Annotated in this window: 65 protein-coding genes (1 of these 65 running past the window's edge); 12 read left to right on the forward strand and 53 right to left on the reverse strand. The window is 42.7% G+C overall.

Translation table 11 applies throughout. The features are described from left to right. Positions 1-154: 154 nt before the first annotated feature. The 19 genes from AAEO50_RS06300 to AAEO50_RS06390 all read right to left on the reverse strand — a co-directional run bounded on the left by AAEO50_RS06300 (position 155) and on the right by AAEO50_RS06390 (position 16423). Positions 155-880 carry a sulfite exporter TauE/SafE family protein gene (locus tag AAEO50_RS06300; protein ID WP_341981635.1) on the reverse strand — a complete coding sequence of 242 codons (726 nt, stop codon included), beginning with the start codon at positions 878-880 and terminating at the stop codon, positions 155-157. Positions 881-1043: 163 nt separating this feature from the next. Continuing rightward, entirely contained in the window at positions 1044-3119 is a 2076-nt protein-coding gene (locus tag AAEO50_RS06305; protein ID WP_341981637.1) for a DUF4179 domain-containing protein, read from the reverse strand. 317 nt (positions 3120-3436) lie between these two features. Beyond that, positions 3437-4585 (reverse strand): metallophosphoesterase, encoded by a 1149-nt coding sequence (locus AAEO50_RS06310; protein WP_341981640.1) that lies wholly within the window; start codon positions 4583-4585, stop codon positions 3437-3439. 143 nt (positions 4586-4728) lie between these two features. Continuing rightward, a complete protein-coding gene (locus tag AAEO50_RS06315) occupies positions 4729-5247 on the reverse strand; it encodes a hypothetical protein (RefSeq protein WP_341981642.1) in 519 nt (172 codons plus the stop codon). A gap of 31 nt (positions 5248-5278) precedes the next feature. Continuing rightward, on the reverse strand, positions 5279-5755 hold the full coding sequence (locus AAEO50_RS06320) for a GNAT family N-acetyltransferase (protein WP_341981643.1): 477 nt from the start codon (positions 5753-5755) through the stop codon (positions 5279-5281). Positions 5756-5896: 141 nt separating this feature from the next. Further along, positions 5897-6427, reverse strand: coding sequence for a kinase (locus AAEO50_RS06325; RefSeq protein ID WP_341981645.1), 531 nt, complete (start codon positions 6425-6427; stop codon positions 5897-5899). Positions 6428-6521: 94 nt separating this feature from the next. Then, positions 6522-7160 carry a kinase gene (locus AAEO50_RS06330; protein ID WP_341981647.1) on the reverse strand — a complete coding sequence of 213 codons (639 nt, stop codon included), beginning with the start codon at positions 7158-7160 and terminating at the stop codon, positions 6522-6524. Between the two features lie 36 nt (positions 7161-7196). Beyond that, on the reverse strand, positions 7197-7670 hold the full coding sequence (locus tag AAEO50_RS06335; protein WP_341981649.1) for a hypothetical protein: 474 nt from the start codon (positions 7668-7670) through the stop codon (positions 7197-7199). Between the two features lie 300 nt (positions 7671-7970). Beyond that, positions 7971-8594 (reverse strand): class I SAM-dependent methyltransferase, encoded by a 624-nt coding sequence (locus AAEO50_RS06340; protein ID WP_341981824.1) that lies wholly within the window; start codon positions 8592-8594, stop codon positions 7971-7973. 14 nt (positions 8595-8608) lie between these two features. Continuing rightward, positions 8609-9079, reverse strand: a complete 471-nt coding sequence (locus AAEO50_RS06345; RefSeq protein WP_341981651.1) for a GNAT family N-acetyltransferase — start codon at positions 9077-9079, stop codon at positions 8609-8611. A gap of 368 nt (positions 9080-9447) precedes the next feature. Then, on the reverse strand, positions 9448-10377 hold the full coding sequence (locus AAEO50_RS06350) for an alcohol dehydrogenase (RefSeq protein WP_341981653.1): 930 nt from the start codon (positions 10375-10377) through the stop codon (positions 9448-9450). A gap of 30 nt (positions 10378-10407) precedes the next feature. Continuing rightward, the gene (locus AAEO50_RS06355) at positions 10408-11172 is read right to left on the reverse strand and encodes a serine hydrolase (protein WP_341981654.1); all 765 of its coding nucleotides are present in this window, start codon (positions 11170-11172) and stop codon (positions 10408-10410) included. A gap of 99 nt (positions 11173-11271) precedes the next feature. Next, on the reverse strand, positions 11272-12120 hold the full coding sequence (locus AAEO50_RS06360; RefSeq protein WP_341981655.1) for an MBL fold metallo-hydrolase: 849 nt from the start codon (positions 12118-12120) through the stop codon (positions 11272-11274). Between the two features lie 196 nt (positions 12121-12316). Then, the gene (locus AAEO50_RS06365; RefSeq protein WP_341981656.1) at positions 12317-12706 is read right to left on the reverse strand and encodes a GNAT family N-acetyltransferase; all 390 of its coding nucleotides are present in this window, start codon (positions 12704-12706) and stop codon (positions 12317-12319) included. Positions 12707-12798: 92 nt separating this feature from the next. Next, entirely contained in the window at positions 12799-13734 is a 936-nt protein-coding gene (locus tag AAEO50_RS06370) for a sigma-70 family RNA polymerase sigma factor (RefSeq protein WP_341981657.1), read from the reverse strand. A 110-nt stretch (positions 13735-13844) separates the two neighbouring features. Continuing rightward, positions 13845-14582 (reverse strand): GNAT family N-acetyltransferase, encoded by a 738-nt coding sequence (locus AAEO50_RS06375; protein ID WP_341981658.1) that lies wholly within the window; start codon positions 14580-14582, stop codon positions 13845-13847. Positions 14583-14596: 14 nt separating this feature from the next. Further along, positions 14597-15184: a histidine phosphatase family protein gene (locus AAEO50_RS06380; protein WP_341981659.1), complete on the reverse strand. Its 588-nt coding sequence runs from the start codon at positions 15182-15184 to the stop codon at positions 14597-14599. A gap of 95 nt (positions 15185-15279) precedes the next feature. Further along, positions 15280-16071, reverse strand: coding sequence for an AAC(3) family N-acetyltransferase (locus AAEO50_RS06385; RefSeq protein WP_341981660.1), 792 nt, complete (start codon positions 16069-16071; stop codon positions 15280-15282). Between the two features lie 190 nt (positions 16072-16261). After that, positions 16262-16423 (reverse strand): hypothetical protein, encoded by a 162-nt coding sequence (locus tag AAEO50_RS06390; protein WP_341981661.1) that lies wholly within the window; start codon positions 16421-16423, stop codon positions 16262-16264. Between the two features lie 458 nt (positions 16424-16881). Here AAEO50_RS06390 and AAEO50_RS06395 point away from each other — a divergent pair, with 458 nt between their 5' ends. Genes AAEO50_RS06395 through AAEO50_RS06405 form a run of 3 tightly spaced genes read left to right on the forward strand, consistent with a single transcriptional unit; the run spans position 16882 to position 20675 of the window. Beyond that, positions 16882-18993: a BglG family transcription antiterminator gene (locus AAEO50_RS06395; protein ID WP_341981662.1), complete on the forward strand. Its 2112-nt coding sequence runs from the start codon at positions 16882-16884 to the stop codon at positions 18991-18993. A gap of 19 nt (positions 18994-19012) precedes the next feature. Then, the gene (locus AAEO50_RS06400; protein ID WP_341981663.1) at positions 19013-19279 is read left to right on the forward strand and encodes a PTS sugar transporter subunit IIB; all 267 of its coding nucleotides are present in this window, start codon (positions 19013-19015) and stop codon (positions 19277-19279) included. A 28-nt stretch (positions 19280-19307) separates the two neighbouring features. Next, positions 19308-20675, forward strand: coding sequence for a PTS ascorbate transporter subunit IIC (locus AAEO50_RS06405; RefSeq protein WP_341981664.1), 1368 nt, complete (start codon positions 19308-19310; stop codon positions 20673-20675). A gap of 233 nt (positions 20676-20908) precedes the next feature. Here AAEO50_RS06405 and AAEO50_RS06410 read toward each other — a convergent pair whose 3' ends face one another. Genes AAEO50_RS06410 through AAEO50_RS06425 form a run of 4 tightly spaced genes read right to left on the reverse strand, consistent with a single transcriptional unit; the run spans position 20909 to position 25484 of the window. Next, entirely contained in the window at positions 20909-22375 is a 1467-nt protein-coding gene (locus AAEO50_RS06410; protein WP_341981665.1) for a sodium:solute symporter family protein, read from the reverse strand. Further along, positions 22375-22596, reverse strand: a complete 222-nt coding sequence (locus AAEO50_RS06415) for a DUF3311 domain-containing protein (protein WP_341981666.1) — start codon at positions 22594-22596, stop codon at positions 22375-22377. Before AAEO50_RS06415 ends, AAEO50_RS06410 begins: the two co-directional genes overlap by 1 nt. Continuing rightward, positions 22593-24203, reverse strand: coding sequence for an amidohydrolase (locus AAEO50_RS06420; protein ID WP_341981667.1), 1611 nt, complete (start codon positions 24201-24203; stop codon positions 22593-22595). Before AAEO50_RS06420 ends, AAEO50_RS06415 begins: the two co-directional genes overlap by 4 nt. A 45-nt stretch (positions 24204-24248) precedes the next feature. Next, the gene (locus AAEO50_RS06425; protein ID WP_341981668.1) at positions 24249-25484 is read right to left on the reverse strand and encodes a M20 family metallo-hydrolase; all 1236 of its coding nucleotides are present in this window, start codon (positions 25482-25484) and stop codon (positions 24249-24251) included. Positions 25485-26090: 606 nt separating this feature from the next. Between AAEO50_RS06425 and AAEO50_RS06430 the strand changes: the two genes are divergently transcribed. After that, complete coding sequence (locus AAEO50_RS06430) at positions 26091-27059, forward strand: hypothetical protein (protein WP_341981669.1); 969 nt, start codon at positions 26091-26093, stop codon at positions 27057-27059. Between the two features lie 163 nt (positions 27060-27222). Further along, positions 27223-27945 carry a 3-ketoacyl-ACP reductase gene (locus AAEO50_RS06435; RefSeq protein WP_341981671.1) on the forward strand — a complete coding sequence of 241 codons (723 nt, stop codon included), beginning with the start codon at positions 27223-27225 and terminating at the stop codon, positions 27943-27945. Positions 27946-28046: 101 nt separating this feature from the next. Here AAEO50_RS06435 and AAEO50_RS06440 read toward each other — a convergent pair whose 3' ends face one another. The 3 genes from AAEO50_RS06440 to AAEO50_RS06450 all read right to left on the reverse strand — a co-directional run bounded on the left by AAEO50_RS06440 (position 28047) and on the right by AAEO50_RS06450 (position 31604). After that, entirely contained in the window at positions 28047-28811 is a 765-nt protein-coding gene (locus AAEO50_RS06440; protein ID WP_341981673.1) for a hypothetical protein, read from the reverse strand. Between the two features lie 126 nt (positions 28812-28937). Continuing rightward, positions 28938-29336 (reverse strand): group-specific protein, encoded by a 399-nt coding sequence (locus tag AAEO50_RS06445; protein WP_341981675.1) that lies wholly within the window; start codon positions 29334-29336, stop codon positions 28938-28940. Between the two features lie 339 nt (positions 29337-29675). Continuing rightward, positions 29676-31604 carry an endonuclease MutS2 gene (locus AAEO50_RS06450; RefSeq protein WP_341981677.1) on the reverse strand — a complete coding sequence of 643 codons (1929 nt, stop codon included), beginning with the start codon at positions 31602-31604 and terminating at the stop codon, positions 29676-29678. A gap of 193 nt (positions 31605-31797) precedes the next feature. Here AAEO50_RS06450 and AAEO50_RS06455 point away from each other — a divergent pair, with 193 nt between their 5' ends. Continuing rightward, positions 31798-31926, forward strand: coding sequence for a hypothetical protein (locus AAEO50_RS06455; protein ID WP_341981679.1), 129 nt, complete (start codon positions 31798-31800; stop codon positions 31924-31926). 129 nt (positions 31927-32055) lie between these two features. On the opposite strand, the gene AAEO50_RS06460 is transcribed toward AAEO50_RS06455, so the two are convergent. From AAEO50_RS06460 to AAEO50_RS06470, 3 genes are all read right to left on the reverse strand, one after another. Next, a complete protein-coding gene (locus AAEO50_RS06460) occupies positions 32056-33360 on the reverse strand; it encodes a D-serine ammonia-lyase (protein ID WP_341981683.1) in 1305 nt (434 codons plus the stop codon). Between the two features lie 129 nt (positions 33361-33489). Beyond that, complete coding sequence (locus AAEO50_RS06465; RefSeq protein ID WP_341981825.1) at positions 33490-33939, reverse strand: GNAT family N-acetyltransferase; 450 nt, start codon at positions 33937-33939, stop codon at positions 33490-33492. Between the two features lie 138 nt (positions 33940-34077). Then, a complete protein-coding gene (locus tag AAEO50_RS06470; RefSeq protein ID WP_341981685.1) occupies positions 34078-34698 on the reverse strand; it encodes a flavodoxin family protein in 621 nt (206 codons plus the stop codon). Positions 34699-34859: 161 nt separating this feature from the next. Here AAEO50_RS06470 and AAEO50_RS06475 point away from each other — a divergent pair, with 161 nt between their 5' ends. The 3 genes from AAEO50_RS06475 to AAEO50_RS06485 all read left to right on the forward strand — a co-directional run bounded on the left by AAEO50_RS06475 (position 34860) and on the right by AAEO50_RS06485 (position 36789). Further along, positions 34860-35273 carry a DUF3784 domain-containing protein gene (locus AAEO50_RS06475; RefSeq protein ID WP_341981687.1) on the forward strand — a complete coding sequence of 138 codons (414 nt, stop codon included), beginning with the start codon at positions 34860-34862 and terminating at the stop codon, positions 35271-35273. Then, the gene (locus tag AAEO50_RS06480; RefSeq protein ID WP_341981689.1) at positions 35270-35569 is read left to right on the forward strand and encodes a PH domain-containing protein; all 300 of its coding nucleotides are present in this window, start codon (positions 35270-35272) and stop codon (positions 35567-35569) included. The genes AAEO50_RS06475 and AAEO50_RS06480 overlap by 4 nt, the downstream gene beginning before the upstream one ends. Positions 35570-35847: 278 nt before the next feature. Beyond that, positions 35848-36789 carry an MBL fold metallo-hydrolase gene (locus AAEO50_RS06485; protein WP_341981691.1) on the forward strand — a complete coding sequence of 314 codons (942 nt, stop codon included), beginning with the start codon at positions 35848-35850 and terminating at the stop codon, positions 36787-36789. Positions 36790-36898: 109 nt separating this feature from the next. Here AAEO50_RS06485 and AAEO50_RS06490 read toward each other — a convergent pair whose 3' ends face one another. The 12 genes from AAEO50_RS06490 to AAEO50_RS06545 form a co-directional block, all read right to left on the reverse strand. Then, a complete protein-coding gene (locus AAEO50_RS06490) occupies positions 36899-38122 on the reverse strand; it encodes a Bcr/CflA family efflux MFS transporter (RefSeq protein WP_341981693.1) in 1224 nt (407 codons plus the stop codon). A 178-nt stretch (positions 38123-38300) separates the two neighbouring features. Continuing rightward, positions 38301-40634: an RNA polymerase recycling motor HelD gene (gene helD, locus AAEO50_RS06495; protein ID WP_341981695.1), complete on the reverse strand. Its 2334-nt coding sequence runs from the start codon at positions 40632-40634 to the stop codon at positions 38301-38303. A gap of 352 nt (positions 40635-40986) precedes the next feature. Beyond that, positions 40987-41775 (reverse strand): ABC transporter permease subunit, encoded by a 789-nt coding sequence (locus tag AAEO50_RS06500; RefSeq protein ID WP_341981827.1) that lies wholly within the window; start codon positions 41773-41775, stop codon positions 40987-40989. Between the two features lie 21 nt (positions 41776-41796). Beyond that, positions 41797-42588 (reverse strand): ABC transporter permease subunit, encoded by a 792-nt coding sequence (locus AAEO50_RS06505; RefSeq protein WP_341981697.1) that lies wholly within the window; start codon positions 42586-42588, stop codon positions 41797-41799. A 6-nt stretch (positions 42589-42594) separates the two neighbouring features. After that, a complete protein-coding gene (locus AAEO50_RS06510; protein ID WP_341981699.1) occupies positions 42595-43479 on the reverse strand; it encodes an ABC transporter ATP-binding protein in 885 nt (294 codons plus the stop codon). 20 nt (positions 43480-43499) lie between these two features. After that, the gene (locus AAEO50_RS06515) at positions 43500-44120 is read right to left on the reverse strand and encodes a TetR/AcrR family transcriptional regulator (RefSeq protein WP_341981701.1); all 621 of its coding nucleotides are present in this window, start codon (positions 44118-44120) and stop codon (positions 43500-43502) included. 168 nt (positions 44121-44288) lie between these two features. Further along, positions 44289-45029, reverse strand: coding sequence for an aminoglycoside phosphotransferase family protein (locus AAEO50_RS06520; protein WP_341981704.1), 741 nt, complete (start codon positions 45027-45029; stop codon positions 44289-44291). Positions 45030-45173: 144 nt separating this feature from the next. Beyond that, the gene (locus AAEO50_RS06525; protein WP_341981706.1) at positions 45174-45665 is read right to left on the reverse strand and encodes a GNAT family N-acetyltransferase; all 492 of its coding nucleotides are present in this window, start codon (positions 45663-45665) and stop codon (positions 45174-45176) included. After that, positions 45658-46149, reverse strand: a complete 492-nt coding sequence (locus tag AAEO50_RS06530; protein WP_341981708.1) for a GyrI-like domain-containing protein — start codon at positions 46147-46149, stop codon at positions 45658-45660. Before AAEO50_RS06530 ends, AAEO50_RS06525 begins: the two co-directional genes overlap by 8 nt. 36 nt (positions 46150-46185) lie before the next feature. Continuing rightward, a complete protein-coding gene (locus AAEO50_RS06535; protein ID WP_341981710.1) occupies positions 46186-47037 on the reverse strand; it encodes a DUF2785 domain-containing protein in 852 nt (283 codons plus the stop codon). A gap of 35 nt (positions 47038-47072) precedes the next feature. Beyond that, positions 47073-47318, reverse strand: a complete 246-nt coding sequence (locus tag AAEO50_RS06540; RefSeq protein WP_341981712.1) for a hypothetical protein — start codon at positions 47316-47318, stop codon at positions 47073-47075. A 337-nt stretch (positions 47319-47655) separates the two neighbouring features. Beyond that, on the reverse strand, positions 47656-48027 hold the full coding sequence (locus tag AAEO50_RS06545; RefSeq protein ID WP_341981714.1) for a VOC family protein: 372 nt from the start codon (positions 48025-48027) through the stop codon (positions 47656-47658). A 204-nt stretch (positions 48028-48231) separates the two neighbouring features. Between AAEO50_RS06545 and AAEO50_RS06550 the strand changes: the two genes are divergently transcribed. Further along, complete coding sequence (locus tag AAEO50_RS06550) at positions 48232-48516, forward strand: ABC transporter (RefSeq protein ID WP_341981716.1); 285 nt, start codon at positions 48232-48234, stop codon at positions 48514-48516. Between the two features lie 229 nt (positions 48517-48745). Here AAEO50_RS06550 and AAEO50_RS06555 read toward each other — a convergent pair whose 3' ends face one another. The 3 genes from AAEO50_RS06555 to AAEO50_RS06565 form a co-directional block, all read right to left on the reverse strand. Then, the gene (locus tag AAEO50_RS06555; protein ID WP_341981829.1) at positions 48746-49453 is read right to left on the reverse strand and encodes a SprT family zinc-dependent metalloprotease; all 708 of its coding nucleotides are present in this window, start codon (positions 49451-49453) and stop codon (positions 48746-48748) included. 12 nt (positions 49454-49465) lie between these two features. Next, entirely contained in the window at positions 49466-49978 is a 513-nt protein-coding gene (locus AAEO50_RS06560) for a DUF1456 family protein (RefSeq protein WP_341981718.1), read from the reverse strand. 273 nt (positions 49979-50251) lie between these two features. Continuing rightward, entirely contained in the window at positions 50252-50749 is a 498-nt protein-coding gene (locus tag AAEO50_RS06565; RefSeq protein ID WP_341981720.1) for a fasciclin domain-containing protein, read from the reverse strand. A 172-nt stretch (positions 50750-50921) separates the two neighbouring features. Between AAEO50_RS06565 and AAEO50_RS06570 the strand changes: the two genes are divergently transcribed. Both AAEO50_RS06570 and mce read left to right on the forward strand, forming a co-directional pair. Further along, positions 50922-51068 carry a hypothetical protein gene (locus tag AAEO50_RS06570; RefSeq protein WP_341981722.1) on the forward strand — a complete coding sequence of 49 codons (147 nt, stop codon included), beginning with the start codon at positions 50922-50924 and terminating at the stop codon, positions 51066-51068. 128 nt (positions 51069-51196) lie between these two features. After that, on the forward strand, positions 51197-51616 hold the full coding sequence (gene mce, locus AAEO50_RS06575) for a methylmalonyl-CoA epimerase (protein ID WP_341981724.1): 420 nt from the start codon (positions 51197-51199) through the stop codon (positions 51614-51616). Between the two features lie 96 nt (positions 51617-51712). Here the strand turns inward: mce and AAEO50_RS06580 are convergent, their stop codons facing one another. The 9 genes from AAEO50_RS06580 to eutL all read right to left on the reverse strand — a co-directional run. After that, the gene (locus AAEO50_RS06580; RefSeq protein WP_341981727.1) at positions 51713-52501 is read right to left on the reverse strand and encodes a nucleotidyltransferase domain-containing protein; all 789 of its coding nucleotides are present in this window, start codon (positions 52499-52501) and stop codon (positions 51713-51715) included. A gap of 228 nt (positions 52502-52729) precedes the next feature. Continuing rightward, positions 52730-53671 (reverse strand): malate dehydrogenase, encoded by a 942-nt coding sequence (gene mdh / locus AAEO50_RS06585; protein ID WP_341981728.1) that lies wholly within the window; start codon positions 53669-53671, stop codon positions 52730-52732. Between the two features lie 38 nt (positions 53672-53709). Continuing rightward, positions 53710-54129, reverse strand: a complete 420-nt coding sequence (locus tag AAEO50_RS06590) for a BMC domain-containing protein (protein WP_341981730.1) — start codon at positions 54127-54129, stop codon at positions 53710-53712. Next, on the reverse strand, positions 54129-54413 hold the full coding sequence (locus AAEO50_RS06595; RefSeq protein ID WP_341981733.1) for a EutN/CcmL family microcompartment protein: 285 nt from the start codon (positions 54411-54413) through the stop codon (positions 54129-54131). The genes AAEO50_RS06590 and AAEO50_RS06595 overlap by 1 nt, the downstream gene beginning before the upstream one ends. A 17-nt stretch (positions 54414-54430) precedes the next feature. Beyond that, the gene (locus AAEO50_RS06600; RefSeq protein ID WP_341981735.1) at positions 54431-55084 is read right to left on the reverse strand and encodes a hypothetical protein; all 654 of its coding nucleotides are present in this window, start codon (positions 55082-55084) and stop codon (positions 54431-54433) included. Next, complete coding sequence (pduL, locus tag AAEO50_RS06605) at positions 55081-55734, reverse strand: phosphate propanoyltransferase (protein WP_341981737.1); 654 nt, start codon at positions 55732-55734, stop codon at positions 55081-55083. The genes AAEO50_RS06600 and pduL overlap by 4 nt, the downstream gene beginning before the upstream one ends. Positions 55735-55763: 29 nt before the next feature. Continuing rightward, a complete protein-coding gene (locus AAEO50_RS06610; protein ID WP_071617466.1) occupies positions 55764-56057 on the reverse strand; it encodes a BMC domain-containing protein in 294 nt (97 codons plus the stop codon). Positions 56058-56072: 15 nt separating this feature from the next. Then, entirely contained in the window at positions 56073-57602 is a 1530-nt protein-coding gene (locus AAEO50_RS06615; RefSeq protein WP_341981741.1) for an acetaldehyde dehydrogenase (acetylating), read from the reverse strand. A 33-nt stretch (positions 57603-57635) separates the two neighbouring features. Beyond that, positions 57636-57671, reverse strand: the 3' end of a protein-coding gene (gene eutL / locus AAEO50_RS06620) for an ethanolamine utilization microcompartment protein EutL (RefSeq protein ID WP_341981743.1). It continues 618 nt past the right edge of the window; only the last 36 of its 654 coding nucleotides appear in the window; its start codon lies beyond the right edge, outside the window; it ends in the stop codon at positions 57636-57638.

Genomic DNA, 57671 nt, shown 5'->3' on the forward strand with positions numbered 1-57671 from the left:
GTAGCTTATGTGAGACCCCGCAGGCAAAGCCGAGGAGGCTCACGGGCTACCCGCGGAAAGCGAAGTCTTGCACGGAAATCATTAGCGGTATTAAGGGACTAGACTGAGTTGTTCATAATTATATGGTGGTTTATTAGTTTTGTCCCAGCTTCATTTAGAAAAAAACACTTTCAAATAAGAGGTATAGCCCTGTAAAACTTAACAGCACATAGGTGAAAATCGTAAAAATCCGCTGATTGATCCAATTGAAGAGAACTTGGCCGATCAACAGTCCCAGAAGGACAATCGGGATCGCATAGAGGCTCGTTTCCCAGATGACCCGGTTTGTACCTGTAAACATCAGCTGGGTTGCCAAACTGATGAAATAAATAAAAAGATAGAATGCGAGTGTCGTCGCACGCAAGACGTCTTTTTTTGTACTTGTCCCTGCAAAATACAACAGTAACGGCGGGCCGGGCATTCCGATGCTCGTCGTCAGCATCCCCGATACCCCTCCTATCAGGTAGTCGCGGAATGGTGTCCGTTTGATTCGGAATCTCAACACGAGCAACACCGTAAGGACTAATAGCAAGATGCTGACTGCTATCTTGAAAGTGGTGAGATCATTGATGGTCATAAAGATGAATATACCGTTCGGGACACCTGCCACACTTCCAGCGATGAATTTCTTCATTAAATCAAAATCGATGGCTTTCCTGATTTTCCAGATGAGAGTCAGTGAAATCAGCAAGGAGAGGATGAGATTGATCTGGATGGCTTCGTTCGGCTGAAACAACAGGAGTAAAAACGGTGTCGCCATGATCGAGAAGCCGAATCCTGTACTTGTCTGCAGGATCGATGCGATTAAAATGATGCACATAAAGATGAATAAAGACGTCAAAATGGAAACCTCCTGTAATGTCCATCTCTATTTTACCATTAAACCGTACACACCCTCACGCCTTGACCTCGAGGAGAACAGGAAGTTGTGAGAACTTCTTCATGGCTCATCAAAAAAGGGGTCTATCCCGCTATCGGATAGACCCCTTACTATTTTTTTCCGGCTACAATTCGAGCTTCACCGTATCATCCACGTATTTTGTCGTATTATATCCTTGGATTTCAAGCGTTTCGGGGATGACTTTTTCACCTGTTTCGTTATTGCGTAACTCAAAGCTCTGAACAGTTTGTAAAAAGCGCGGCTGCTCGATTTCTTCAAATGGAAAATATAATTCTTGAGGATTATATTCATTCCCATGCTTATCAATCACGACCCCTTCTGAGCCCATCCCCATTGACATTTGGTCATACTCATTCTCCCCGGTCACATGGAATTGAAGGGAGTCATACTTGCGATTCTTCAGGTCACGGTTGCTGATCCTGATTTCCGTTGGGAATCCAATTTCCACCTTATCAATCGAGATCGTACTTCCCAGATACTCGAAAGTTTGCGGATAAGCTTTAGATGCATCGAGTTTAATTGATTTCGGTTCTTGTACAGACATTTGAATGGCACCGAACCGGACGGACAATCCTTTCAGATTTTCACCGTATCCAGAGTCAAAATGTGCTTGGAATGTATTCCATTCCATGTTTTCCGGATTTTCCACAAACGAGCTCCCGTACAGGTCTGACTCCAATCTTTTATCACCTGCCTGGATACTGTCAAAGTTGAGGATTTCAATCCGCTTTTTTTCCGGCTGATCATTCTTAAATCTATATTGGAGGAGTGTGGCTGTAGGTGCAATCGTGAGTTTGTCGAAACGCACTATGATTCCTTCAATTTCAGTATCTTGATAGAGTTTATGTACAACGGAAGGGTGTTTCTTTACCGGTAGTTTGAATGTCCACTCTCCGTGGGCAAATTCGGGCTCTTCGTAGGACCAAGGACGAAACTCACCTGGATGGTCGGGGTCATCAACAAATTTCTGTAATCTCGTAATTCTTAATTCGATGGTCCCGCTATCTTCTTTGAGAGGCAGGAGACTCATATGCCCCTCATAGACATTCTCCTTATCGTGAATATCAGTTGGATTGACAGGAGGTGAGTACCTTTGGTAAGCTTCCCGCTTCATGATCTCGCTTTCGTTCTGTACGAATACACCGTCCTGGGAATTCAGCACGTATTGATTGTCTTTTTTCATATCGGTGATTTCATAGAAGACAAGTGTCTGCACATCATCCGCAATCACACTTTTGATCTTGATATGCACGCCTTCGCTTTCCGCTTCAAGATTCAGCCGTTCCCCAAGGTCATGCTGAAGATAGGTACGAAGCTCCTCATTGTCTTCTGTCCAGGAATAATAGAGATTGCTGAAGCTTCCGGTGACAAAGCCGGTACACAACAGCAAGGCAAAGACACCTGCAAATGCAAGCCCGATGTTTTTACGTTTCTTTTTTTTCAGCTGCCTGCGTTTTTCCTTTTTCTCCAGCCTGACTTTCACGTTATCCATTACACTGGATGGGACTTCGAAATCTTCGGTGATGCCGGTTAGGGTCAGCATGGCATCTTGGAACGAGGCGAGGTCATCCTGACAGTCCTTACAATTGTAGATATGTATTTCTAATTCAACCTTTTGCGGACGATCGAGGGTCCTCCCCAAGTAGTCGAGGTAGTGCTGGTGGTATTCCATACAGCCGTTGAAGTTCGACCCGTATCCCATTTCTGTTCTAAACGACTGGATTCCAGAAAATATTCGTTCCTTCACGGTCTCGACATCAACAGGCAGAAAATGTGCCGAATCCTCAAGGGATAATCCCTTTAAGTATGTAAACGCAATTGCTTCCTTGTCTTCTGATTTCAGCTTATCCAGGGCATTGAATACGTCCTGCCTCGGTTCCGTCCTCTTTGAATCCTGAACTTGATTCTCTTTTGAAAACTCTCGGCATGTCTGGATGAAAATCGACGACGCCCAGATTTCAAATGATGTCTTTCTCTTAAAACGCGGCAGTTCCTCATGAATCTTAGTGATGGCGTTGTAAAAAAGTTCCTCCATTTGCAGCTGATTCCTGAGATATGACCAGCCTAGTGTATAGAATGATTGCTGGTTTTGTTCAACCCAATCAATGATGGACTCTATGTCCTTTTCTCTGATCCTGCTGATCACAAAGGGATCTGTCTTTCCGCTTGCCGGGATCATTTATTTGTCCCCCTTCAATGCTTATGTTTTATCACGAAATGACGAAATAGTATGAAAATGGATTCTATGAGTCTATATTACCATATTCAACCACTTGATAATATTGGTTGTTATAAAAAAAGCTGAAGTTCAGATGAAATAACTTTCAGCGTTCGCTCATGCGACGGCCAGCAGAGCGACACCGGAAGACACCCGGTTGAATCCTATGCCTATTCTCTCTCGGTTAATGAAGAGGAAGTTTTGAGCAATTTCAAAAAGAGAAGCTAATGAAAATAACAATCGCAGCAAAACTATCTATCAGGATTGACCAATTAATTTCAGACATAGGACGTCACCTTCGTATGAACTTTACCTGTTACTTGTTGATCTACCTTTTGGAGAATCCCTTTAACAATCCAGCCTTCTACTCCGTCTTTTTTAATCAAATCAAATCCGCTGCAGCTATCATCTACCAGAGATACGATGTCTTCTTTTTGCACATTGATCTGTGCACAGGAAAGATCGTTTTTCGCATGGGTTTGCCCATTTTCGTTCTGCTTGATATATTCATTTTTTACATATAGTCTATGTATGGTTTCGACCTGTTCACAGAGGGTGAAGTGTTCATCTTTGCGAATGGGGACGAGCTCATAGGACGGATATGAAATCGAACCTGTCAGAACTGGATCTGCATGAAAATCTTCTAGCACTTCACATTCGGGAAAATGGTCGGTATATTTATAGGAAAATGTGTCTTTATCGGTCGTTCGATCAATGATTAAGGCATTCAGCTGTCCGGTCTTCTTAATGACATTACCTCCATCGATGGCAATGATTTTTCGTGTTTCATCAATAATCGGATTATGAGACGGAATTTCGGATGAGTAGTTGACTACCGGCCAATGCCCGACGATTACGTACTTGTCAGCAGTGTGTGCGTGGTCGAGGAATGACCTGTACGTGATGGCTTTTATTCGATCAGTTTCCTTCCAATCTTCCACATCCTCAAGACCGGCATGGACGAAAATATAGTCGTTTGTTTCGATTGCAGTCGGCAGCCCCATAAGCCAATTGATTTCTTCTGAATATGGGCCCATCAGACATTGCTTTACCTCTTCGATCTTTGTATCTTCGTTTAATTCGAAACCAATTTGGTCAAGCCACTCATGGATAATCGAACGGGTCCTCGTTCTTAAGTAGTTTAGGAGTTTGGGGTTTTCTTCCACTAGATCTTCAACCAGTGTGTCACAATTGCCTTCCGTGACATGTACGTTAGGATTAGTCGCTGACAGTTCCATAATATAGTGTACAACTCCGTGACTATTGCTTCCTTTCTCACAAAGATCACCGTTTATGATTAAATAATCCTCAGGGCTTAAAGCTGCTTTTTTCAATAAATCTTTAAAAAGCTCTAATTCCCCGTGTATATCTGAAATGACAATAACTCTGGTATTGCGGGGTATCCATAACTCTTTGATCTTGTTCAACGCGGCTCCTCCTTTTTCCAGTCCTGTCTCCCGGTTTAATTTTAACATAATTTACCTTCGTATTTGTCAGAAAAAATAGACCCCAGGGAGAGGTCCATTGGAAAAAGAGCCACGGAACTTGTCACCATGGCTTGCGTGGTCCGTTATTTTTCTTTGACAGGCAGCACAACAGAAGAATATACTGAACCGTCTATTTCAATGTCCATCCTCCATTTACCGCTTAAAGGAAACCAAAGCGTCACTGGTTGTTCTTTCTCATTCGTTTGCGACACCGCCCTAGGCTCTATTTCCCCATGCCCATCGTGAGTGAATAAAAGACGCACTTTATCTGCCCCTATAGCTTCATCGGGCAGGATTAGGTTTGTCTCAAAGTTTTTCCCCTCTACAATTAATGAATTATATTCGATGCTCCCTTTCTCATCACCCAAATACAAATTACCTTCTGAAACATAATCTGGGCTGGTATGCCATTTAGCCCTCTCTTCTCCTGAGTAATGAAGAAAGACGAAGAGCACCACAAAAGCCAAACAAGCTGCTTGAGCTTTCCAGAATCCATTCACCGTTTTAAATGAATTCATCATTTCAGAGTAAGGCGCCACGATCTTCAGGATAAGAAACGCGACATTTAGAAATAGCAGCGCCAATGCGATGAATAAAAACATGTCATTCCCCCTAGAATTCTAAAATAACTTCTTAATTGAGTCTTATTTCCATTTTCCTCGCCTGCGTTTTCATCCCCATAGTTTCATAGAATTTAATAGCAGTCTCATTAAATTCCCAGACACCAAGTTCGAGGCTTACTGCCCCGACTTCTTTTGTAAACTCAATTGCTTTCTCAAACAATAGACGGCCCAATCCGTTGCCTCTGAAAGTTTCTTTCACTCCTAAATCCTCCATAAATACATAGGATTGTTTAACCACAGTTTCACGCTCAGTTGATTTGTTTTTCCTTAATATTGCAAAAACAATAATTTCTCCGTTGTACTCAATCATATAAATTATTCCCTCTTCATTGCTGACCAAGCTTTTGAAATACTCCCAGTCCAAGGTATTATCCGCGGGATTGTATTTATCTGGCCTGCCTTCCACATGAAGATCATGAACTTCTTTATGTATCGGCTTCAAACCTTCATAATCGGATAATACAGCCGGTCTTAGCCTATATTCCAAATTATGCTCCCCCTATATATCTATTAATAATCTTCACCTTTCACTTAATCCCAATTATTTCAAATCTAAGTTTATTAAACAACATTTCAAACCAAAGACAAAAGGTATCCTTGACTCTTACGTTGAAAAAACCCTTTAAAGTTACGTATTTGGACCTCCCATTAATTCAGCATAATTACCTTGCAGTTGAATTAAAATCAGTTTCAATACATCTTCCGGGGACATATCTTTAGTCAATTTCACTTCTCCTGCAACATCAAGATAATCTTTGGGATTCCACCATGTTCGTAAAGAATCTTCATTGAATTCCATCTTTTTCGAACTTGAGTTATGTCGAATTGCTGTTTCTTCAAAAGGTAAATCGAAATAATATGTATATGCATTTTGGTTAAAGAACTTGATTAAGTTATGAAGCATTTCACCATAACGAGGTTTATAAAAGATTCCTTCCACAATAACGAATTCACATTTATCTTTTCCGTATTCAGCGATTTGGCGTATTAAATCAATTGAAAGATTACCTTCTCTATCGTGCACCTTTAACATTTCACGGCGAACATTATCCTGTGAAACCAAGAGTGTTCCGAGCCCCAAATGATTCTGAAGATTTTTCGCGGTCGTTGTTTTTCCACTTCCAGAGTTTCCTCGTATGATTATTAGCTTAGTTTCCATAGTTCCCCCTACAAATCCATGCAATGTATTATGTAAATTTCCTCATATTGAATTTCTTGATAACTTCCTGTCTTAATCACGAAAGCCAGATAACTTATCCAGTGCCCTTGTCATATTTGAAAACATAATCTGCATTCCCAACTGGATTTACATGCTGGATGTAAAACTCTTCAGCTAACCAATATCGTCTTATATATTTATCAAGTCTCGCTTGGTAATCCCCGAGATAGACATCACGACCTAACACTCTTTCTGCTCGCATTTCATGCGGGCATTCGATAAATATCATGAAATCAAAGAATCCCTGCCATTCTTTTCTTTGCAGGAAGACGCCTTCCATCAGAATAATTGTGATGTGAATAAGGTGGATGGGCTTCGCTCTGATTGTGTCAGAGTGATGATCATAGAAAGGAAAAATGAGAGAATCGCAGTTTTGTTGCAGCTTTTGGAATAGTTCTTTTTGCAAGAATCCAATATTCCATTGAAGAAAATAATATTCATACCACTCTTCATTGCCAGTTCCATATCGTTTATGTCTTTCTACTATGCAATCGTCCATATGAAGAATTGTAGCCTGACAACCTGCTAGGTTTAATTCATCTCTTAGATTCTGAGCAAACGTCGTCTTTCCGGCTCCGCCTAATCCATCAATCCCCACAATCAAACGGCATTTTAATGGAAACGTACTGCGATAGTGCGATAACAATGTTTCTCTTACTTGATCAATAGACATTTTCATTTTCCTCGTTATGCTCGAACATTGTCGGATTCAATATTCACTCACCTTCCCAACATACTCCCCGTGCTTTTCAAACAGCTCATCCTCAAACTCCCCGCACCACTGCTTCACCTTTTCAATATCATTCGTTTCCAGCACTTTTTGATCCCATGGCATTCTGGTATGCCTTTTCGGATCCGCACGGTACTCATCAAAGAAGATGTAATAGGGTTCTTTGTCTTTTGTATAGCTGGAATATTTCCTGACTTCGTCCCATTCATCCTGAAAAATCGAGTGGTCGCGGTCTTCCTTGCACAGAATTTGTCCAGGATAAAGGAAGGGATATGTTTCCGTAAGTTCCCACAACTTTTGATCCGCCTCATTAAATTTCTCTTCATCTTCCTTTTCCATCACCACATAAGTGTAAATTTCATACCTGTTATCCACCTTCTGTACCTTTCTCGATGTTTTCACCTTCATCAAGACGATTAAAGCGATGATGATGCCAATGATGATATATATCACTGTTTTCAGCCTCCAATTCGAATATTTATTTTCGATATTATGGTTATCTTAATTCACGTTATGATTGGGGTATACTACCTATTCCGTCATGATATCTTTTTGATTTATGATCAAATTTTTTTAGGATTCTACAATAATCTTCCTCTCACTCGACTGAGAATATCGGCATCCTTCTCTACCAATTATTTCAAATTAATCTCAATAACTCAATCATTAACTAACAAAAGATAACGGGATATCTCCCACCTTTCCTATTTTTTATTTTATTTCTTTTTGAGGCATTCTCCTTATGAACGATATTTAAACATTTATTTTGCCCAGGACGATCTTCCTATACATTCCACTAAACATTAGTAACGTATCTTCTTTGACATATACAGTATCCTTGTTCTTCTCACACAGTTCTTCAAATTTGATTCCTATGTCAGTTCCCAAGAGCTTGATGATTGGTCTAATTGCTTTTTTAAATGGAGAAAGTCCTTTGTCTTTGGGGGCAAACTTGTCGAAGATGATCACTTCTCCGTTCAGCTTTAATACTCTCATCATTTCTTTGAGGCATCTGTCGGCTTCAGGGACAACCGATAATACGAGACTCGCAACAACTACATCAAACTGATTATCTCGTAAACTCATATCTCGAGCGTCCATTTTAATGAAATGAATGGCAGATCCTTTGAATTTATCTCTCGCTTTATCAAGCATATCCTCGGAGTAGTCTATTGCTGTAATCGTTAAATTGTGGTGATCAATCAGTTCCAAATCCGCTCCAGTTCCCACTCCAACAAACAGAATATGTTGGTTTTCCACAAAATTATATCCGCTAAATATCTTCTTTCGTGCCTTGAGGAAATGCCCGCTGTTAAAAAAACGATCGTAAAAAGGAGACCAAACTTTATAGATGAATTCATTCCAACGATTATCTATTTCATCACCTCATTTTATACGCTGTAACTGCTCTCCAAATCTAGAGACAAGCGAATCATATCCCTGCACTGTATCCCATTCTCGTAGATTTCTTCCTTGTAGTGTCTTATGAAGAAGTCCTGATCGACCCCTACGATTCTAAAGCCACATTTCTGATAAAGAGCCAGTTGCCCTATACCTGAATTTCCAGTACCTACTTCAATTGTTTTGTAGCCCTTGGTCCTGGCTGCCTTGATCGCATCCATCACCAGCTGTTTTCCGATTCCACTTCCATGCTGCTCCTCTGCAACAGCAACGTTCACCAACTCGATCGTCTCAGGTCCTGTTGGAAGCAAAACATACACCCCGACAATATTCTGCTCTTGTTCCGCAACGAAACATTCTCCCCTACTCACATATTCCACAACAATCTCTTCCGAAGGATCTGCCAATAATAACAATTCCAATGGGAGATCTTCAGCTTTGGTCAGTTTTCTGATGTTCATTTTTTTAACCTCATTTATATATTTATCTCCTCTGTCCTCTCTACTTTACAAATCTCAATCTCTTCTATTTGATTTTGTGCTAAGTTAATTGAGCGTTATGAATTCAGAATTCGATTATTGCCCTTCTTTTTAAGTGAGAGCACCATAGCTAAAATAAATACAATTACAGAAACTAATAAGGTTAATACTGTAGAGATAGGTGTAATAAATCCTATTGTTAAAAGAATAAAACCAAGAATAATTAGACCGATAACCATATATTTTCCCCTTTGAAAAATGTAATTTAGACTGAGTAGACAATGTCACTGGTTTTATTTTCAATTTGACCAGGATACTTCCGTGACGTTTCTTCGCGGTTTCTTACTTACTTAAAAATATCTTACTAACACCTTTAATGGCCTGGTTGTTTGTCCACTGAGCTCCTCGAAACAATCGATTAACTGGTCTGAGGTGATTTCTTGTTCAAAAACCATTGTTAAATAGGGGGCTTCTATACTCTCCTTAAAGAACCATTTTGAGTGTTCATGATAGTCCCAACCGTCACTTGAACCAACAATTCTCAGTTCCTTAGTGTAAAAATCTTCATTAAGGCAGAAAAGATCCTTATTGCCGTCAGATAAAATGCAAGCTTCCCCGTGATGCTTCAATGATTTTAGCAGGGTATGAAAAGCTTCCCCACTCGCCGAACACTCCAGCCCGCAGTTATAGAAGTCTGAAGGAACCTGCATTCTATCAGAATAGGTGTTTGCTGCACCAAAATCATTCGCCAGTGCTCTTCGTGAGGTATCCGGTTCCAAAACATCGATATGTTTTACATTCATATAATTTTTCAAAAAATGAACGGTCAATAATCCGATTGTCCCTGCACCAGTGACAAGAACTTTATCTTCGGGTCCAGGTTGGAGTTTCAATACTCCTTTTCCTGTATCACAAGATAGCGTATTTAGCAGAGCATGCAAATATCCCACTGTCTCCGGAACCTTGATTACTTTATTGGCTTTTACTATTCCAGCATTTTTATGCCCATAGAATGCCAGTACATGATCCCCCACTTCAATGTCTGCCACATTTTCTCCTTTGTCGATGACTCTGCCATAACTTTCGTAGCCTGTTTCCCGTGGGTAATGGGGATTGGAATCAGTAACATCCGATTCATTATATTGCGGCAATTCAGCGCCAATACTGATTGCTCCAGCTATAGTTTGGATTAAGATCTCATGCTTTTCTAATTGCCTTACATCATTTCTTCTCCATTCTAATTTTTGCTTCCCGATCAGTACAAGTGATTGTTGAATCATCAATTTCAGTCCTTAGTGATATGTTTTGTTTTAGCTTCGCATCCCTTTATACTCGTTATACAGTAGTTTCATAGCTTCCATTATTTTCTCATCTGCAGCCTTATTTGTGTTTCGATTCGGCAGTCCAGAAGCTCCCAAAGCGAATAGTAGGGGCTTGTCCTTAAAGTCTCCCAGAATACCTATATCGACGACAGCATTCTCTAATCCGCCTGTCATATGGTTGAGGTGAAAGTGTGGGATTCCCTCCACCTCCCCGTTTTGTCTTACAAGTCCGTTCATAATCGGTGTCCAAGTAAGGGGATTCTGTTTATATTGTTGAAAGATATGTATGAATAAATGGAGTATTTGATCGAGTTCCCCTTTGTTTTCACTATCCCTGGGATTTTCAGTAACATGCATTGTCGGGAACTTATCTTGAATTGATTTATTTATTTTATCCCACCCCCCGCAATATTGGACAATACGATTTGCGATGAAGCTGTCATGACAGGCAATCATCACTTCAATGGCTTCTCCCAGGGATAAGGATTTCCTTAGCTGAAAATGAGGGTACAATTCTGAACTGTCCTCCGCGGGGTTGAAAGAAATATCTTCAACAATGTTATCCCAGCTGACTTGCCGTTCCTCAACCCATTCAGCGATACAAAAGCCTATAGCAACTTTTGCAGCTGATGCAAGAGGTACTGTCATGTTTTCATTCATGGAATCCAGGAAAATAGATTTATCTGTTGAATAGACTGAGATACCGACTGTTTCTTCTTGTATTTCCTTTAACTTGTTAAGTACATTTTTCAAGTACTCATCCTCCTAAGGGCTATTTACGATGCAGCAGTATATTCTTCTATAATTACGTGCTCATTGGTACCCTTTAGTGATATGTGATCTTTCAATGTTTTATTTTCCATATTTACTTTCTTTATAAAATAGCAAAGAATGGCCTTTACCTACTTCCTCATTCTTCGCTTTCTTTATATTCTCTAAATGAATACTTTCTGTCGCTTCGAAAAAAGCATATTTTTCTCGGCAATGTTTTTCTACCATTCTCTCATCAACTAAGAGTTGATATAAATAATACTTTGAATCATTGATTCTATTTTCTATTTCTTTCTGATTTTCTGTTACGGAGCCGTGTCCAGGGATATGATAATTAATACTATGCCTACTTAAAATGTACTCAGCTGTACCTAAAGTTTTCACGTAATCTGTGTAGCTGCTGAATATAAAGGGAAATTCAACGTCCGATAAATAGTCTCCGGATAAAAATATTCCCAAGGGTTCTATTACAGTAAAAAGACTGTCATTGGTGTGCCCTGGTGCTTTATAAAACGTTAATGTAAGTTGCCCTAAATCTAATACTTCCCCATCCGACGAGACTGGGTAGTCCACAGAAGGATACACGGGCTCATAATTTCTTTTCAGATAATAACCTTGATCGAACTTATGTATCTTTTTAATCGTTTCATCTTTTTGTAAGTTATTTTGAAATTCTTCAGCAGCAATAACCTTTGCCTCTGGAAATGCCCCCGAACCGATAATATGATCAAAATCACTATGTGTATAGACAATATAAAGCTGTTTATTACCATTGTGCCTATCGATATATTCTCTTATTTCTTGAACTTCATTTGGTAACCAATTAGGATCGGTCATAATCATTACATCATCTGTTTGAATAATGGCTGTTGTTGTCATATACAAGGAACTTTGAAAAACTGTAATATGGTCTCTTTCGAAATGAATCATTGGTAGCCTCCCTATGCCATTTTCTTTTGTTCTTTCCATCTTATCTTCCTGACACTTATCCATTTAAATAATCAAACCGGCAGACTATCTCAATTCCAATTATTTCAAATAAAGACAGTTAACTCAATCGTTTATTTCAAAAAAAGAAGGCTACTCTGTTACGGATAAGCCACTTTAAGGTGAGTTTGGTTTGATATTATTTTCTATGCATCACTATTTGTGATTTACTTATCTTAAAGTTATTCTTCTCGTAAAATGGGATCAAGTCCTCTTCACAAAACAAGCTAATAATATCTATGTGTGAAAGTTCGTCTAATAATTGGGCCAGAAGCTTCGTTCCTATACCTGAATATTGAAAGTCTTTATGTATGACAACATCTTCTATGTATGCTCTAAATTTACCGTCGGATACAGCTCTTGCAAACCCTATAAGTTCACCCTTGTTCCAAGCGCCAACGGAATTCACCTGTTTTAGCATCTCTTCAATATCTTGTTCTTTTCTTCCTTCCCACCAACCTGCTCCTTTATAAAGTTTAATAAGTTCAATAGCATTAATTGGTTTTTCTTGAAAACTCAAAACGTCCACTTTCAGATGCTCCCCCTATACTTATTTTATGAAATAAAGACAAGCTGAAGAACACCTGCCGATCTTCAGCTTATTCTATACGCATTTTACATTTATGAGCCAAAATAGACATACCCATTTTTATGAACTGGTACTTGTAATTCTTCGGCGGCTGCCTTCAGTAAGTCTTGACAGAAGTAATAAGTACGTTTTTTAACAATTACATCCGTATCAAGCTCCAATTCTATTAAACTGTACACCGCTTCATTTCCATCTTTTTTTGTCATAACAACAATAACTGGTTTGCCCCAGAGCATTTGGTAAACAGCTTTCATAGGCATTGGATCCTTTGCCCATCCTTCTAAAGAATGATTTCTAATTGTTTCCCTCCCGTATTCAAATGAAGTATGGACAATATCGTTCACAGCATTATCATCAAGCAAACTAGCAATTGCATCAGGGTCTCTCCGGTTAAAAGCGTCTAAGTAGACTTCAATAACCGTATCTTTCAAAGAAAAACTTTCATGTTTAGGTTCAGAATGATGCTCCTCTTGATTTAGTTTTTTCAAATTTGTACGGGCTCTATGCAGGAGCGCCTTCACACTCCCTTCCGATAATCCCATCATTTCTGCCACCTCACTTCCTTGAAATTGAAAAACATCAAAAAGTAAGACAGCAGCACGCTGTTTTGGAGACAAATAGGTTACCAGCCTCTCAATCGCTTCCCTAACCTCAAACGGATCCAAGTCCTCATATGACTCTTCGGCATGTTCTTCTAAAATGATCCTATGTTGCTTTCTTTGTTGATTTAACCAAGTATTCGTCGCGATTCGAAATAAGTATCTTTTCGGAATCAACGGTTGAAATATTCTTGGTAAAGCGCTGTATGCCTTTAAAAGTGTTTCCTGCACTAAATCCTCCGCATCCCAAGGCGAACTGGTGATCATCCTGCAATATTTCCATAGTGCCGGCCTGTGTGGGATAATTAGTTGATCAAACTTCTTTTTAAGCTCTCGCATATCACTTGATACAGATTCAAGTCTATTCATTGACACTTCCTCCTTCTATCCATTCACTTTATAAACACAGTTAGGAGAATAAAAGATACGGGGAGAATGTTATTTTTATAAATTTAATAGCAATACCTTATATGCCATAACTAATTAAATGCTTCATAATTCTTCTTGTAAACTCTGTTCCTTGTCAAAACAGAACAACCGTTATGCTCAAATGTCTTTACCATTGGAACATTATTTCGACTTGTGGACCCTATATAATATTCAGCTTTAAAGACATTCTTTAATACATTCAATGCGTGCTGGTGAAGAGGTAGACTCTTTCCCTTGCCTCTCTCTTCAGGTATAAGTCCAAAGTAGAATAACCTGCCTTCTTTCAATGTCCCAGGTTCAATATGGGGAATCACCACACCTATTGGCTGATTGTTCTCGCAGGCAACCATACAGGATCTCTTATACCTCGGACCTAACTCCACTTCCACGCTTCGCATTTGTTCTTCCATCGTTAATGAGGATGGCGAATTCAGTGAACCTTTCATGGATTCTTCCCATACCCTTTTAAATTCATTTATAGATATGTTTTCTAAATCCTTTAATGAAAAGTCGGATATTTGCTCAGATGATTCATTTAAATCTTTATAGACAGAAAGGTTTTCATCGTGAAGACGGAATCCATATTCCTCTAACATTATGTCCACCTCGTTATTAAATTTAGAGTCAACAAGGATGTTTACATTCTTCGCTGTTTTAACATACGGCAGATTCATAAAGAATGGTATAAAGTCATTGAATTCTTTATTCGTTAAATGATTTGTATCTTCTATCGTTACAAAACCTTCTCCTTTTATAATTTTTATTTTTTCCAATAAACCTGCCTTCATTTAAACTCAACTCCTCATTGTACAGGAGTAGATACCTCCCATAAACGTTGTACATTCACTAATTCCTGCCCATCGAATTCCATTCTATAAATATCTGGTTTGGAAGTACGATGCAGAAATTTCAAATCAAAGCGGGGATCAAAGTGTGCCATCATCAACGTCATAATAGCGCCGTGAGTACCGACAACCACCTTCTTTCCCCTATAAGTATCCAATAGACCTTTCAATACGTTTACTGCTCTCTTTTGACAATCAGCATTTGACTCTCCACCCTGTAATGAAAATTGAGGGTCTAAAAACGATTTCTCCAACAGTGGAACTAATTCCTTGTCAGATACTCGCTCGGCTGCAGATGAAAATATTCTTTCTTTCAAATCTTCAATTACTACTACTTCTTTTCCTATTTGTTGTCCAGCTTTTTCAACCGTTAGTATTGAGCGCAGGTACGGACTCGAAACAACAACATCAACTTTTTCCTCTTTCAATCTGTCAGTTATTCTTTGAGCATCTAGTAGACCTTTTCCAGTTAATCCCCTTGTTCTTTCTTTACCGTCCTTAGGTGAATCTCCGTGTCTTACCATATAAATCATTGTTGTCGACATACAATTCCTCCAAAGTCTGTTTCTCCTGCGATTCAGTTCAACAACTGGTTAACTGAGGCTAAGCCAAATTTAAATCGCTTTTCTTAGCCCTGAATTTACCCTCTGTTAGCATTCATCCACTTAACCGCATACTCAACCATTTGCCTCATCGGCATTAAGTAGCTTCTTGCCTCACCAACTTTTCCTTCAATTACATAGTTTGTTTCTCTATGAAAGTCAGCAAATATGTTGTCAAAATCATCTGAGTCATTGTTGATGTCTTGATACGTTGTCCATATTTCTTTACCATGTAATTCAACTTTTACATCCCATATTTTTTCTTTGATGAAACTATTTTCTTGCCTGTATTCCGCTAGGTGCAAGGAAGTATTTGAATCAGCCGGCGCACCAAGCAGCAGTATAAATCCATTTAATTCGTACATTTTACCTAAGGGGGAATATTCATTTAACGCAAAGTTCATATCATGATTTTCTGTTATGTATTCAGCATTTTTTCCCCATGCAGAAAAGGATGTGTGAGGGTGGGAACTCCGGTGCACCCCATTTTGCTTCCTGAACGTTTCAGGTATAAAGCCCATATAGCAGGCAGGCGTCAAATCCGGGTGGTAAATCGGCATGTGATCTCTTATTATACGAATCTCTTCATCTGTATAACCGCTTCCATAAACTGTCGGATCACAAAGCTGCTCGGTCTGTGTGGGCATGACAATGTTTCCACCTGCTCCGACAACTTCCTCTAAAGCTAAGATGACAGAAACAGGACCTCCAATCACTCTTCCTATTGATTTTAAGGAAGAATGCACAATTACAGTCATTCCTTTTGTCACACCTAGTTTCACCAGATCATCCGTTATATGATTTTTCGTTATTAAGTTCCTTTGTTTCATGACCTCTCTCCTTATGATTAGAAATCCGTACCCTTTAACGATACCCATTATCCATTAATTTCTAATTCCCCACAACACTTATTCCCATTAAATGGACCTTTAAAGGAAAACAAACACTCAAGAAATCCCCAATAACGATAAAAAAGAAAAGCTGGAGATCAGTATTGTCCTGAACTCCAGCTTTTCTCATTCATCCCTTCAAATAAAGATACAAAATAAGAAAAACAATCAACCCCATCAGTAAGATCGGGCCAAGCCCCATACTGTAGACGATGTAAACTTTTGCGTAGAAGATGAAACGAATGACATGAATGATCAATAAGAAAACCAAAATGAAGATGGAAATATTCACAAGTGAACTCCGCTTATTCCGATACAAAGAATCAGCCCCAATCCAGAGCTTTAATAACGAGGCAAGTGCAATAATTGAACTTGTACTATGAGTCTTTTTATATACATATTCACTTTAGCTCTTATCATTCATGAAAATCCCCCGCTTGATTTTGAAGGGATACGAAAAAGCTGAAAGTATTCTCCGTTTTTAGAGTATATTGGTCATCATCTTTTACAACTCATCGAAATTGAAGAATTCGTTTACCCTTTGGAATGACTATTATTTGGACACTCCCTTTTTGCACGATCGTTCATCTGTTCACTTTTGCAAAAATACCTCATACAAATTCTGCACACTGAAACCCCTTTCATAACTTTTAAATAGCCTATATACTAGATTTATAAGATGATCATCTAATTAATATCAATATAAATTTGCAAATATCACCCAGATGAAATAAAGCAAGGGGGATCCTCATGGTACTGGATAAAAGACGTGCACACTTATTATCCATCATTCAACATTCGACTGAACCAATCCCGACAAAAGATTTGGTTGCCAAGACGAATTTGTCTCAACGGACCATTTATTACGACCTCGATCAAATTAATGATTGGTTAAGGACCCAGCAGTTAGAACCAATTGAAAGCAAGCATGGAAAGGGTTTGTTTTTGCCTTCTTCATCGAAATCGAAGTTGATGGTTTATAAGGATCACAGTTTTGAAGATTGGCATTATCAATTATCGAAGAAGGAACGCGAAGTCCTGATTAAAGCCAAGATATTATTAGAAGAACAAGATGCATCGATGCAAAGCTTTATGGATTTAACGAGCATGAGCCGAGGCACGATCGCCAAGGTGATCAAAGTGATCAGGCGGGAGTTCAACGAAGCTGGTTTGGAATTGTATTACAAGAAAGGAACAGGCTACCGGCTGCGTGGTCCGGAGGATGCAAAAAGAACGTTGCTTTCGAATATTCTCGCAACCATCTTCTCTCAACCGGATTGGCAGAACGTCCGGAATGAAGTCTATAAGATGATCCATCCGGAAGCTGCCACTTGGTCACATGAAACCGATCAAAGACGCGTGGTAAGGGAAATTCTTATTGAAGCGGAAAAAGAATTAGGTTTGACGCTGACAGATGAAATGGTAGAGATCCTGTCCCTGCAGATCTTGATGATCATGAAACGAATAGAGCTGCAAGAGTATATTCTGGTTCCAGAAGCGGAAAAGCAGGTCCTGGAGCAAACAGAAGCATACAAGGCAGCTTTGCATATCACGAATAAACTTGAAAAGGTAAAGGAAGTCTCTTTCCCTGATGATGAAGTTTGCTTCATTACCATGAACCTGTTGGGGTCAAAGGTCCAGCACGATAACTTTAACCGTTACACGGAACAGGAATTATCAGGGCTGAAGGAAGTCGTTCAACAAATGATTGATGATTTTCAAATTTACTCATGTGTGGTGTTTGATGACAAAAATGGACTGGAAGAAAATCTGATTTCCCACATTAAACCGACGTACTATCGGCTTAAGTACGGGCTGCATATCGCGAATGATCTGGCTGACAGCATTCAAAAGACCTATCCGGACATCTTTCATTTGACTAAACGGGTGATGAGGCACTTGGAACTGTATGTCGGGAAGACCGTACCGGATGAAGAAGCAGCCTACATTACCCTGCACTTCGGAGGATGGCTGACAAAAGAAAAAAAGAAGGTAGAGACGAAGTTCAAAGCCTTGATTGTTTGTGAAAATGGAATCGGTACTTCCAATATGCTCCTCACTCAATTAGAAAACTTGATTGCCGGGCTGAATGTCATCACCACGATTTCCATGAGGGAATATCGAAATACTGATTACCCGGCAGACGTCATTTTTTCCACCAATTATATCAAGGAAAAGGACATTCCCGTTGTCCATGTTCCTGCCATCTTGACCAATCTCGAAAAGGAACGGGTCATAAAACGGATGAATGAGCTATTTGACTCGAAGCCACCGGAACAGAATATGACCGATCACCTCATGGATGTGATAAAACGCCATGCGACGATCCATCAAGAGGACGATCTAAAAAATGAGTTGGTCCGCTTATTAGAACAAAATACTCCCCAAACAAAGGAGCTCAGAAAGCCTATGCTCAATGAATTATTGACAGAACAAACGATACAGCTCAAAGACCAGGTAGAGAGTTGGGAGGAAGCAATAAAGGTAGCTGGTCAGCCGTTGATCGACCAGCAATCGATTCGGCCGGAATACGTCGAGGCCATGATTTCGAACGTGAAGGAGTTGGGCCCTTACATTGTCATCGCTCCAAGGATCGCAATCCCCCATGCACGTCCGGAGACTGGTGTCGAACAACTGGGGATGAGTTTCTTGCGGCTCAAAGAACCCGTCTTTTTCTCGGATAAAGAAAAACATCGTGCTCAGCTGATCATCGTGCTGGCGGCGATTGATAATCAAACCCACTTGAAAGCATTGGCACAGCTCACAGAACTGTTATCCAATGAAGACAATGTGGAGCAGTTAATCTCAGCAAGCGATCAGAAAACCGTCATTGAATTAATCAACCAAACAATAGAAGTTTAAATTTGAGGAGGAAAAATAGATGAAAAAAGTATTAGTTGTATGCGGAAATGGATTAGGCAGCAGCATGATTGTAGAAATGAATGTCAAAGCAGCCCTTAAGGAAATGGGTAAAGAAGCGGACGTGTCCCACACAGACCTGGCTACAGCCAAGACGGAACAGGCGGATCTCTTCATAGGTTCAGAGGATATTGTAGAAAGCCTGGAAGATGGCCGTAAACATGTGGTGAAATTGAAGAACTTAATGGATAAGAACGAACTCCGTGAAGCGTTAGAACAAAATATGTAGTCCACTATAAAACGAAGGAGCGATACAAATGGTAGATATTATAATGAAGGATATCTTAGGAACTCCTGCAATCCTTGTCGGTCTTTTCGCCTTAATCGGACTCCTTGTCCAGCGCAAAAATTCAGGGGATGTCGTTTCCGGAACCCTTAAAACAGTGATGGGCTTCGTTATACTTGGAGCTGGGGCGAATGTACTCGTCCAGTCGCTGGGACAATTCAGCAGCATGTTCAATAAAGCCTTCGAAGTTGACGGAGTGATCCCGAACAATGAAGCGGTTGTGGCCCTGGCGCAGGAGAGCTTTGGTACAGAGACAGCGATGATCATGCTGTTCGGTATGATTGTCAACATTCTCATTGCACGATTCAGTCCTTTTAAATATATCTTTTTAACCGGACATCATACCATGTTCATGGCCTGTTTAATTGCTGTCATCTTAACCACTGGAGGATTTTCCGGTCTATCATTGATCATTCTTGGTTCGATTATTCTCGGGGCATTGATGGTCCTTTCACCGGCGATGCTCCAGCCTTTCACACGCAAGGTCACTGGATCGGACGACTTTGCCGTCGGCCACTTCGGATCAATTGGTTATTTGGTTTCCGCCGTAGTTGGTAAGGCTGTAGGTAAAGGCTCCAAATCGACAGAGGAAATCAAAGTTCCTAAATCACTCGGCTTTCTCAGAGACACATCCGTTTCGGTATCGCTGACGATGGTCATCCTGTTCTTTATCGTTGCAGGTGCAGCAGGTCCCGCCTTTGTTGAAGGAGAATTAAGCGGCGGGCAGAACTTCCTTGTCTTTGCCTTTATGCAGGGAATCACATTCGCGGTCGGTGTTTATATCATTTTGGCTGGGGTACGCATGCTCCTTGGTGAAATTGTTCCTGCCTTCAAAGGAATTGCGGATAAAATCGTTCCGAATGCTAAGCCGGCACTTGATTGCCCAGCCATTTTCCCATTCGCAGGAAACGCCGTCATTATCGGTTTCTTGTTCAGTTTCATCGCCGGTCTTGTCAGCATGCTATTTTTACCTCTATTAGGATTGAAAGTAATCGTTCCGGGACTTGTTCCTCACTTCTTCACAGGTGCAGCTGCAGGAGTCTTCGGTAACGCAACAGGCGGCCGAAGAGGGGCCGTCATTGGCTCGATGGCAAATGGTGTGATGATCAGCTTCCTCCCAGCCCTCTTGCTACCGGTTTTAGGCTCACTAGGATTCCAGGGAACAACATTTGGAGATGCAGACTTCGGGTTGGTCGGAATTGTGCTCGGTAACCTCATAAAAATTGTTGAATCTAATATTATTGTTTTCTCAACGATCATTATCATCTTAGCTATCTTGTTTTTCATCAGCTTCAAATCAAAAGCAAATGATCACAAAAACGAAACAGAAGCAGCATAGCCCATATCAAACACTCGCTTCCCCCTCTTAGGAAGTGAGTGTTTAAACTTCCTGTTTACAAAGATATCTCCAATAGGTCTTTGAATTTCCTTTTGCTCATCTTATATCCAATAAATGGTCTAGTAAAAATCACAAAGAAAATAGCAGGTCTGATTCAGTTAGGAATCAGCCTGCTATTTTTGTCTGTAGGGAGAAGTTCCCCGCCTTAATTTTGTTCGAGCCAATGCCCCGTCTTACCCGATATTCCTATACTCCTCTGCCATTTTCCCGCTCTTTTGCTGGCTAAAGGCGCTGATTGCGACGACGATGATGAGGTTGCAGATCAGGCCGAGAATGCCGGCGTGGATGTCGAATGGCGTGATTTCTGCGACGAGCTGGTAGTAGTAGTTGACGAATGTACCGACAATGAGGCCGGTGATGACGGCCGGGCCGGTTATTTTTTTCGAATAAAGGGCCCCGTAGACGCCAGGGGCGAATTGGACGATCGATCCGTATGCCCCCAGCAGGAGGGCGATGAGTCCCTGGCCGCCGAAGACGGTGATGACATATGCAAGTCCTCCGACCAGGAAGACGCCTGCTCTCATGAGGAACAACGTCGTTTTATCCGGAAGGTCCGGTTTCATGTTCTTGATGACGCCGTCTGTGAATTCGAGTGATGCACTGTGCGTGATGGCATCGGCTGTCGACATTGCTGCCGCCAACGCCCCGGCACCGACGAGTCCGTACACCCAGCCTGGCAAACTGAGGACTGTGGTGATCAAGTACGGAAGGATTTCATCCGGTGCACCGATATCGGACGGGTTGACCACATTGACAGCAGAAAAACCGACGAACAAAAGCGGAATCAAAAACAGGGCAAATACTGGATAAACCAGTACTGTCTTCTTAATCGTGCGAGCATTGGACGCGTACGATTTTGAAAACAGATGCGGCCACATCAAGAATCCGATCAGCGACACAAGGATCGTTGTCGTATAGGCCGTACCTGACATCGTCGAGCCTTCATTCCCGATCTCAAGGAATTGAGGGTTGTCCCGGACGAGATTGGTGAACATTCCCCCGACGCTTCCATGCATCTGGTTGACGATGGCGAGACCGACTACCCATGAGATGATGATCATAAGGAGTCCCTGGAAGACGTCCGACCATGCTGCTGCCCGGAGTCCGCCTGTTGCAACATACACGACGACGATCCCATACGCGAGCAGTGCACCAAGCCAGAGCGGGATCCGTCCCTCCGTCATGATATTAAATATGTACGCCATCCCTTTCATCTGAGTGGCAAGGTATTGAATCGAGGCAAGCAGCGCGATGACTCCGACCAGGATTGGCAGCGTTTTGCCGCCATATCGCTTCTTCATGAAGCCTGCCACGGTGTAAATATTAAACTTTCGGCCGATTTTCCCAATCTTAGGTCCGATGATATACCAAGGGAGAATCGCAAATGCGGTATAAGTCAAAATATAAAGTGCAGGAGCGCCTTTTGAATACGCCCAACCGGGAGCACCGAGGAATGAAAAGGCACTGAACACGGCCCCGCCCATCAGGAACCACATCACAACCAGGCCGAGCCCTCCGCCGGCAACCGTAAACTCATCCAGTGAATTTTTGTCATGCCCCCTGCCCGCCATCACACCCACGATGAGAGCAATCACCAGGTAGCCGATCATCATAATCATTGCAATCTGCCAATCTGCCATTAGTTTACCTCCCTTTCATCTTTGTCGGGATCAATTCGATAGAGCCCAAGGACAATCAGAAAGGTAATGATAATCCATAAAATCACCCAGAACACCGAGAATGGCATGCCCAACACGACTGGCGTTGCTCTGTTCCCTAATGAAAACAAGGGGAAAATCAATAGCAAGAATGGAATACCCAGGGAAATGCAATACAATTTCGTAAATCGGCTTTTACTCATTTGACGCCCTCCTTTTTTGCTGCATATTCGATCTTTCCATCTAAAATGGTGAGCTCTACTTTTAACTCTCGCAAACTATCAAGTTCACACGTCAGAATCGAATCATTCAAGACGACCAGGTCTGCCAATTTCCCAGGTTCGATGCTGCCTTTTAAGTGTTCTTCGAAACTAGCATATGCCCCGGTCCATGTGTAGGCCTTAATTGCTTCCTGGACGGTGATCCTCTGTCCGGCACCGATGATGTTACCTGAATTGCTTTTCCTGGTGACTGCCGAATAGATGCCTTGTATCGGGTCGGCTGACGTGATGGGGCTGTCAGACCCCATAGCAAAAGGGACACCGTTTTCCGAAAAGCTCCTCAATGGAAACATGACGTCCACCCGATCGCCATAGTCTCTCACATATCCATCACCGAATTCATAGATGAAGGCTGGATTCGGAATAGAGATGATATTCAGGTCTTTCATTTTCTGCATAAGATCTGGAGGGGTCATGCCCGAATGTTCAATCCGGTGGCGATGATTTTCCCTCGGATCGCGTTGAAGTGCAGCCCGGATGGCTTCAATCATCATTCCAACCGCTTCGTCTCCAATTGCGTGCGCCGTTATCTGCCAGCCTGCTCCATGCGCGCTTCCAAGGGATTCATTCAATTCTTCTTGATTCAGATAAAGAATACCGGAATCTTCCGGATCGCTTTTATACGGCTCCCTTGTCTTCGCAGTGGGACCGCTGCTGCTTCCATCGATGAAGACCTTAGCAGGGCCGATTTTCATCCATTCATCTCCGAGGCCTGTCGCGATGCCGCTTGCAAGACCTTTTTTGACCATTCCGGGAGAGTCATGCAGCGATCCGTACAAGGCAAAGATCCTTTGTTTAATCCGTTTTGCCGAGACGGCTTTTTGAAGGAAACGAATATGATCCGGACCGTAGCCTCCAGCATCATGGACACTCGTAATCCCTTTTGCCAAATAATCTTCTGAAGCAAGTGAGAGCCCATGCTGCACCTCATCCTCTGAATAATTCGCAAACAGAAACATTTGCATATGGGCAGATTCCAAAAGAAGTCCGGTCAGCTCACCGTCCTCCCGCACATATTTTCCTCCTGAAGGGTCTTCCGCTTGCGGGTCGATCCCTGCTAGCTCAAGCGCTTTACTATTCACGCAGGAAATATGACCACACGTCCTGACGACGATGATCGGATGCTCGGTGGACACTGAATCGAGATCCCATCGGCTCAGATGCCTGCCTTCTTCATAATGATTCTGGTTATAGCCCCACCCTCTAATCCACCTCCCTGGAGGCGTCGATTTCGCTTTCTCCTTCAATTTCGCGAGAAGTTCCTTAATACTCCCCGCTTCCTTTCCGTTCACCCCGAGCTTGTTCGTCCCGTAGAGCTCGAGATGGGCATGCGCATCGTTGAACCCGGGCAGGATGCTCCTCCCATCCAAATTGATGATGGCTGACTCTTCACTCTTCAATGCAAGAATTTCTTCATTCGTTCCGACTGCGATAATCTTATTATCCTTGATGGCCACCGCTTCACTTACGGAAAATTCGGAATCAACAGTGACAACTTCCCCATTTATTAAGAGCATTGTCGCGCTCACATCAACACCTCCTGGTTTATTTCGATTTCGAGCCAAGGGGTAAGGTCACGATTGGCTGATTCGCACGGCCGTTCTATAAAGAAGCTGAACCCCTTTTTCGATGTCCTCCATCTCAGCGAACTCGAGCGGATTATGGCTGATCCCTTTTTCGCAGCGGACGAATATCATCCCGTAATCACTTATATAAGACATGATCAGTGCGTCATGAAATGGACCGCTCATCAAGGTGGGAGAATCGAATCCGAGCTTCCCGTCTTCCTCTTTCATGATATCCTTGATCCAATCCGCGCAGTATCGCGGCTCGCTGCGCGTGTCCTCTTTGATTTCTACCTTCAGCTTGTATTCCGCGGTCGACTCTTCAATGATTTTATACAATTTTTCTTCAAGCCGTGTGCGTGCTTCGAGGTCGATATCGCGCAGATCAACCGTGAACTCCACTTTTTCTGCAATGATGTTCCTGGAGTTCGGGAATACCTGCATGCTGCCGACCGTCCCAACTGTCGTTTCGGTCCCTTCCCTTTTCACGAGATCATCGAATCTACGGATGATATCGGATGCACCGAGAAGGGCGTCCTGTCTCATCTGCATCGGCACCGATCCTGCGTGACCGGCGAACCCTTCAAGCGTGACTGTCAGCCAGATCGGACCCGAGATGCCGGAGACGATTCCGACAGGCTTCTTCTTCTGCTCGAGGACCGGTCCCTGTTCGATATGCAGTTCCAGAAACGCGGCTATATCTCCTTTTTGATAAACAGGGCTCGGAGACATGTCAGAGTCGACACCGAATTCTTTCAGAGCTTCCCTTCTCGTCACTCCTTGTTTATCCTGGCGTTCAAGTTCGCCTTCCTCCAGCATCCCGGCGAGTCCCCTGACCCCGAAGATCCCCTTATTGAACCGGCAGCCTTCTTCATCGGAGAAGCAGATCACTTCGATCGTGCGCGTTGGATTGACACCATTCTCCTTCATGCTGTGGACGACTTCGATCGCTCCGAGTGCTCCGGCCGTCCCATCGAAACGTCCGCCATAAGGCTGGGAGTCGATATGAGAGCCGAGAATGAGGATGGGCTGGTCTGGCTGTGAGCCTTCGATTCTTCCAATCAAGTTCCCGAATCCATCGATTTTTGTGGTCAAGCCGGCTTCTTCCATCCAGCGTTTTACGACTTCGACTGCCTTCCGGTCTTCCTTCGAATGAGCCAGTCGGCAGACGCCGGTCTCTCCGATTTTCCCTATCTCGGCAAGTTCCTCGAGATGCTGCTTTAATCGTTCTCCCTTGATTGACATCGTGTGAATCCCCCTTTTGTTTTATTGAACAGGTTGATGTTTTTTGTGTAAGAAGTCTTGATGGCTGATAAAGTGGTTGCGAGGATGCTTTTAATGGTATGTGGGTACTTGAGGTTGGTGTAGTGGTTACGAAAGATACCGGCTGCACCCTTTGAATTGATTTATCCTTAAGTTTATTTTGAAAAAGCGTATTATTCATTAGACATTCTGTCTCCGAAATTGTAAATAACCCTTACAGAATGTAAAAATGATAGAATATTCGGAAAATAACAAGCGTAGTTCATTTAACTTTTAACTCTCGCCACCCCATTCTTTGTTTTAAAGACTTTCCCCTCGCCTTGATAGGTTCTAGACAAGAGCGAAATAATCCTGCCCATTTGTCGAAAATGGAACAATTGACTCAAAACCACGCGGGTTTTAGGGAATAAGGTTCCCTCATTCAGACAAGGTTTTTTGATTTTTCTCTGACCGACCCTAGCTCTAAAAGAATGATTCTTTAAAGACAGCTTTATATTAAATTCATGTATAAGGTGAAAAAATGCGGGTGAACATTTTCGTTTATGGTAAAATTAGGATAAAGCATTTTTCATAGGAGGGGGATGAATAGTGAGTAAAAAGAAATTGACGGTCCTTTCTTCATTAGCTGCATTATTACTGATTGGATTTACGGTTTACAAAATAAACGAAGAGAAACCGAAAATTTCCCAAGCGTATTTCACTGAGTTAACAGAGGAGTTGCGTGCAAAAGGCGTTAATGTTGGTTCTATTTCGTACCTGCCGGAAAATAATGAGATTTCTGTGCAGATAGCAGAGGACGATGAAAGTATAATGAAAGATACAAAACAATACGTAGAAGCTGAATTAGAGAAAAAAGAGTTGGATGAGGTTCTCGTTTCTGTGGACAACTTTGATTTTGAAAAATCGTATCATCAAAGCAAGTGGCTTTCTGCTTCTTCTGAAATTGATGAACAGTTGAAAAAAGAAAGCGATGAGTATACTGGGGTTGCAGTTGATTTTCACCCAAATCCCATAAAATATATCTTGAAATCTTCTTTTACCAAGTCAAACTACGACGGGGCTGAACTGGAACGGTGGATACGACTGACCAATGATATTATTGAATCCAATGATTTGCCCAATCTACTAAAAGAAGGCGAATCTTATAAAATCAGAATCAGAGGTAAAGATAAGAAGATTCTTCTGAGTAACTCCTTTGAAATGAAACCATGGGTAAAGGATATTACCATTCGATTTTGGAATCAGGCGGAAGATGAGCATATTGAAGATCGGGAAGCTATTAACTCATTTGTAAGTGCCTCTCACACTGTTGAAAAACTAGATAAAGTGATTAAAACAGAACCGCTATTGCGCTATGAATACACCAATGAAGATAGAAAGATGAAGTCCTATCACTTATGGCTATCCAAGGATAACAAAGGATATATCCAAAGCCTTTTACCTGGTGAAGACACGGATACCTATAAATTGAGCGGGCCATCCTCAGCGGTATTGAAGAGCGTTCTTCACGGGATAAACGAAAAACTTGAATTGCCAGTGAAAATTGAATTTGAATAGGCAGAGGAATGATGAGGAAAATACCCCCCCGTTAAAAGTGGAATAGCACTCATCTTTTATTTCAGGTGAGTGTTTTTTACAGCTAATGAGTAGAACATTTGCTTCTTCACGCTGGCAACCCGTACACTTGTAATAGATAGTAATTTTGAAAGGATGGGTCATGATGGCACAATCGATCAAAGGAAAAATCGCTTATATTACGGGTGCTGGCCGAGGGATAGGGAAAGCAACTGCACTGGAGTTTGCGCGTGAAGGCGTCCATGTCGGTTTAATCGCCCGGACAGAGAGCGCATTGGAGATGGTAGCGGAGGAAGCGGAGTCACTTGGGGTGAAAGCCAGTGTTGCAGCTGCAGACATTTCGGATATGGAGCAGGTGGAATCGGCGATTTCCCGTTTGCAGGACGAACTGGGTCCGGCGGATATCCTGATCAATAATGCAGGGATCGGAACTTACGGCAAGTTCCTTGAAATCGATCCCGAAAACTGGAAGAGAACGTTTGAGGTGAATGTGTTCGGGACCTATCATGTGACCCGGGCCGTACTTCCACAACTTATAGAAAAGAACCGCGGGGACATCATCAATATTTCTTCGAGCAGCGGCTTGAAGGGCACTGCGAACAGTACCGCTTACAGCGGATCGAAGTTTGCTGTACAGGGCATGACGGAAGCCCTCATGCAGGAAGTCCGCAAGCACAACATCCGAGTGATGACACTGAATCCAAGCCTGGTCGCAACAGATTTGACCTTCGGGGACAAGCTGGATGAAGCGGACAAGGAGAAATATATGCAGCCTGAGGATCTTGCGGAACAGATGGTGGCTCAGTTGAAGCTGCATCCAAGGATATTCATCAAACAGTCGCTGCAGTGGGCAACGAATCCGTTTTAAAATCAGGGATAGAGAAACGACTCGTTCATAATGAACGAGTCGTTTTTTATAGTCATTGAACGCTTGAAGGATTTTTATTAATGTATTTATCCCTTAACAAATTATCTCAAAATACGAGTAAGTCCTTCATCCACTGAATGTGATTTGCTGCGGTTGATCGTTTCAAAAAACAACACTTTCAATCTATCAGCGGCTATCAATAACGTTTCCTCGCTGATTTGATTTGGATAGGTTTGAAGATACTTCCTTACGAACTCCGGATCCAGTGTTTCATACGCCTTGAACTGATGAAGTTTCTTGTTTTCAAGCAGGGCTTGGAGCCGAAGTGTACTATCCCTCATCGTCTCAAGCATTTTTAAGGCGTAGATAAGGTTCTGACGCTTCAGTTCTGTTTGGAATTTCCTCATGCTGTAAATGAAATCGAAAGCCACGTCTTCGCTGAAGTCATATTTCTTTCGTTCAAAATGCTTATGGGCAGCCTCCATCTTCTCTATAATCTTCCCTGTCTTATCCACGACGACTTTCCATAAAGGCGACTTGACACTTAATAATTCCCTGGAAAGAATCGATACATTGAATTCGAGACCGTTCTCCAGGATGGCGATGATAAGATAGATATGTTCTCTTAGCTTCAATTCCTTTATGTAGACAGTCCCAATTTCCCGGAAATACTGATGCAGGAATGACCTGGCCTTTTCCACATCGGCAATGCCTGCAGCGGCCACCATTAAATCGATATCCGATCGTTCATCTTTGTATCCTGCAACCCCTGAGCCTATATGGACGACCCCTTCAATTAAATGCGAAGACTCTAATCGGCTGATGATTCTTGTAAAATACTGTTCTCTTTCTTTTGCAGTATACATGTTCTCCCCCTATCTCTATTTACTTTTTACCTATCCAAACAATCCGCCAAAACCCGTTCCAATAAGGACCACCAATAATACAGAAGTGATGGTGAAGAGATAATCGTTTTTATGGTTAAATCTTTTTTAATTGGGGGCGGGGTTCTTTTCCAAAATAAAATTCACTAACTCATCCTTGTCAGCGAGAAATTTCTCTACCTCCGCTAAGTGATAAAAAGTACTTGTTTCAGAAAAGTCATTCACTTCTCCACGGGGTGAATGAAGAATGATTCTCTTATTCAGGCCGAGTGCGATCCCTAATTCAATATGGCTGCCTTTTCCTGCGGGCAGGAGCACGATGACCACATCCGATTTCATGACAGCCTCTTTTTCCTTCTGCCCGATTTCTTTCAGTTCATCAAATGACGCAGCCCGATCATGTTTGGTCCAGTCATACGTTTGATTGTGACCCGCCGCTTTCAGCTGTTCACTGATGTAACGGACATTATCGATGTTTTTAAAGCTTGATGCTATGTAGAAATTCATTATGTCACCGCTTCCTTGTTGATATATTGCCTATAATTATATACCAATTATTTCAAAAATTGGTGAATTCCTGAATGTTTTTTGGTCAGAAAAATAGAAAGACAGAGTAACTTTCCCTGTCCTCCTACAGTTCGATTCCTTTGTTTTGCGTAAAATCATCGGCAGATCTTATTTTTTTATACTGACCACTTCCTCTAGAGATGACCTTCGTGACTCTTTTCTTCACTAGGATTTTGTTTTTTGGGAAAGTTCTTATCACTATCTGTCCTCAACAAGTTAAACCGTTAATGAAGTCTTGGAACGGTCATAAAAAGGAAGATATCCTTTCTCACTTAAGTCTTATTCCCTGTCTATCGTCAATCCTTCCACATATTTTCTCCCCATCAGTTTTTCTTTCTTCCGATTTTCTTTGCTTTCAAAGATGATATCGAAGTCATAGTCTTCAGGGTACAGTTCGGCTGCTGATATATAGAGGGATAGGCGTTTATGCGTGATTAAACGCTTCTCTTCTCTAACCTGCACAGTGAACCGACCCATGTCGTCCGGCCCCTCGTAGATGATGCCCAATTCTCCTTCTGGTGAAATTTTCACATTATCCCCTTTTGAGAATTGCGGCACTGTTGGTTTGGTTTGTGCCTGTTTACTGTGATCCCTTTTTTTATGTTTGCTTACGATGACCTGCTTCTCCATCTCTTTCTTGGCATGAAAGTCCTGTTCTTCTATAGAGTAGGTTTTTGATTCCCGATAAGTGATTCCATGAGCTTTTTCTATGATGGCCGGATGCATGCCAAGCTTCAAGGCAATGGAGAATGCCTGGCTGTCCCCGCCTTTTCCAACGATGAGCCTGTATGTCGGCTGCAGGGTATCGATGTTAAATTCCATACTGCCATTCATGAATCCCTCATGCTCTTCTGCAAAATGCTTGATTTCACTGTAGTGAGTCGTCGCGAGGAGAGTTGCCCCTTTTTCATAAAGCTGATCGAGGATTGCGGTCGCAAGCCCCATACCTTCCATCGGGTCTGTTCCTGAGCCGAGCTCATCCAGAAGTACCAGCGTCCGGTCGTTTGTATCCTTCAGGATCTCGATGATGTTTTTGACGTGAGAACTGAACGTGCTCAAGTTCTGCTCCAGACTTTGCCCGTCACCGATATCCAGTAGAATCCTTTCAAATATGCTGATTTCACTTCCTTTTTCTGCCGGAATGTGAAGACCGCATTGTGTCATGAGGGTGAGCAGCCCCACCGTCTTGATGGTCACGGTCTTTCCTCCTGTGTTGGGCCCGGTGATGACCAAGGCGTGAAACGTATCTCCCATCTTGATTGTCAGTGGTACAGCTTCGATTCCTAATAACGGATGGACGGCATTTTTCAAATGAATCCTATGACTTTCGTTGACTCTTGCGCTCACTCCATCAATCGAGCGGCTGTATTTGGCTTTTGCAAAAAGGACGTCATAGTGAACCATCGTTTCGATTGCGAGCTTAAGCTGCGGTTGATATGTCTGGACAAGCCCGGTTAATGCCCACAGGATATTTTCAATTTCCTGTTCTTCCTGCAGTTTATACATGAGCAACTGATCCTGCTGGACGCTCAGTTCTTCCGGTTCGATGTAGAGGGTGGAACCGGATGCGGATGAATCCAGGACAGCCCCTTTCACTTTTCCTCTGTATTCCTTTTTGATCGGAAGAACGTACCGGCCGTTCCGCTGGCTGACGATTGCCTCCTGCAAGAATGTTTTGTACTTGGCTGATTTGACGATTGATTGAATTTTATCTTTCAACCTGTCTTTCTGGATGCTCAACTGCTTTCGGATACGCAGCAATTCTTTGCTTGCGTAATCATCTATCCGTCCGTTCCTTATACAGCGGTTGATTTCATCGGCAACTTCGGGTATGTCTTCGATGGAATATACATATGCCGACACCCTTGGTGCTATATATTGCTTGTCGGTCATGAATTTCTTCAACTTTTTACAGGCGTCCAGAAAAAAGTACAGACTGGACAATTGATCAGGCCTTAATGGGACGCCTTTGTTAAGATTGGCAACGATTTTTCCCACACCATCCATGCCGTGAATCGGTACACTGGCACTTTTTTCAAGTATCTGTACTGCTTCTGTCACCTCATCGAGACGCATCTCGATCTGACGTTTGTTCGTTGATGGCATCATGTTCAATATTTCTTTTTTCCCTTCCTCAGTGAGGGCGAAGTTCGTCAATTCTTCTTTCACCCGGTGAAATTCCAATGTTAGAAATGTCTTTTCGTTCAATGTGTTCTCCTCCAATAAATAAAAAAATAGACCACAACAGAACAATGTCCATTGTGGTCTTGATGACTTGTATACAAGGTCCCTTTTATGGCTGCATGGAAATATACGTGTCACTCCACACGCTTTTTTGTACACAAAAAGAGCTGTGCACAAAAGACACAGCTCTCCTTAAGTAAAAGGGGATGTACAGGCTATGACCATTGTTCTTAACTACATTTTGCAGGCACAGCTAAATAAGCGTATCATCCGCCTTTATTTTCAAAAGACGAATGCCGGCAAAATGTCCGTATTCATTTCACGGTTAGTTAAGAACGACACCTAACATATAACATACTCCCTTTATATACAAAGTTATATTTACTCCCTCATTGTATGCCGGCCGCCTGAAAATGTCAACACAGTGGCGGTGGCGGTAACGCGTTAATGCACTCAGGGACGGGCCTTCAGCCCATTAAAGATACCTCTTTCCTTTAGTCACGTATTCTTGCATGATGGATTCCGGGACCAGATCCCCCCCTGTTGCCCATACCAGGTGGGTCGCCCGGCTTAACTGGTCGTCAGTAAGTGACAATGATCCGAGGTGCGCCCGTATTCGGGGCATGGCTGGGCCGATCATACCCGCTAATGCAGATGGCTCCAGAGAAATTGACTCTGATTCATGTAAAAGAGCAAGCATTTTATATAGGTTTTCATCGCTGACCGTGTACACCCCGTTTAGCAGTTCTCGCACCATTTTCCCTGCCAGGGCTGAAGGACGGCCGACGGCTAATCCATCTGCTTCTGTCTTGTTGCTCAAACCTATATCCTGAACTGAAATCGCTTCATGTTTTCCGGAAGCAAGCCCGAGCAGCATACAAGGGGAATTCACCGGTTCAGCAAAATAGCAATGGACATAGTCCCCGAATACATGTTTCAACCCGTAGGTCACTCCGCCGGGTCCGCCGCCGACTCCGCAAGGCAAATAAACGATGAGAGGGTGGTCTTGGTCTACTTTGATGCCTTCTTGTTTCAACTGTTCTTTGAGTCTTAACCCAGCCACAGCATAACCCATGAACAGATCCTTCGAATTTTCATCATCAATGAAAAAACATTTTTCTTCCTTCAAACAGTGCCTTCTTCCTTCCTCGACCGCAAAGGAAAAGTCATTTTCATGTTCAACTACCCCGACACCCTTTTCTCTGAGAAGCTGCTTCTTCCACTCCTTGGCTTCCTGAGACATATGCACCGTCACTTTAAAACCCAGTGCGGCCCCCATCGTGCCGATACTCAATGCAAGGTTGCCGGTTGAACCGACAGCGATGGAGAATTGAGAGAAAAAATCTTTAAACGTGCTGTTTGCTAATTTAGAATAATCGTCCTTTTTCTCTAGCATTCTGTATTTCAATGCCAGTGTTTCAGCCAGCTTCAGCACTTCATAAATACCGCCCCGTGCTTTAATGGAGCCCGCAATCGGCAGCTGATTGTCACACTTCAGCATCAACTTACCTGGTATGGTTGTTTGATAATATCCTTGCATGACCTCATGCATCCTTGGCAGGTATCTAATGGGTGATTCAATGATTCCGTTCGTCTTCCTGGTATCGGGGAACACTTCTTTCAGATATGGAGCAAATCGTAAAAGCCTTTGTTCTGCGTCAATAATGCCCTGCGATTCCACAGGACTGAAAGGTTTTAGCAGGCCGTTCGGCCAAAATGTTTCCTTCTTCCCTTGTAAATCCGAAAGCAGTACAGGGTCTAATTGATATGTATATTTCATTCTCAGATTTCCTCCTTTAACAATGATTCCATTACAGATGATGTATCATACTTCAATGTGGGCATGTGTCTAAATTAAACATGCATTTCCCTTTTCCTACGTTATAAAAATGGAAAGTCCACCTTCCTTTTATAACTGTTTCGTCATATATAGGCTATTGGGATCCTCTTTGTAGTCAGCAAATGGTTTACAATAGGTGAACCCAAAGCTTTCATACAAATTCCTTGCGGGGATAAATGCTGCCATAGATCCTGTTTCGAGGCTCAATCGCTTATAGCCTCTTTCTTCTGCCACTGTAATGATGTGGATGAGGATTTTCTTGGACACGCCTTTTCTGAGATGAGAGGAGGATGTCTTCATAGACTTGATTTCGCCGTGCCCCGCGTCCAATTCTTTAAGCGCTCCGCAGCCGACCAATACTTCTCCTTCCCACGCTCCCCAAAATGTGATGTCCGGCTGCCTCAATCCATCTATATTCAGAGCATGCCTGCTTTCAGGCGGTGAATGCAGAGCCATATTATAAAGATGATCCATAATCAGTTCAGATGCTTCTTTTCCAATTTCTTTATCCTGTTTCATTTCCAACAGAACCACTCCCCTTTTTAGACTGCCACAGACTGTTTACGAAGAGAATTTTACCATAATCACTCTTGCTTCCGGGATAAAAATAAAACCCTTCCATTAAATCAATACATTGGAAGGGTCACAATAAGAATGTTATTCTATTATATTTCCTTCTGCAGGAATTGGCCGCTCTTTTAATAGTCTGGCAAAGTGGAGTAGATTGTATGCCATGATTCTTGCATGCTGTTGGGTGAATTCATTTTCTTTTCCATTTGCTTCAATATAGGAAGCACCAGGACCAGCTTCTCCAACCCAGTAGGTTTCCACATTTGGCGGAATCGTAAATCCGATATGGGACAGCCCATAAAGAATGGAGGCTGAAGCATGTTTAGCCCCATCTTCGTTCCCCGTTACAATAGCCCCGCCGACTTTATTATAATAGAGATACTGTCCTTTTTCGTTTGTCAGGCTGCTCCCGCCATAAAGGCGTTCTATCGCAAGTGTGGCGATGCTGCTTTTTTCACCTAGCCAAAGCGGCGTCCCGATTATGACTATATCAGACTGTTTTACCTTTTCGAAGATCTCCGGCCACTGGTCGTCTTCTCCAGCGTCAGGTGTTACTCCATACGAAATTCTATAATCGGCCAATCGTACAACTTCGGATTCTACTCTTTCTTTCTCAAAAATATCAATGACCTCGTCCATCAATGCAGCTGTATTAGACTGCTCATTCCCGCTTTTCAGCGAACAGTTCAGAAATAATGCTCTGATCATCTCTCCCATCCTTTCTAAATGGCCTTCTTCTTACCTGATACCCATTAGAATAAGCAGTAAACTATGAGAGCTTTTCCGAAAAATACTTCTTCTTAGATGAAACCAAATTCATCTGAATACCGTATCTAATACTAAAGTTAATTCACCCTGGAGGGGAAAATATGGGCATCCTGATAGGAATACAATTATTTGTTATCGCGTTATTCTTACTACTGGGCTGGGCGATCCGGGTTAAAAAGATGTATGGATTGATTTCCGGATTTTCAGACAGACGGGAGGAAGAAAAAGAATATCTAATCAAGAACGGGTATCCGCAAAAGATTGGTTCATTACTGATTTTGACCGCAGCCGGAATGCTTTTCCTGCTCCCTCTTGCCTTCACTTCCTTCACCTACACGATGGAAGTGCAATTCGGTTTCATGATGATTTTTCTGATGGGCGGAATGATTTATTTATCCCGCTATGAAGTCCCTGGTAAAAGAAAGCGAAGCTACTGGACCAGTTCCCTCCTAATGCTCGTTGTGTTTGGTATGATCGGGGGCTCACCTTTGCCGGCTATCAAAAAAATGAGTTGATTGTTGCCAAAGATTCTTTTGAGATTACCGGCATGTACGGGGATAAGTGGAAAATAGAAGACATTGAAGAAGTTACATTGCTCGATGAAATGCCGGAAGTCACGTGGAAAATCAACGGATACGGACTTTCAACGACGGCAAAGGGTGTTTTTAAGGTGAAAGAGTACGGAAGAAGCCTATTGTTCATAAAAAAGGAGTCACCATATATTTATATAAAAGTCGGGGACCAACATGTGTTCATTAATGGCGGCTCGCCTGAGGAAACAAAGGAATGGTATGAAGAATTAGCAGGTTAACCCCATCAAATCAGCTTAATTCAAGTCCTTACACCTTTAGAGCCCCTTAATTTTGGACACCATTATCATTATTTGAGATAGTTATATATAGATTCGAAAACTAATCAAAGGGGATTCCCGGCATGATACCTGCTCTGCTCATTCTATGTGTAATAATCACGGCAGTCTATTTACTTCTGAAATGTCACCCTGCTTTTGGGCAGAAGCCATCTAAAAGCAAAGTCCAAACTTCATCACAGTACTTCAACAGATCATTTAAGAATCCCATGCCCACTTCTATGAATACAGATTGGAAGTCTTCCTTCACCATGATTCGGGATCTGTTCAAGAAAGATGCAAACCGAAAGCCAAAGCATCCACTCCCGATCACAGACTTCCCTGCACTGAATCATCCTTATAATAAAACGAACATCACGTGGTTTGGACATTCTGCCTGTATGATCGAGATTGACGGCAAACACCTCTTCCTTGATCCCATGTTTGGGAATGACCCGTCCCCTTTCCCGTTTTTGGGAAACAGGAGATTCAGTCAAAAATTACCCTTTTCATTGGAAGCTCTGCCAAAAATCGATGCCGTTATTCTTTCTCACGATCATTACGACCATCTTGATTACGGAACGATTAATAAACTGCGGGAACGGGTCCAACAATTCTTTGTTCCAATTGGAGTGGGAAGCCACCTTGAGCACTGGGGCATTGACCCTGACAAGATCGTAGAACTTGACTGGTGGGAGGAATACGAATTTCACGGTGTTAGCTTGACCGCTGCACCAGCAAGGCATTTCTCCGGAAGAAGTGTTCATGACCGAAACAGCACCTTGTGGTGTTCATGGGTCATACAGGGGAAGGAGTCAAGTATATTTTTCAGTGGTGACAGCGGGTATGGACCTCATTTCAAAGAGATTGGAGAACGTTATGGTCCATTCGATCTTTCCCTGATGGAATGCGGACAATATGATTCGAGATGGGCATCTATACACATGCTCCCCGAGGAAACCGTTCAAGCTCATATTGATGTAAAAAGCACTCTCTTGCTGCCGATTCATTGGGGCGCTTTCACCCTGTCCTTTCATGAATGGACGGATCCTGTTAAGCGTGTGACGAAGGCTGCTGAGAAAGAAGGCGTCAGGATTGTTACACCGATGATTGGGGAAACCGTATTCGTTCATGAGGGTCCGTTCCCTGCACTAAAGTGGTGGGAGGAAGGACCGGAGAGATAGAAGATTTCCCCAACGGAATGTTACCAATAGGCCTCAATGTAAGTTCAACTATTGGAAAAGACCCCTCCTCAATTGAGGAGGGGTCTTTTCATGTTTATTTTCAGGAAATTTATTTAACACCTGGCAGCGAACCTTTCTCTTCGTCCCGCTTCGTAAGTGAGAAAAATGCAGCGGCACCAAGAAACGAAGTCGAAAATAACACGGCGCCCATGGGAACTGCGGTAGTTTCGTCTATGCCTACAAGCGGTGCGACGAGAGAACCGACTACTAGCGGGAGCATGCCTAGCATGGCGCTCGCACTCCCCGCTCGGTGGCCTTGTTTTTCCATAGCAAGAGTAAAGGTGCTTGTCAGAATCATGCCCATTGATGTCATGTAAATAAAAATAGGAATCACGAGCGTTGCAAGCGGTCCTTGTATGATGGTCGCAATCAACAGGACAGAAGTGGCGAATACAGCTGTGATCACGGCGATTCGGAGCAGGTTTCTCTCGGGGATGATATCGCTGAATCGTCCAATCATGATACTTCCCGAAATGATTGCCAGCCCATTGATGCCGAATAGGATGCTGAAGGCCTGAGGCGATACATCGTATATCCCCTGGTACACAAACGGAGTACCTGCTACATAGGCGAAGCTTCCTCCGTGGATGAGTCCGATTGTAAGCACATAGCCGACAAATGAACGATCCGTCAACAAGCTTCCCATCGTCCTTAGTGAAGCACCGATCGAACTCGGGATCCTTTTTTCAGGCGGAAGGGTTTCCTTCAACTTCATAGCGATGGTCAACACAATCACTAAACCTACTAATCCAAGAAAATAGAAAATGGTATGCCATGAAGCAAACGGGAGCAGCAGGATAGCCCCGCCTGTAATCGGAGCGACCATCGGTGCAGTGGCATTGATCACCATCAGCAAGGCGAAGAACTTCGTCAGCTCCCTCCCGCTGAACACATCACGCACCACAGCACGGGACAGGACGATCCCCGCTGCAGCAGTGAAGCCCTGGATGAAACGGGCTGCGATCAGCATCAAGATATTCGGTGCAAGCGCACAAAGAATCGAAGATAACGCAAATAGAAAAATTGAGATTAATAGAGGCTTCCTTCTCCCCTTTGCATCACTGATCGGCCCTATGACAATCTGCCCGACTGCAAGACCAATCAAACAGGCAGTCAAACTTAGCTGCACCATGGAAGCACTGGCGTTTAAGTCAGCAGCTATCCCTGGAAAACTTGGCAGATACATATCGATGTTAAGAGGACCGAGGATCCCAAGCATCCCAAGGAGAAACGCGAGCCCGATCCGTTCTTTACCGGTTGGTTGTTGGTTCATGAAATAAACACCTTTCTGACGATCGCTTTGAGTCGTAATAAATCTTTGTTGATTTTAGCAAAGCAATGAGGTGTTTACAATGTATTTGTCTTGGCGGCAGGAACGAAGACCCGTCCCAGCAGTCGTTAACGCGTTAAAGCATGCTGGGACGGGCCTTTTGAACGGAATTACATATTTGCTAAATTTCACGCAAGTGTATTTCTTTTTCTTCTATAAAAGGGGTCGGTTCACCGACACTGAAGAGCTGCAGTTCATGCATTGCCCTTGTGCAGGCAGTGTAAAATAAACGGCGTAAGCTTTCATCTCCGTATTGACGGGAGGATGCATCATAAATGATGACTGCATCGAACTCAATTCCTTTAGCTAAATAAGACGGGATGACGACCACACCCTGTTCGTATTCAAGTGAACCGGCTTTTATCTTATTGAGGTCCCTTATTGCATGCAGCCCAGTAAAAGCAGATTCACTTTCAGCTGCGGATTTGCATATGATCGCGATTGAATGGTACCCACTTTTCAGGAGTTCATCTACCTTCAATCGTATATGACCATGAAGTTCATGATGATTTTTCACTTTGGTCAACGTCGGCTTTTCACCTTCGCGGTCAAAAGCTGTAATCCTATATCCGTCAGGGACCAGTCCCCTCGTAAATTCGATGATCGGCCTGGTCGACCTGTAGCTCTGGGTCAACTTGATCGTATCGGTTTCTTCCTGTCCGTACAGATCCGTCAATGTGCTAAAATCCACATGTTCCCTGGCATGGGCAAAAATTGCTTGATTAAAATCGCCTAGCACCGTCATTTTGGCGGAGGGAAACAGCCTCTTCAGAAATTCGAATTGAAAAGGAGAGTAATCCTGCGCCTCGTCAATGAGCACATGCTTGATCGAAGTGTTTGTCTGAAAACCGAGAATCAATTCCTTCAATAGCAAAAATGGAGTAGCATCTTCATAAAACAGTTTTCCTTCGGAAAGCATGCTCACTGTGGAATGGCAAATATCCTCCCATTCCTTGGGGGGTGAACCGTTCATTAAGGAATCGATTGTCTCCGGATCTGCAAAAAGTTGATGATAAATCCCTTTTATATCGACATAAAGAAGCCTCTCGATCTTGTTACGCAGCCGTTTGAACCGCTTGCGTACAATCATCTTGGAGAGCGCCTCGTGCTCACCATCATAATCATCAAACAAGTCTTCTTTGGTCCCTTTATTATTCTGTAAATGCTTATAAACCTTCTGGTAGTCCTCTTTACTCAACAGTTCGATTTTTTCATCCACCCATGGCTTTTTCCGTTCACGCTTCTCAGCTTTATCAAGTTCTCCATTCAACCACTCTGTCAGCTTCTCAATTCTATTATAGAATTTGATGGAAGGATCGTACGAATAAAATTGTTCTTTGACCTGTTCTGGTGTAACAATCGATTCCCCTCTGAATTTGACGCCTTTAAACTTCATTCCGGAGAATTCAAGAGACTGCCTATACGATTTGACCGATTCAAAGAATCGGGTAGATGCCTTAAATCGGATGGCTGCCGTCCTCGTCGTGTACGAAGGGGCAGTTGTTTCATTCAATACATATTCTAATTGTTCATAAGGCCCTTCTACCTGAAATTCCGAGCTTAATCGATGGTTCAAATATTCCTGGAAAGTCACCTGCTCCATGTTTTCTTCACCTAGTTCAGGGAGCACATTGGACACGTAGCTGTTGAACATGGCATTGGGAGAAAACAGGATGATTTGATCAGCGTTCAGACTGCTTCTGTATTTGTAAAGCAAGTATGCAATCCGCTGAAGGGCAGCCGAAGTCTTGCCGCTCCCTGCTGCACCCTGAACGATGAGCAGGCGGCCTTTATCATGCCTGATAATCTGATTTTGTCTCCGTTGTATGGTGGCGACTATGCTGTGCATATAGTTGTCGGTTCTCTTCCCGAGTACCTGCTGCAGAATCTCATCCCCGATGGTCAGGCTTGTATCGAACATGGAATCAATACTCCCATCCTTAATGATGTACTGCCACTTTTTCACTAATTTACCTTTGATTAAGCCGCCGGGTGTTTCATATTCAGCGGGACCAGGCGCATAGTCATAATACACACTTGAAATCGGTGCCCGCCAATCATAAATGAGAAAATCTTCCCCTGTTTTGTCTGTCAGCGTTGCAATACCGATATACACCTTTTCTGCAGTCGATTCACCGTCTTCAAGAAAATTAATCCGCCCGAAATACGGTTTTTCTTTCATTCTGCGCAGTGAGGCCAGCTTTTTTACAGCCTGTTGGTGTGTGCCCTGACTAACAGTCAGCACTTGTGCCTGCTGTCTCAAACTCAGTACTGTCTCAAGAAAATCGTCGAACGTATCCGTGTTGACCTTTACCTCATCCCAAAAGTTTTTGCGGATTTCAACGACTTCTTCTTGACGCCGTCCGGTTTCATTTTCTAGACTTCCTATTTGCTCTTTAATGGTCTCAATGACTCGATCCACACGTTCTTGCTCATGGCGAATTTCAGGCTTCATTCAAGCACTCCTTTTGTTAGTCAAAATTTCGGGGTTGACACAGTTATCAATCATGTTGTAAAATTAAAATTGAGGAAGTTTGTACTTATTTACTATTTTAAAGTGTTTCTGTTTTATTTTATTACAACCTACACTTATAATCAAGAGTTAATTTACGACTGCCTGACGTATGGATGTGCTTACGCCAGGCAGTTTTTTTGTGTCTGGTAAACACGACAGGCTTGATATTCTGGGATCCGTTCACTATTAAAGGCCCGTCCCAGCCTGCGTTAACGTATTAACGCAGGCTGGGACGGGCCTTTAAAAATGGGGTTTCTATCAAAAAAGGGACATCTGAATGCCCCATGTCCTGCTACACCTTCAAATCACGCTTTTTGTAATACCAAATAGTAACTACAGCGAGAACGATAATCATTCCAAAGGAGAGTCCCACAGACAGGGGCTCAAGTCCATCATCAAGCAAATTCTTCGCTTCAAAGTATTTAAAAGGAGTGAAGTACTTCATTCCTTCTATTTTTTCGCTCAAGTCGATGGCGAAGGATAGGATGAAAGTGATTAATAGAATGCTGGTTGCCACTACAGATGCTTTTCCGGGCCGCTTGGTCACAGCAGCGACTGCAGTTCCAATGACGATGAATAAAACTTGAAGGATCACCATTCCCAGCATGAGGCTGCCGATATCACCCGTAATGTCCTTCCCTTCGGCATAGTGTCCGACAATCGCAATTGAAGCTGCCCATGTAACCACGGTCAAGATCATCGCATTGGTCAATGCCGCCAGCATCTTCACCGCCACTACTTTCCTGCGGGTCACTGGTTTCACAAACAAAAATTCCACCGTTTTATCCCTTTCTTCTTTAGAAAGGATGGTGGCACCGAGCATCGCTGCATGGATCGTCGCAATGAGGATAACATAAAGGAACAAAAGGCCGTAGTATCCCACCGCAATTGACAAATCCAAGCCGCCGCCCCCCATGAAGGACTGCATCGCTTTCGGCATGCTCTCCATCAAGTCATTCATGGACTGGCCAGATGAGGTGAAAGCCCCGAATTCACTCATTCCTGCCCCAATCAGCGCCATCATTCCGATGCACCAAATGATCAATGATTTACGATGCGCTTTCAGTTCTCTCAAATACATATTCACGAATAACCCCTCCTTCTATACCGTATGAATGTCCTTTTTCTTATACACGAGGAAACTGACGATCAAACAAACGATGATGATAGCCGCTCCAACAACCAAGAATGACCATTCGTAGGCCTCTTCTTTCATCACATACGCATAATCAATGTACTTGAATGGCGAGAAATAACGGCCTGTTTCTTCCAGACCAGCAACCATGCCCATCACGAAGAATCCGAACACTACGCCAAGCGAAACGCTGACGACGGATTTTATTTTAGGAAAAAGAACCGCAAGCACCGTACCCAATGCAAACATAATCAAACTGATGACCAGGAGGCTCAGTGAAATTAATAGAAAAGCAGTCAAACTGAAATCCTCATTTGCCACTGCATTTGCAATGACCACTGCTGCTGACACATACACGATGTTAGTAAAAATAATGCTCGTTAAAGCCGCAAGCAATTTCGAAATTAACACCTTTGAACGTGTGACTGGTTTTGTGAAAAGAAAATCTGCGGTTTTCTCACGGATTTCCTTCGATGTTATGGATATCCCGAGTGTCATCGCCTGAATTGCCCCGCAAAGCGCAATATACATAAATGTATATGAGTAGTATCCATTGACAGATCCTATGGTCTCAACCTGCAGACCCAAAGCCTTTCGTACGCCTTCCGGAAAACCTTCGAGCGCTTTCCTGAATTCGTCGATCTCCTTTGCAATAGGCGGAAACATCGACATGAACAAGAGCGCGAGCCCGATAAGAGCAAGTGTCCACAAAAGTGTATTCTTACGGTATGCTTTCAATTCATACAAATACATATTCATGGAGGATCAGGCCTCCTTTTCGTAATAATGCATAAAGATTTCTTCAAGATCCGGTTCCTCGATCCAAAGATTTGAGATGTCGATCTCAGCGATTTTTTTCATGACCTCATTGATATCGCCCCTGAACAAGAAGCTGATGTGGTGTTCATGCACCTCTAGATTATTAACACCCGGCATGTCGAAATAACCTGCCTCTACTTCGTTCTTTACTTCTATTTTGAATTTTTTATGATTGTTTTCCTTTAGTGTACTGATTTTCTCCACCTGGACAATCTCACCTTCTTTAATGATCGCGACCCTGTCGCACATACGCTGTACCTCACTCAGGATATGTGATGAAAAAAGCACGGTCGCCCCCTTGCGATTCTCTTCTTTCAGGAGATCAAAGAATGTCTGCTGCATAAGCGGGTCGAGCCCTGAAGTCGGTTCATCAAGAATAATCAGCTTCGGCTCGTGAAGAAGACCCTGGATGATACCTACCTTCTTTTTATTCCCGAGGGAGAGGTCATCGATTTTCTTCGTCAGGTCTAAATCAAGCTTTTTAGCAAGCTCCTTAATTCTTCCGCTGCAGTCTTTTTTGTAAAAACTTGCCGAGTACTTTAGTAGGTCCATCACCTTCATGTTGTCATAATAGAACACTTCGGAAGGCAGATAGCCCACATCCTTTGCAATTTCAGGAGCATAATCGACGCAGTCTTTCCCAAAAATCTTCGCGCTCCCGCCTGTCGGTTGAATCAGGGAAAGAAGTGTGCGGATCGTCGTGGACTTTCCGGCTCCATTCGGTCCGATGAACCCGAAGATTTCCCCTTCTTCCACGTTGAAACTGATGTTGTTTATGCCTCTGGATGTTCCATATGTTTTTGTAAGACCATTAATTTCAATCACATTCATGTGTTTCCGCCTCCCCTTTTCTATTTATAAAATGATTTCTTTAGCAGTTCTGTATAGGAATCAAGCTCAGCGAGGACATCCTCTTTATAGATATCGGCGACCGACATCGATTTAGCCTTCGCCTGCTGCTGGTTCGCAAATCCTTCGAACGTCCAATATATGACTTGAATCGCCTTCCCCACATCGATGCCTTTGCGAAACTTCGACGCATCGATATTGCTGAATAACTTTGTAAAACTGCTGTCAGTCAGGGACTCCCTGATCTTCTCAACCTCTTCCTTCACTTCCACATCCTCTTCATGGAAGACGCTGTTCAGAAAGTTAATCAAATCCGGATACGTTGAAAACATCTCGAACTTGATGACCGACACCTGCCGTATGATTTCAAAAATGTCTCTCTCTTCCCAGTCCAGTCGAGCATAGATCTTCTCAGCGAACATCTCGGATAAATGCTCATACAGAGACAAATACAAATCCTTTTTACTCTTGAAATAATGAAATAAGATTCCCTTTGAAATGCCAGCTTCCTTTACAATCGCATTCGTCGATGCCCGCTTATAACCATTTTCAGCAAATACTTTCGTCGCTGCATTGATGATCCTGTCTTCCTTTTCTGCATCTATATTCAACGTCTTGAACAAAATAAAAGGATCCCTCCTTTTGTGGGACAAATTATTGACCAATGTGGTCAATTTCATTCTACTCCTATTTGACCACATTGGTCAATAGTGAATCTTATAAATATAAAGGCCCGTCCCAGGATGCGTTAACGCGTTAACGCATCCTGGGACGGGCCTTTGAATTAAGGGTCAGCCATTATTGACTATTTCGATCAATCGCTCGTTGTTTTCTGATGAAACGTTTTCTGATAGTCTTGCGCCCGCTATGATTGGCGCCCATTCGAGTATTTCCTCTTTGGACAGACCGCTTTTTTGGCAATAAAGCCGCAGGTACAATTCAGCGACTTCCGATGAAACCTGGGAGTAAAGCAGGTATGTGCGATAAACATCGGCACGGATATCTCCACTGCTGGAATCAATCCAGTCGATGATGGTCACATTGTCATCTGACATGATCAAGTTATTCAAATGAAAATCCCCGTGACAGAGTCTATTCTCGAATGCCATAGATTCTAGTTTTTTCATCAGAGCTTTCTTTTGTATTTGTGACAATTTTCCGGTGGATACAATTTGACGGATTAGTTTTTCTCTCATCGGTTCAATGGAATCGGCGGTCTTTGAATGGATCTTTAACTGAATATCGACAGACAAGCTCAAGTAATAGGCTGCTTTTCCATTCTCGCCCGCCGCGATTTCCCCAACTGTTTTACCCTTTACATATTCCATGATGATTGCCTGTTTGTCGCCTATTTTTGTGACGCTAATAATTTCAGGTACCGAAAGACCGCACGAATGGGCATACTTCTGTTTATTCGCTTCGTATTCAGACTCTCCATCAGGCAAGTAGTCTTTTAGAACTTTAATAATATTGTTTTCATGAAGGTAAATTACCGCTGTGTTGCCTGAAGCAATGGGGTTTCCTAGTTTCATATTGTTTACTCCTCTAATTTTCTGAAAGTCTTACTCTGCTTCATACTGTCTGCCGCTTTCGTTTGTGTTCATCTGAGTAGGTCACAACAATATTTCTATAAGTGACGTCCTAAAAGCAGGATAACAGAGGTCACGGTTGTTCATTCAACATTTATACTCCATCCGTAAAAATTCATATGTACCACCATTCGTTTTCTGCATAAACATATCTAACTCTATAAAACCCATCTTTTTGTATACCTTGATGGCCCTTTGATTGAACGTCGCGACGGATAACGTGATTTTTTGGGGCTTGTATCGAGATTTCACAAAGTCCATCCCAGCTTCCAGGAAGTCCAATCCCATGCCATTCCCGGTCAAATCAGGTCTCATTCCAAGCCCGATATCACAAGTTTCCGCAGCTGTTCTATTAACGCTATAATAACCTGCGATATCTTCCCCTATATAAACGGTGAACACCGAGTCACCTCGCAATTCGGGGTTCAAGAATTCAGCAAGGTCCTCTCTATCTGATTCCATGTCGTAAAAGGAATACTCCCCATCATAGTGCCATTTGTATGCAATTTCTTCCGCTTCCTGCTGTGTCATTTTTTCAAACCTGTATGTCACGGATATCTCCTCTAATCCTCTAATCATCACTAATTGAATCCAACAACTCCACCCGAACATCTCCGGGATTCTCAGGATTATTTTCCTTCTGATAAACCTCCAAATTCCAGCCCTGAATTGCACGTTTAAGCCCTTGTTCAGAAATCCACTGGTGCAATTCTTCGTAACTGCTTCTAATCCGGTCATTAGGACCGTGGTGGATAATAGCAGCGTATTTTTGAGAAGGAATATTCAAAGTCACCATACCTTCAGGGATATCTTCATACTCTTCTACCTGAACACCAATCCAATACCCATCCTCATCTGGAGTTGACTCTTCCACTACAAATGACCCGATCTGCTGTTCCAAGTCCAAAACATTCTTTATTTCACCGCTCCGCTCCTTCAGCAACCTGGCTGCTTTCGGAATTTCTTCGATATACTTTTCTCCTTCGCATAAGACCCTGAATCCGACTAACTTGATTTCGTTTAGGCTTTTTATCGTTTTTTGATTGATTGTTTCTTTAGACATACATGACCCTCTCCTTATATGTAGTTATAAGAACGTCTATATTTCAGACAGACACTGCTCAATACTCTTTTGAATTGAACCAAATTTAGAATCACCACTGATTTTCATATAAAAACTTTTCAAGAATGACTTACTGTTAAAGACCAAGAACCAATATTTTTCTTCATCAAGCTGTTTCTTCTGCGTTTCCAATTCAGTCGTTATGTCATTCACCAAACGTTCGATTTCTTGTACGTCCAACCCGTTGTTTAACATTTGTATGATTGGTGTTATCACTCTTTCGTCTTCATCATGAATATAGACGCTGTCTGTTACAAACATCACATTCCATAGCGGCTGAAGGATTAATGGGTATTGCTCGTAACTGATTTTAGGGTTTTTGACAAGCTCGTCAAAGGCATCTGCCACATGCGCAACGCTATGGGCCCAGCCTTTACCGGATACAAACCCTCTTAAATCCTTTTCATTACTAATATATAAGATCAATTGATCTTTCACTCTATCAATGCGCTTCTGTCCCAGGAAGTTGTCCTCGTTATCTCTATATAAAATGAGAGCGATTAATAGTGTAGTAAAGGCCCTTGTAAAAACGGTATCCGTTCCTTTTTCACCGATGCCCTTGAGTAGTAAGTCATCTAAACTTATATCCAACAGTTCAGTTAAAAGCTCAGATTCAAGTTGGTTATTCTCAATGATCAGGCGGAAAAAAGAAGTGTAAATCAACTTGTCTCTTAGTTCAGCATCGGGTGAACCGATATGGGTGATCATCGATTCCACTACTAGTATTCGATCTACATCATTCCATGCTTTGTCTCCGGAATTGATTTTGATTAAGATTCTCTTTAATTCGTTTTCATTTAAGACAGCTTTGTCCACTTGCAGTTTCATAGACTTTCTCCTTTTTCGTTATACTTCAATTTGCATCAAGATTTTGAATGATGGATGGCTTCATTTGCTTTATAAGCCTCTTCCTTAGGCACCAACACTTGGTATGTCGTGGCAAAGCCATACCCTCCGCCTTCACCCCCGCCTGAGCTGATCGATTTAGTTTTATAAGGGATGGCATTATTTTCAAACTTGCCTTTGATAGTGGAATATTCGGCTACATTCTGCGTTGAATAAACCATTTCCCATTTTACTAATAAGCGTTTGAGGATTTTTTTAAACACAGGATCCCTCCCCCCGAAAGTTGATGACTCATTGTTACTTATTATTGGTTAGATCATTTTCACTGTGTTCTTTTGAATCATCCAGATCTCAATACCAATTATTTCAAATATTGTGAATTTATTCAATGGATAATGCAATAAAAAAAGAAAGCTATCTCACTTCAGATAAGCTTCCTTTCGTTCGGTAATCAATCTATGATTCTAGCTCGCACTATATAATCCCGCTTTTCAGGACCTCTAACGAACTTAGAAAATAAAAACCTGATGAAAGCCGCCATGAGAAGCTTCAGAAATTCAAATTTTCACTAACTTAAGAAGCCTCCCTTTACTGCTCAGATCATCTATGCTGATCAATAAGAATCGGATTTCCATCCGGGTCTTCAATCATCAAACTTGCAGGTCCTTCACTTGTTACATCTGCTTCTGTCAAAAGGGTAATCCCTTTTTCCTTAAGCTCTTTCTGGAGGTCTCTGACATCCGTAAATGACTCCAGGTTCTCGGCATTTTGATTCCAGCCGGGGTTGAATGTAAGAATGTTCTTCTCGAACATCCCTTGGAATAAACCAATAATGTGATTGTCATTTTTTAAAATCAACCAGTTTTGGGAGATGTCACCCCCTAGAGTCTGAAACCCTATTTTTTCGTAAAATTCTTTCGATTTGTGGATGTCTTTTACGTTCAAATTTACAGAGAATGCTCCTAGATTCATTGTTCAGCCTCCTGTGAAAAAGAAATTTTTACCACAATTCCAGTGTACACCATTTACCTAATTTTGGGTCTGTGTTCCCGAAAAAAAGACCGCGGGACCTGTCTACGTGGCTTTAGCCTCTTTTTTCCTTTTAATAAACAAGATGACAAGCCTCAGCATACTATATTGGTGAACAAGCATTTCTCTTGATGGGAGGTGAGATGTATGATTAAAAGCCATAAAAAATCAGGCTGCAGTGTTTTTGACGTATTCCTTGGAGTGCTGACGGGATTGATTTGGTTCCTGCTTGCAGTATTGGGAGTAATCGCCGATGCTCTTATAGGAATTGGACTCGGTTCCCTTGCTAGTTTTGTGAGCATATTCTTTGGGGTAGTAGGATTTTTCGCAATTCTGCTATTCGGTTTTTGTCTCTTCCAAAGGGTATGGGACTGCTGTTTCGGAAGAAGATGCCGTAGTGGCAGCGGAGGCAGCAGCAGCGACACATACTAATGAGTCAGTAATTGGATAAAAAATCACTTTAGTCTGTAATTCGTCTGCCATTCATTAAGGTGCTATCTCTCACTGCATTAAGATAAAAAAGTGAGGGAATGGCGCCTTATATTTATTGATTGATTCTAAACAATCTTGTAATTTTTAATACATAGTTTTTGGATCTCTTTAAACACCAGGGAGGGAACATCCTGAATGGATGCTGCCCTTTAAAATTCTTTCTTATCTCCTAAACCGTCATCTTCCAGCTGGACAATGCGAGCCACTTCTCCATCTCATTGTAGTCAGGTATGATTTTTCCAACAAGCCGCCAGAAGGATCGATCATGATTCAGATGAACCATATGGCACATTTCATGTACGACTACATAGTCAATTACTTCACGCGGAGCCATAGCCAGCCTCCAATTAAAGGTCAGATGCCTTCTTGAGTCGCAGGTTCCCCATGTTGTTTTGCTGTCAGAAATACGGATGGAGCGCGGTTTCAATTTGAAATTATTTTGGTGAGTAGAAATACTCTTCTCTACTAATGCTTTACACTGCTGATAATAAAAACGTTTCAGAGCCTGTTGAATTTTTCCATCCTCAAGTTGTTTTACCTGAATTTGAAGTACTTCACCGTCGAACACCACATGATCTTGAGTAATCGCTGAATCTTGATGAAGTCGTATGGGATAGTTGTTTCCGAGATAAAGAAACGGTTCTCCTTGAGCATAAACCTTCTCTACGGGCCCCCTCAATCTATCTTTCTTTTCTTGTGATTTTTGCTGAATCACATCCCATTTATCCTCTATCAATTGGAAGACAGCTTCATCCGGCGTCCCTTTAGGAGCATGGACTCCAATCATTCCATAGTTGTCCAGATAGATACCGATTGATGTGCGGTTTTTGTATTTTATTTGAAAACTGAGAGTTTCGCCAGAATAAGTATGGTTCATGTCCTTCATGCTTCATCCCCTGTATTTTATCGCTAATCCTTTTAGGAAATTCCGCGCATAACGATCGCCGCACACCTTATAATTCTTATGTCCTTCTCTTCTTAAGAGAGCGCTTAATTCACCTTTTGTAATCCTGACTCCCGCTTTTTCCAAAGTCTCGATTATATCCTCACTGGTCAAGGAAAGTGCGATTTTCACTTTCTTCAAAAGAAGATTATTCACATGTTCGTAAGAGAGCGCCGGTCTTTCTGGCTGTCCCGGTTTCGTCTCCTGCTTCCCTCTCTTAAACGTAATGAATCCATTCAAAAATGATTCGAACATCTCATCATCACAGGGTATATGCTCTTCATCCTCAAGAATCTCCTCATCATGGCCTTCGACATCACCTGATTTCGTGAGCACTTTCATCACTTCTTCTTTTGAGAGATCTATACCGCCAAGTTTGAAGATTTCAACCATCTCTATGTTCTTTATATCCAAAGCATAACGCAATCGAATCAAAATATCGTTATTATCTAAATTCACTCTTAAACCTCCTAAAATTACCGACTGTCCTTCACTGCTTTAACGTACGCTGGGACGGGCCTTTAGCGCTTTAAATTTTTATCGCTTTAGTGTAGTCCGCAACGACACATGCCCATTTGGGAAGTATCCATTCTCATCAAGGCCATTGAGTTATTAGCTTACCACTTAGGGGAGAAGTTTTATAGTAGTAATTGAATAACTGGAAGTATAAAAAGGCTGAATCCCGATAAGAATTCAGCCTTTTTTATAGATTGTTGGTTGTCTTTTGATATCTTAAGGAACTAGAACTTCATCAATAACATGAATAACACCATTGGAAGCTTCGATATCCGCTTTAACAACATTTGCGTTATTGACTCGCACTGGATCAAGTGAGATATCTACTGTTTTCTCAGCAAGTGTTTCCGCCTTCATTCCATCTTTTAAATCACTGGACAGAACTTTACCAGATAAAACATGATATAGAAGGATTTGTTTTAGGTCTTCCCTTGCTAATAATTCCTCTGCTGTGATGCCAAGTTTCTTCAGAAGCTTCGCAAAAGCCGCATCTGTCGGAGCGAATACGGTATACGGGCCTTCCCCCTTCAACGTTTCAACCAGACCAGCTTTCTCAAGAGCTGCCGCAAGAGTTTTGAATTGTCCTGCTTCTACAGCGGTGTCAACAATATCCTTTTTACCTTGTGGAGCCTCTTGTGCAAGCACTCCAGTTGAAACTGACATGAACACCAGCATCAGCATCATTAAACTCAGCAAATATTTTTTCTTTTTCATTCATCATACCTCCTGATAAGTGACTGTAAACGATGGTAAGAGATTCGCTCCATCACTTCCTAAGCTGAACCTCATAATGTTTACTCAAGGAGTAGTATCCGTATAATGAACATTTTTATCCAAATATGCACAAAGATTTTTAAAAAAGGTCTAAAACAACTTATTCACCATTATGTTTTCATTCTATAGCATGATGTCCATGATGGTCGTAGTTGTATTGGATTGGAATATAGCGATGGTTCCAAAGATTGCCAGCACACCTTTTCCGATAAAAGACTATGTTATCGAAAAAAAGATTAATTTATTTGAAAGTTTCTAAAAGATGATTGGCCTTGGATCCCTTTTCAACAATTTTTGGGAGAGCAATGTTCACCACTCTTTCCTTTATATGTATCAACAAGAATATGTTAAGATAAAGAACACACTAATCAGATTAGGAGAATGGAAATGGAAAAGACGTTAGACCACATTGGCGTAGCCGTCAGGAACATTGAAGACACCATCCACTTCTACGAAAATGTACTTGGCGCCACCCTGATCGACCGGTACAGAAGTGATGCGAAGGGCGTGGAGAGCGAAATTGCCATCATGGACGTGGAGGGTGACAGGACAGAACTGCTTGCACCCACGAATAATGACACCTCACCGATTGCGCGGTTCATACGGCAAAAAGGGAAGGGTGTCCATCATATCGCGTACCGCGTCGATGACCTGGATGCTGCCTTAGAGGAGTTGGAGCAGCAAGGCATTCGTGTGTTAGAAGATAGTCTCCGCGTAAACAAGCATGGGAGAAGATTGATTTATTTGAATCCTGCTGATACGGAAGGGACGATTATTGAGTATTGTGATTATCCTGAACTGAAATGAAAAGAGGTAAAACAAGGAAAAGGGATGGGTTGTTTGTTTTGAAAACCATCCCTTTTCTTAAAGTTGGAGTTCTTCTTTGAAATGTCACCTCGCCTTTCAATTAGTCCCATCTTCCTTTTTCAAAATTGTCTCCACCATCAATTTCATAAAAGAACACGTCTGTAAACCTTCATCATCAAGCTCTTTCTGAATCCATTGAAGCTCATTGTTTAAGAGATTTGCGATGTAACTAGCAGCCATCTTGTGATGAGTCGGGGTCATCATTTCATAAATCTCCACAATTTCATTTTGTTGTTCCTGTGGCAAGTCCCTGTGAATGGTTTTCAATCCTAGAAGAGCCCGATTTCTTGCGTATCTCGACAACAGAATGGTCGTCAAATTCCTCATAGTATGCCGCAGCATTTCAGAAGCCCAGGTATGATTGCCTCTTTCTGCTGCTTTCTTATATTGAAATAGAAACCAAGCGGCATCCAGCACGCTGTCTTTGAAACCCTCTTTGGATATCGTCAGGTGTTGAGCAGCTTCATACTTTTTCATAAGATTTTCCGGATCATAAAGGACCTTAAAGAAATCCTTCTCTTGAATGGTCTTTTCCGTCACGGTAAACAGGTCGATGTGCAGCCAGTCTTCATAAATGGCAATGATTTGCGGAGCAATAATGAAAATGTCATCATAGAAGATCAACTTTTTATAAGCTTTAATATGATCCAGTCGTCTATGAAGGAACTCCTTCTCTTTCCCTTCTTCAACCAGACAATATAAATCGATATCAGAATACTCATCATGTTCATCCCTGCCCATAGACCCCTTTAAGAAAATACTCCTAACACTCGGATCTGCTTTTAAGCTGGCAGCCACTTTTTCTAATGCAATTTCCTGCCGCACGCTTTTCACCCCTTTTGAATAACAGATATTACGCCATTGTACCAATTTTTACATGTATTTCATAGAACAAAAGAATCATAGGAATGAGGCTCTTGTAAAACAGTACAAATTTTTATCTCTATTAAAGTTTTGCTATAGCAAAATGACAGAACCACAGATACACATTTACCAACAACTCAAAAAAGGCCACAGGACCTGTCCCCATGACCACTAAAAAAACAATTACTTTTATACCTCAAGCAGCTCCAACACCTTCTCAACCGATTCTACCGATTTGTCCAAAGCATCTTTCTCCTCGGGAGTAAGAGAGATTTCGATGACGCTCTCTATTCCGTTCCCTCCTAATACAGTCGGCACTCCAAGGTATACGTTATTGTACCCATATTCCCCTTCGAGATAGGCGATGGAGGGAATAATTCTTTTCTTATCCATCAAGATTGCCTCTGCCATTTGGACCATTGATGCTGCGGGGGCGTAGTATGCGCTCCCCTGACCGAGAAGATTGACGATCTCACCGCCGCCTTTGCGTGTCCTTTCTACTATGGCATCGATTCTGTCTTGTGGGAGGATTTTTTCGAGCGGGATCCCTCCTGCATAGGAATAGCGCACAAGCGGTACCATATCATCTCCGTGTCCTCCGAGGACGAAGCCGGTGACATCTTCTACGGATACGTTCAGCTCCTGTGCAACGAATGTATTGAAACGAGCCGTGTCGAGTACACCTGACTGTCCGATGACTCTATTCTTAGGAAATCCCGTAGTTTTGAAGCATACGTATGTCATCGCATCAACAGGGTTGCTCAGAACGATGATATAGCTTTTCGGAGCATACTTCTTCACGTTTTCTGAAACGTCTTTCATGATTTTTTCGTTAGATGCTACAAGATCGTCCCGGCTCATCCCAGGTTTTCGTGGCAGCCCTGCTGTGATGAGAACAAGATCTGCGTCCTGAATGTCTTCATAGTTTGACGTACCTGTAATTTTGGCATTAAACCGCTGTACAGGTCCCGCTTCTAGTATATCGAGGGCTTTTCCTTTGGTAGAGTTGGTTTGTGATGGGATATCGACGATCACGATATCTCCCAAGTCCTTTTGAGCGAGCATCAATGCAGCCGTCGTACCTGTGAAGCCCGCTCCGATCACTGCAATTTTTCTCCTTTTAAATGCCATGATGCTTTTCCTCCGTTCTCTCACCCTGAATCATGTGATTAAGGGGCTTTTGGTGGTTGATTTTCACTGGGGTCAGCAGCTTTTTTGGCCGTATTTTTTGCCTGTTGTGCTTCCGGCTTTTTCTTTGGAGCACGTTTGCCTTTAGGCTGGGGCTCCTTTGTTTCTATCTTGACTTCGGGTTTTTTCTTATCTTTAAATAGGACATTCCCTATCTCTTCATCCGGGTGGGGGATGACCAAGGCAGATACCAGCTCTCCCACACGTTTAGCTGCTTCTTTTCCGGCATCGACAGCTGCTTGAACAGCACTTACATCTCCCTGGACCAGCACTGTCACGAGGGCTGCATCCACTTTTTCCTGTTTGACCAATGTGACATCGGCAGATTTCAGCATCGCGTCCGCCGCTTCAATGGAACCGATAAGTCCCCTTGTTTCGATCAATCCCAGTGCTCTAGACATCATCCTTCACCTCTTTCTTTTTCCACATCGATCGAGTCGATTATTCCGATTATGAGAGCGTCGATGGGCAACTTAGGTTCAGTGGACATATTGGCAGCTGCACCTCCACGGGTAACCAGCACCTGATCCCCGACACCTGCTCCTATTCGGTCCACTGCAATGAAAGGATCTTCTTTGGAAGTTCCCTCCGGCAGTTCAGGTTTAACGACTAAGAATTTCAACCCTTTCAGATCATCTTCTTTCCTGGTTGCCCATACGTTGCCAATTACTTTCCCTAATTGCATGATGACTTCTCCCCTTTTTACTCAATTACGATAATGCGTTTCCCCAGTTCTCGTGCAGCATCACGTGCTAAAGGGGTGATGATTGTTTGTTTCGTCACTTGTACTTCCTCTTCTTTATGATCTTGAATATCTCTCTGTGTCAACAGCTGTTTTGATTTACCGTTTAATAAAGATGACTGTTTTTTCTCTTCATTCTTTTCACCCAGAAAAGAGTTCAACGCTTCAACCTTCACGCCAAATTTCAATAAGAGCTTTGTGTAAGAGTTCAATTGCTTGATATATTCTGAGTTCTGTTGATATTCATTGAACAAATGCTTGTTTAAATGCGTTTTTGGAATAATGGTGACGGGAACATATTCCAGGATGCAGCGGGACAGAAGTTCGCTTTCTGGTGTATCCCCTATTCCCAAAGCACCTTTTACGATTAAATCCTGAGGGGCGTCCAGGAACATAACTCTTTCAGCAGTATGCAATTCTGCTTGTTCCAAAGATTCACAGGAAATCAGGTTCCATCTGGACTCCATCCTTGATAGATGGTCGGGTTCCAGGCGGGATTTATCCCCTATCATCAGGAGATTTGCATTAGAGTGATTCTCCGGCTGGATTTCTGAAAGATTGAGTGTCTTTAAGACTTCGATGACGATTTGTTCAACCAGTTCGCGGTCAATCATGAAATCCCCTCGATTTTCACCAATTTACCAGCCTGATTTCCCGCTAGCAAACTTGCATTCGCTTCATCTGTATCAACATGCATTTCAAGCTTGTATCTGGAAGATACACGCACTAAGACTTTACCGAATGTAACCGGACGTTCGCCGCCGACTTTAATTTCCACATATTCTCCGTTTTCCACCCCGAAACCCTTGGCATCTTCGGGGGTCATATGAATATGCGTCTGGGCGATGATCAGACCCTCTTTCTTATAGAGACTCCCTTTGGGGCCAACGAGAGTAATGGGGGCAGAGCCAATAATGTCCCCGGACTCCCGCAATGGGGGCTTCACTCCCAGTTTAATAGAGTCCGTCCGGCTCACTTCCACTTGGGTCATATGACGCGCCGGACCAAGAATGCGCACTTTTTCAAGGCTCGCTCTTGGTCCGGCGATTGTTATTGTTTCGTTTGCTGCGAATTGACCAGGCTGAGATAAATCGGCTTTTTTTGTCAGTGTATATCCTTTTCCGAAAAGGGCTTCCAAGTCTGCTTGACTTACATGGCAATGCCGGGCTGAAACCGCCAACGGAACAGAGTTTTTCTTCTCTGTCCCAGCTGATAATCGGGACATGACTTCTTCCACAATTGTTTGAATGGCTTCATTATTCATTCTTCATGCTCCTAACTGTGATGCAGGTTTTAGACTTCTACCTCTAGCTTCGGAAGGATGTTTTCAAGTTCGTTGTGAGGACGTGGGATGACATGGACACTCATGATTTCTCCTACACGCTGTGCTGCTGCCGCCCCTGCATCAGTAGCTGCCTTGACTGCACCAACATCTCCTCGTACCAGAACCGTCACGATCCCGCCTCCTACGTGGACTTTCCCTACTAAATGCACATTCGCAGCCTTTACCATTGCGTCCGCTGCTTCAACTGATGCCACTAATCCTTTAGTCTCGATCATTCCTAATGCTGTTAATTCTCTGCTCATTTTTCATTCCTCCAATTAATTTAGTTGATATTTTTTAATCACACTATTCACCATTTCAGTAATCTTCTCGGGGCTTATCTCGTGCTTGTGCTCCGGTACCTGCTTCAATACTTGATTCACAATCTCTTCTACCTCTTGATTCCCTTTTTCGATTTTTTTCGGGAGATCAGAAGTAGAGGCTTTCGGGATTGAAGGACTCTTTATTCCGTAGGCCATTCTCTTAATATTGATTAAGTGGCGGGCAGAAACGTTATCGGATGTGATATTCCCTCCGAACGAGCCGCAGCCCAATGTCAGGGAAGGCTTCAAGCCTGTTGTCGCCCCTACCGCTCCGATGGATGACAGGGTATTGACCATGATCCGGGACACCGGCATTTCGAGGGCCATCTCCTTCGCTACACCGTCATCTGTTGTATGAAGCGAGAGACTGTGCCCCCTTCCGCCAAGATTCAGCAGCTTCATACAATAATCCTTGGCTTCCTGATAGCTTTCAGCCGTGTATAAAGCAAAAATCGGCGATAATTTTTCAATGGAGAACGGTATGTGTTTTCCGACCCTTGTCTCTTCTGCTATCAACACCCGTGTGTCGGAAGGAACCTTTATACCTGCCATGTCTGCTATCTTTACTGCATGCTGACCCACGATTCCTGGGTTTAATTTTCCGGGGGCAGGAGATATGATTTTTTCAAGTTCGAATTTCTCTTCTTCATTGAGGATGTATGCCCCATTATTCCTCAGTTCACGCATCACCATTTGCTGAATATTCCTGTCGACGACAATTGCCTGCTCAGTTGCGCAGATTGTACCGTTATCAAAGGATTTGCTGTCGACGATCATAGAGACAGCTTCGTTGACCTTCGCTGACTTCTCGATATAAACCGGGACGTTCCCCGGACCGACACCGTAAGCCGGTTTCCCCGAACTGTATGCCGCACGGACAAGGCCGCCTCCCCCAGTTGCGAGGATGACATCGATATCTCGATGTTTGATTAGCTCATTTGTCGCAGCCATGGATGGTTTCGAAATCCATCCCACCAACCCATCAGGTGCGCCTGCTTTAACGGCGGCATCGCTGCATATTTTCAATGCTTCCACTGTACAGTTCACTGCCCGTGGATGAGGGCTGACGACGATCGCATTTCTCGTCTTCAAGGAAATCAGTGTTTTAAAAATAGCCGTCGACGTAGGATTGGTCGTCGGGATGATGCCTGCCACCACTCCGAACGGATAGGCGATTTCCGTCACTTTATTGACCCGGTCCTCTCCGATGATGCCGACGGTTTTTTCATCCTTTATCGATTCATAGACGTCTTTGGATCCGACTTCATTTTTGATTTTTTTATGTTCTACAAGCCCCATCCCGGTTTCTTCCACTGCCATCCTGGCAAGCTCTAGTGATTTCCCATAAGCGGCCTCTGCCACATTCTTCACAATTTCATCGACTTGTTCCTGGCTGTAGGACAAGTACTCTGCCTGGGCTTCCTTTGCCCGTTTGACAGCGTTCCTCATTTCCTGAATGGACTGGAGATCGTTATCAAATTGCACTTTACCACGCTCCTTTCGATTCTTTCTCGGTAATTAATATCTTGTTGGATTGTGACCGATATCCATGAT

Source organism: Rossellomorea oryzaecorticis (assembly GCF_038405515.1).
GTDB classification, from domain to species: domain Bacteria; phylum Bacillota; class Bacilli; order Bacillales; family Bacillaceae_B; genus Rossellomorea; species Rossellomorea oryzaecorticis_A.

Bases quoted from the DNA above. Each gene is read 5' to 3' on its own strand.
- AAEO50_RS06305 (WP_341981637.1), bottom strand. From the start codon at position 3,119: ATGATCCCGGCAAGCGGAAAGACAGATCCCTTTGTGATCAGCAGGATC.
- AAEO50_RS06315 (WP_341981642.1), bottom strand. From the start codon at position 5,247: ATGTTTTTATTCATCGCATTGGCGCTGCTATTTCTAAATGTCGCGTTT.
- AAEO50_RS06325 (WP_341981645.1), bottom strand. From the start codon at position 6,427: ATGGAAACTAAGCTAATAATCATACGAGGAAACTCTGGAAGTGGAAAA.
- AAEO50_RS06330 (WP_341981647.1), bottom strand. From the start codon at position 7,160: ATGTCTATTGATCAAGTAAGAGAAACATTGTTATCGCACTATCGCAGT.
- AAEO50_RS06345 (WP_341981651.1), bottom strand. From the start codon at position 9,079: ATGAACATCAGAAAACTGACCAAAGCTGAAGATCTCCCATTGGAATTG.
- AAEO50_RS06350 (WP_341981653.1), bottom strand. From the start codon at position 10,377: ATGATTCAACAATCACTTGTACTGATCGGGAAGCAAAAATTAGAATGG.
- AAEO50_RS06360 (WP_341981655.1), bottom strand. From the start codon at position 12,120: ATGATTCATTTCGAAAGAGACCATATTACAGTTTTTCAAAGTTCCTTG.
- AAEO50_RS06370 (WP_341981657.1), bottom strand. From the start codon at position 13,734: ATGAATAGACTTGAATCTGTATCAAGTGATATGCGAGAGCTTAAAAAG.
- AAEO50_RS06375 (WP_341981658.1), bottom strand. From the start codon at position 14,582: ATGAAGGCAGGTTTATTGGAAAAAATAAAAATTATAAAAGGAGAAGGT.
- AAEO50_RS06380 (WP_341981659.1), bottom strand. From the start codon at position 15,184: ATGTCGACAACAATGATTTATATGGTAAGACACGGAGATTCACCTAAG.
- AAEO50_RS06385 (WP_341981660.1), bottom strand. From the start codon at position 16,071: ATGAAACAAAGGAACTTAATAACGAAAAATCATATAACGGATGATCTG.
- AAEO50_RS06395 (WP_341981662.1), top strand. From the start codon at position 16,882: ATGGTACTGGATAAAAGACGTGCACACTTATTATCCATCATTCAACAT.
- AAEO50_RS06400 (WP_341981663.1), top strand. From the start codon at position 19,013: ATGAAAAAAGTATTAGTTGTATGCGGAAATGGATTAGGCAGCAGCATG.
- AAEO50_RS06405 (WP_341981664.1), top strand. From the start codon at position 19,308: ATGGTAGATATTATAATGAAGGATATCTTAGGAACTCCTGCAATCCTT.
- AAEO50_RS06410 (WP_341981665.1), bottom strand. From the start codon at position 22,375: ATGGCAGATTGGCAGATTGCAATGATTATGATGATCGGCTACCTGGTG.
- AAEO50_RS06415 (WP_341981666.1), bottom strand. From the start codon at position 22,596: ATGAGTAAAAGCCGATTTACGAAATTGTATTGCATTTCCCTGGGTATT.
- AAEO50_RS06425 (WP_341981668.1), bottom strand. From the start codon at position 25,484: ATGTCAATCAAGGGAGAACGATTAAAGCAGCATCTCGAGGAACTTGCC.
- AAEO50_RS06435 (WP_341981671.1), top strand. From the start codon at position 27,223: ATGGCACAATCGATCAAAGGAAAAATCGCTTATATTACGGGTGCTGGC.
- AAEO50_RS06440 (WP_341981673.1), bottom strand. From the start codon at position 28,811: ATGTATACTGCAAAAGAAAGAGAACAGTATTTTACAAGAATCATCAGC.
- AAEO50_RS06445 (WP_341981675.1), bottom strand. From the start codon at position 29,336: ATGAATTTCTACATAGCATCAAGCTTTAAAAACATCGATAATGTCCGT.
- AAEO50_RS06455 (WP_341981679.1), top strand. From the start codon at position 31,798: ATGACCATTGTTCTTAACTACATTTTGCAGGCACAGCTAAATAAGCGT.
- AAEO50_RS06460 (WP_341981683.1), bottom strand. From the start codon at position 33,360: ATGAAATATACATATCAATTAGACCCTGTACTGCTTTCGGATTTACAA.
- AAEO50_RS06465 (WP_341981825.1), bottom strand. From the start codon at position 33,939: ATGAAACAGGATAAAGAAATTGGAAAAGAAGCATCTGAACTGATTATG.
- AAEO50_RS06470 (WP_341981685.1), bottom strand. From the start codon at position 34,698: ATGATCAGAGCATTATTTCTGAACTGTTCGCTGAAAAGCGGGAATGAG.
- AAEO50_RS06475 (WP_341981687.1), top strand. From the start codon at position 34,860: ATGGGCATCCTGATAGGAATACAATTATTTGTTATCGCGTTATTCTTA.
- AAEO50_RS06485 (WP_341981691.1), top strand. From the start codon at position 35,848: ATGAATACAGATTGGAAGTCTTCCTTCACCATGATTCGGGATCTGTTC.
- AAEO50_RS06490 (WP_341981693.1), bottom strand. From the start codon at position 38,122: ATGAACCAACAACCAACCGGTAAAGAACGGATCGGGCTCGCGTTTCTC.
- helD (WP_341981695.1), bottom strand. From the start codon at position 40,634: ATGAAGCCTGAAATTCGCCATGAGCAAGAACGTGTGGATCGAGTCATT.
- AAEO50_RS06500 (WP_341981827.1), bottom strand. From the start codon at position 41,775: ATGTATTTGAGAGAACTGAAAGCGCATCGTAAATCATTGATCATTTGG.
- AAEO50_RS06505 (WP_341981697.1), bottom strand. From the start codon at position 42,588: ATGAATATGTATTTGTATGAATTGAAAGCATACCGTAAGAATACACTT.
- AAEO50_RS06510 (WP_341981699.1), bottom strand. From the start codon at position 43,479: ATGAATGTGATTGAAATTAATGGTCTTACAAAAACATATGGAACATCC.
- AAEO50_RS06520 (WP_341981704.1), bottom strand. From the start codon at position 45,029: ATGAAACTAGGAAACCCCATTGCTTCAGGCAACACAGCGGTAATTTAC.
- AAEO50_RS06525 (WP_341981706.1), bottom strand. From the start codon at position 45,665: ATGATTAGAGGATTAGAGGAGATATCCGTGACATACAGGTTTGAAAAA.
- AAEO50_RS06530 (WP_341981708.1), bottom strand. From the start codon at position 46,149: ATGTCTAAAGAAACAATCAATCAAAAAACGATAAAAAGCCTAAACGAA.
- AAEO50_RS06535 (WP_341981710.1), bottom strand. From the start codon at position 47,037: ATGAAACTGCAAGTGGACAAAGCTGTCTTAAATGAAAACGAATTAAAG.
- AAEO50_RS06545 (WP_341981714.1), bottom strand. From the start codon at position 48,027: ATGAATCTAGGAGCATTCTCTGTAAATTTGAACGTAAAAGACATCCAC.
- AAEO50_RS06550 (WP_341981716.1), top strand. From the start codon at position 48,232: ATGATTAAAAGCCATAAAAAATCAGGCTGCAGTGTTTTTGACGTATTC.
- AAEO50_RS06555 (WP_341981829.1), bottom strand. From the start codon at position 49,453: ATGAACCATACTTATTCTGGCGAAACTCTCAGTTTTCAAATAAAATAC.
- AAEO50_RS06565 (WP_341981720.1), bottom strand. From the start codon at position 50,749: ATGAAAAAGAAAAAATATTTGCTGAGTTTAATGATGCTGATGCTGGTG.
- AAEO50_RS06570 (WP_341981722.1), top strand. From the start codon at position 50,922: ATGTTTTCATTCTATAGCATGATGTCCATGATGGTCGTAGTTGTATTG.
- mce (WP_341981724.1), top strand. From the start codon at position 51,197: ATGGAAAAGACGTTAGACCACATTGGCGTAGCCGTCAGGAACATTGAA.
- mdh (WP_341981728.1), bottom strand. From the start codon at position 53,671: ATGGCATTTAAAAGGAGAAAAATTGCAGTGATCGGAGCGGGCTTCACA.
- AAEO50_RS06590 (WP_341981730.1), bottom strand. From the start codon at position 54,129: ATGTCTAGAGCACTGGGATTGATCGAAACAAGGGGACTTATCGGTTCC.
- AAEO50_RS06595 (WP_341981733.1), bottom strand. From the start codon at position 54,413: ATGCAATTAGGGAAAGTAATTGGCAACGTATGGGCAACCAGGAAAGAA.
- AAEO50_RS06600 (WP_341981735.1), bottom strand. From the start codon at position 55,084: ATGATTGACCGCGAACTGGTTGAACAAATCGTCATCGAAGTCTTAAAG.
- pduL (WP_341981737.1), bottom strand. From the start codon at position 55,734: ATGAATAATGAAGCCATTCAAACAATTGTGGAAGAAGTCATGTCCCGA.
- AAEO50_RS06610 (WP_071617466.1), bottom strand. From the start codon at position 56,057: ATGAGCAGAGAATTAACAGCATTAGGAATGATCGAGACTAAAGGATTA.